Origin of the sequence: Streptomyces achromogenes (assembly GCF_030816715.1) — a bacterium.
Classification (GTDB): domain Bacteria; phylum Actinomycetota; class Actinomycetes; order Streptomycetales; family Streptomycetaceae; genus Streptomyces; species Streptomyces achromogenes_A.
Genome location: NZ_JAUSYH010000001.1, coordinates 1,943,996 through 2,001,666, shown reverse-complemented (window position 1 = coordinate 2,001,666; position 57,671 = coordinate 1,943,996). Strand labels below are relative to the sequence as shown.

Annotated in this window: 48 protein-coding genes, 1 tRNA gene and 1 pseudogene (2 of these 50 running past the window's edge); 27 read left to right on the top strand and 23 right to left on the bottom strand. The window is 71.4% G+C overall.

What is annotated here, in order from left to right; translation table 11 throughout:
• Both QF032_RS09055 and QF032_RS09050 read right to left on the bottom strand, forming a co-directional pair.
• Window positions 1-348, bottom strand: partial view of an NUDIX domain-containing protein gene (locus QF032_RS09055; RefSeq protein ID WP_306953707.1) — the 5' portion only. Its footprint begins 168 nt before the window's first position; the window shows 348 of its 516 coding nt (coding positions 1-348); the start codon lies at window positions 346-348; the stop codon falls past the left edge of the window.
• Between the two features lie 222 nt (window positions 349-570).
• Window positions 571-1,464: a DMT family transporter gene (locus tag QF032_RS09050; protein WP_307055658.1), complete on the bottom strand. Its 894-nt coding sequence runs from the start codon at window positions 1,462-1,464 to the stop codon at window positions 571-573.
• 367 nt (window positions 1,465-1,831) lie between these two features.
• Here QF032_RS09050 and QF032_RS09045 point away from each other — a divergent pair, with 367 nt between their 5' ends.
• Together QF032_RS09045 and QF032_RS09040 are read left to right on the top strand one after the other, a co-directional pair.
• Complete coding sequence (locus QF032_RS09045; RefSeq protein ID WP_307041379.1) at window positions 1,832-2,557, top strand: molybdopterin-dependent oxidoreductase; 726 nt, start codon at window positions 1,832-1,834, stop codon at window positions 2,555-2,557.
• Window positions 2,541-3,164, top strand: coding sequence for a cytochrome b/b6 domain-containing protein (locus QF032_RS09040; protein ID WP_307041377.1), 624 nt, complete (start codon window positions 2,541-2,543; stop codon window positions 3,162-3,164). The genes QF032_RS09045 and QF032_RS09040 overlap by 17 nt, the downstream gene beginning before the upstream one ends.
• A gap of 120 nt (window positions 3,165-3,284) precedes the next feature.
• Here the strand turns inward: QF032_RS09040 and QF032_RS09035 are convergent.
• From QF032_RS09035 to QF032_RS09025, 3 genes and pseudogenes are all read right to left on the bottom strand, one after another.
• Window positions 3,285-3,584, bottom strand: a pseudogene (locus tag QF032_RS09035) (SDR family NAD(P)-dependent oxidoreductase); the annotation flags it as partial.
• A 108-nt stretch (window positions 3,585-3,692) separates the two neighbouring features.
• A complete protein-coding gene (locus tag QF032_RS09030) occupies window positions 3,693-5,090 on the bottom strand; it encodes a GntT/GntP/DsdX family permease (protein WP_307055656.1) in 1,398 nt (465 codons plus the stop codon).
• A gap of 198 nt (window positions 5,091-5,288) precedes the next feature.
• Window positions 5,289-5,807: a gluconokinase gene (locus QF032_RS09025; protein WP_307055654.1), complete on the bottom strand. Its 519-nt coding sequence runs from the start codon at window positions 5,805-5,807 to the stop codon at window positions 5,289-5,291.
• A gap of 143 nt (window positions 5,808-5,950) precedes the next feature.
• On the opposite strand from QF032_RS09025, the gene QF032_RS09020 reads away from it, so the two are divergent.
• Window positions 5,951-6,652 carry a FadR/GntR family transcriptional regulator gene (locus tag QF032_RS09020; RefSeq protein WP_307041373.1) on the top strand — a complete coding sequence of 234 codons (702 nt, stop codon included), beginning with the start codon at window positions 5,951-5,953 and terminating at the stop codon, window positions 6,650-6,652.
• A gap of 18 nt (window positions 6,653-6,670) precedes the next feature.
• On the opposite strand, the gene QF032_RS09015 is transcribed toward QF032_RS09020, so the two are convergent.
• The 4 genes from QF032_RS09015 to QF032_RS09000 form a co-directional block, all read right to left on the bottom strand.
• Window positions 6,671-7,105 (bottom strand): YchJ family protein, encoded by a 435-nt coding sequence (locus tag QF032_RS09015; protein ID WP_307041371.1) that lies wholly within the window; start codon window positions 7,103-7,105, stop codon window positions 6,671-6,673.
• 165 nt (window positions 7,106-7,270) lie between these two features.
• On the bottom strand, window positions 7,271-8,623 hold the full coding sequence (locus QF032_RS09010) for a M1 family metallopeptidase (RefSeq protein ID WP_307041369.1): 1,353 nt from the start codon (window positions 8,621-8,623) through the stop codon (window positions 7,271-7,273).
• A gap of 80 nt (window positions 8,624-8,703) precedes the next feature.
• The gene (locus QF032_RS09005) at window positions 8,704-12,570 is read right to left on the bottom strand and encodes a Pls/PosA family non-ribosomal peptide synthetase (RefSeq protein WP_307055652.1); all 3,867 of its coding nucleotides are present in this window, start codon (window positions 12,568-12,570) and stop codon (window positions 8,704-8,706) included.
• Between the two features lie 323 nt (window positions 12,571-12,893).
• Window positions 12,894-12,981, bottom strand: a tRNA-Leu gene (locus QF032_RS09000).
• Between the two features lie 204 nt (window positions 12,982-13,185).
• Here QF032_RS09000 and QF032_RS08995 point away from each other — a divergent pair.
• From QF032_RS08995 to QF032_RS08985, 3 genes are all read left to right on the top strand, one after another.
• A complete protein-coding gene (locus QF032_RS08995) occupies window positions 13,186-14,514 on the top strand; it encodes a M20/M25/M40 family metallo-hydrolase (protein ID WP_306953726.1) in 1,329 nt (442 codons plus the stop codon).
• A 165-nt stretch (window positions 14,515-14,679) separates the two neighbouring features.
• Window positions 14,680-14,913, top strand: a complete 234-nt coding sequence (gene chpH, locus QF032_RS08990) for a chaplin ChpH (protein WP_306953727.1) — start codon at window positions 14,680-14,682, stop codon at window positions 14,911-14,913.
• 191 nt (window positions 14,914-15,104) lie between these two features.
• Entirely contained in the window at window positions 15,105-15,929 is an 825-nt protein-coding gene (locus QF032_RS08985) for a chaplin (protein ID WP_307055650.1), read from the top strand.
• Between the two features lie 68 nt (window positions 15,930-15,997).
• Here QF032_RS08985 and QF032_RS08980 read toward each other — a convergent pair whose 3' ends face one another.
• On the bottom strand, window positions 15,998-16,186 hold the full coding sequence (locus QF032_RS08980) for a DUF5703 family protein (protein ID WP_014671721.1): 189 nt from the start codon (window positions 16,184-16,186) through the stop codon (window positions 15,998-16,000).
• A 47-nt stretch (window positions 16,187-16,233) separates the two neighbouring features.
• On the opposite strand from QF032_RS08980, the gene QF032_RS08975 reads away from it, so the two are divergent.
• Window positions 16,234-16,911, top strand: coding sequence for a hypothetical protein (locus QF032_RS08975; protein WP_306953733.1), 678 nt, complete (start codon window positions 16,234-16,236; stop codon window positions 16,909-16,911).
• A gap of 79 nt (window positions 16,912-16,990) precedes the next feature.
• Here the strand turns inward: QF032_RS08975 and QF032_RS08970 are convergent, their stop codons facing one another.
• Together QF032_RS08970 and QF032_RS08965 are read right to left on the bottom strand one after the other, a co-directional pair.
• Window positions 16,991-19,393: a helix-hairpin-helix domain-containing protein gene (locus tag QF032_RS08970; RefSeq protein WP_307055648.1), complete on the bottom strand. Its 2,403-nt coding sequence runs from the start codon at window positions 19,391-19,393 to the stop codon at window positions 16,991-16,993.
• Window positions 19,390-20,376, bottom strand: a complete 987-nt coding sequence (locus tag QF032_RS08965; protein WP_307041360.1) for an aldo/keto reductase — start codon at window positions 20,374-20,376, stop codon at window positions 19,390-19,392. The genes QF032_RS08970 and QF032_RS08965 overlap by 4 nt, the downstream gene beginning before the upstream one ends.
• 184 nt (window positions 20,377-20,560) lie before the next feature.
• On the opposite strand from QF032_RS08965, the gene QF032_RS08960 reads away from it, so the two are divergent.
• Together QF032_RS08960 and QF032_RS08955 are read left to right on the top strand one after the other, a co-directional pair.
• Complete coding sequence (locus QF032_RS08960; RefSeq protein ID WP_306953739.1) at window positions 20,561-21,616, top strand: LLM class F420-dependent oxidoreductase; 1,056 nt, start codon at window positions 20,561-20,563, stop codon at window positions 21,614-21,616.
• A 231-nt stretch (window positions 21,617-21,847) separates the two neighbouring features.
• Window positions 21,848-22,636 carry a ferritin-like domain-containing protein gene (locus tag QF032_RS08955; RefSeq protein WP_307041358.1) on the top strand — a complete coding sequence of 263 codons (789 nt, stop codon included), beginning with the start codon at window positions 21,848-21,850 and terminating at the stop codon, window positions 22,634-22,636.
• A 79-nt stretch (window positions 22,637-22,715) separates the two neighbouring features.
• Here the strand turns inward: QF032_RS08955 and corA are convergent, their stop codons facing one another.
• On the bottom strand, window positions 22,716-23,711 hold the full coding sequence (corA, locus tag QF032_RS08950) for a magnesium/cobalt transporter CorA (protein WP_306953742.1): 996 nt from the start codon (window positions 23,709-23,711) through the stop codon (window positions 22,716-22,718).
• A gap of 62 nt (window positions 23,712-23,773) precedes the next feature.
• On the opposite strand from corA, the gene QF032_RS08945 reads away from it, so the two are divergent.
• The 4 genes from QF032_RS08945 to mshC all read left to right on the top strand — a co-directional run bounded on the left by QF032_RS08945 (window position 23,774) and on the right by mshC (window position 27,329).
• Window positions 23,774-24,460: a histidine phosphatase family protein gene (locus QF032_RS08945; protein ID WP_307055646.1), complete on the top strand. Its 687-nt coding sequence runs from the start codon at window positions 23,774-23,776 to the stop codon at window positions 24,458-24,460.
• Between the two features lie 112 nt (window positions 24,461-24,572).
• Window positions 24,573-25,163, top strand: coding sequence for a DUF3090 domain-containing protein (locus QF032_RS08940; RefSeq protein ID WP_306953745.1), 591 nt, complete (start codon window positions 24,573-24,575; stop codon window positions 25,161-25,163).
• On the top strand, window positions 25,127-25,960 hold the full coding sequence (locus QF032_RS08935) for an SCO1664 family protein (protein WP_373430311.1): 834 nt from the start codon (window positions 25,127-25,129) through the stop codon (window positions 25,958-25,960). Before QF032_RS08940 ends, QF032_RS08935 begins: the two co-directional genes overlap by 37 nt.
• A 139-nt stretch (window positions 25,961-26,099) precedes the next feature.
• Window positions 26,100-27,329: a cysteine--1-D-myo-inosityl 2-amino-2-deoxy-alpha-D-glucopyranoside ligase gene (gene mshC, locus QF032_RS08930; protein WP_306953748.1), complete on the top strand. Its 1,230-nt coding sequence runs from the start codon at window positions 26,100-26,102 to the stop codon at window positions 27,327-27,329.
• A 127-nt stretch (window positions 27,330-27,456) separates the two neighbouring features.
• On the opposite strand, the gene QF032_RS08925 is transcribed toward mshC, so the two are convergent.
• The 6 genes from QF032_RS08925 to QF032_RS08900 all read right to left on the bottom strand — a co-directional run bounded on the left by QF032_RS08925 (window position 27,457) and on the right by QF032_RS08900 (window position 34,636).
• Window positions 27,457-28,419, bottom strand: a complete 963-nt coding sequence (locus QF032_RS08925) for a PAC2 family protein (protein WP_306953749.1) — start codon at window positions 28,417-28,419, stop codon at window positions 27,457-27,459.
• Between the two features lie 151 nt (window positions 28,420-28,570).
• Window positions 28,571-29,242, bottom strand: a complete 672-nt coding sequence (locus QF032_RS08920) for a FadR/GntR family transcriptional regulator (RefSeq protein ID WP_020128291.1) — start codon at window positions 29,240-29,242, stop codon at window positions 28,571-28,573.
• 218 nt (window positions 29,243-29,460) lie between these two features.
• Window positions 29,461-31,077, bottom strand: a complete 1,617-nt coding sequence (locus QF032_RS08915) for a glycerol-3-phosphate dehydrogenase/oxidase (protein WP_306953751.1) — start codon at window positions 31,075-31,077, stop codon at window positions 29,461-29,463.
• Between the two features lie 9 nt (window positions 31,078-31,086).
• The gene (glpK, locus tag QF032_RS08910) at window positions 31,087-32,625 is read right to left on the bottom strand and encodes a glycerol kinase GlpK (protein ID WP_057579641.1); all 1,539 of its coding nucleotides are present in this window, start codon (window positions 32,623-32,625) and stop codon (window positions 31,087-31,089) included.
• A gap of 75 nt (window positions 32,626-32,700) precedes the next feature.
• A complete protein-coding gene (locus QF032_RS08905; RefSeq protein WP_306953753.1) occupies window positions 32,701-33,495 on the bottom strand; it encodes an MIP/aquaporin family protein in 795 nt (264 codons plus the stop codon).
• Between the two features lie 376 nt (window positions 33,496-33,871).
• A complete protein-coding gene (locus QF032_RS08900) occupies window positions 33,872-34,636 on the bottom strand; it encodes an IclR family transcriptional regulator (RefSeq protein ID WP_306953755.1) in 765 nt (254 codons plus the stop codon).
• 355 nt (window positions 34,637-34,991) lie between these two features.
• Here QF032_RS08900 and metH point away from each other — a divergent pair, with 355 nt between their 5' ends.
• From metH to QF032_RS08880, 4 genes are all read left to right on the top strand, one after another.
• The gene (gene metH / locus QF032_RS08895) at window positions 34,992-38,510 is read left to right on the top strand and encodes a methionine synthase (RefSeq protein ID WP_307055644.1); all 3,519 of its coding nucleotides are present in this window, start codon (window positions 34,992-34,994) and stop codon (window positions 38,508-38,510) included.
• Window positions 38,511-38,623: 113 nt separating this feature from the next.
• Window positions 38,624-39,322 carry an HAD family hydrolase gene (locus tag QF032_RS08890; protein ID WP_307041350.1) on the top strand — a complete coding sequence of 233 codons (699 nt, stop codon included), beginning with the start codon at window positions 38,624-38,626 and terminating at the stop codon, window positions 39,320-39,322.
• Between the two features lie 474 nt (window positions 39,323-39,796).
• Entirely contained in the window at window positions 39,797-41,404 is a 1,608-nt protein-coding gene (locus QF032_RS08885; protein WP_307041347.1) for an ABC transporter substrate-binding protein, read from the top strand.
• A 100-nt stretch (window positions 41,405-41,504) separates the two neighbouring features.
• Entirely contained in the window at window positions 41,505-43,085 is a 1,581-nt protein-coding gene (locus QF032_RS08880) for an ABC transporter substrate-binding protein (protein WP_307055642.1), read from the top strand.
• A gap of 139 nt (window positions 43,086-43,224) precedes the next feature.
• On the opposite strand, the gene QF032_RS08875 is transcribed toward QF032_RS08880, so the two are convergent.
• Together QF032_RS08875 and QF032_RS08870 are read right to left on the bottom strand one after the other, a co-directional pair.
• Window positions 43,225-43,896, bottom strand: coding sequence for a response regulator (locus tag QF032_RS08875; protein WP_307055640.1), 672 nt, complete (start codon window positions 43,894-43,896; stop codon window positions 43,225-43,227).
• A gap of 14 nt (window positions 43,897-43,910) precedes the next feature.
• Window positions 43,911-44,900 (bottom strand): RecB family exonuclease, encoded by a 990-nt coding sequence (locus tag QF032_RS08870; RefSeq protein WP_307055638.1) that lies wholly within the window; start codon window positions 44,898-44,900, stop codon window positions 43,911-43,913.
• 152 nt (window positions 44,901-45,052) lie between these two features.
• Between QF032_RS08870 and QF032_RS08865 the strand changes: the two genes are divergently transcribed.
• From QF032_RS08865 to QF032_RS08855, 3 genes are all read left to right on the top strand, one after another.
• A complete protein-coding gene (locus QF032_RS08865; RefSeq protein ID WP_307055637.1) occupies window positions 45,053-46,678 on the top strand; it encodes a site-2 protease family protein in 1,626 nt (541 codons plus the stop codon).
• A gap of 73 nt (window positions 46,679-46,751) precedes the next feature.
• Window positions 46,752-47,654, top strand: coding sequence for a tRNA (adenine-N1)-methyltransferase (locus QF032_RS08860; RefSeq protein WP_307055635.1), 903 nt, complete (start codon window positions 46,752-46,754; stop codon window positions 47,652-47,654).
• A 246-nt stretch (window positions 47,655-47,900) separates the two neighbouring features.
• On the top strand, window positions 47,901-48,473 hold the full coding sequence (locus tag QF032_RS08855) for a hypothetical protein (protein WP_306953768.1): 573 nt from the start codon (window positions 47,901-47,903) through the stop codon (window positions 48,471-48,473).
• A gap of 57 nt (window positions 48,474-48,530) precedes the next feature.
• On the opposite strand, the gene QF032_RS08850 is transcribed toward QF032_RS08855, so the two are convergent.
• Window positions 48,531-48,836 (bottom strand): ferredoxin, encoded by a 306-nt coding sequence (locus QF032_RS08850; protein WP_306953770.1) that lies wholly within the window; start codon window positions 48,834-48,836, stop codon window positions 48,531-48,533.
• Between the two features lie 243 nt (window positions 48,837-49,079).
• Between QF032_RS08850 and arc the strand changes: the two genes are divergently transcribed.
• The 6 genes from arc (at window position 49,080) to prcA (ending at window position 55,210) form a co-directional block, all read left to right on the top strand.
• Window positions 49,080-50,846, top strand: coding sequence for a proteasome ATPase (arc, locus tag QF032_RS08845; RefSeq protein ID WP_057579618.1), 1,767 nt, complete (start codon window positions 49,080-49,082; stop codon window positions 50,844-50,846).
• A gap of 233 nt (window positions 50,847-51,079) precedes the next feature.
• Window positions 51,080-52,591, top strand: a complete 1,512-nt coding sequence (gene dop / locus QF032_RS08840; RefSeq protein WP_373430310.1) for a depupylase/deamidase Dop — start codon at window positions 51,080-51,082, stop codon at window positions 52,589-52,591.
• 188 nt (window positions 52,592-52,779) lie between these two features.
• Window positions 52,780-52,998 (top strand): ubiquitin-like protein Pup, encoded by a 219-nt coding sequence (locus tag QF032_RS08835; protein ID WP_057579613.1) that lies wholly within the window; start codon window positions 52,780-52,782, stop codon window positions 52,996-52,998.
• Window positions 52,999-53,006: 8 nt separating this feature from the next.
• Window positions 53,007-53,597, top strand: a complete 591-nt coding sequence (locus QF032_RS08830) for an endonuclease VII domain-containing protein (protein ID WP_307041337.1) — start codon at window positions 53,007-53,009, stop codon at window positions 53,595-53,597.
• Window positions 53,549-54,394, top strand: a complete 846-nt coding sequence (gene prcB, locus QF032_RS08825; protein WP_256920689.1) for a proteasome subunit beta — start codon at window positions 53,549-53,551, stop codon at window positions 54,392-54,394. Before QF032_RS08830 ends, prcB begins: the two co-directional genes overlap by 49 nt.
• Window positions 54,395-54,454: 60 nt before the next feature.
• Window positions 54,455-55,210 carry a proteasome subunit alpha gene (gene prcA, locus QF032_RS08820; protein ID WP_107444872.1) on the top strand — a complete coding sequence of 252 codons (756 nt, stop codon included), beginning with the start codon at window positions 54,455-54,457 and terminating at the stop codon, window positions 55,208-55,210.
• 103 nt (window positions 55,211-55,313) lie between these two features.
• Here the strand turns inward: prcA and QF032_RS08815 are convergent, their stop codons facing one another.
• Window positions 55,314-56,333, bottom strand: a complete 1,020-nt coding sequence (locus tag QF032_RS08815; RefSeq protein ID WP_307041334.1) for a LacI family DNA-binding transcriptional regulator — start codon at window positions 56,331-56,333, stop codon at window positions 55,314-55,316.
• Window positions 56,334-56,454: 121 nt separating this feature from the next.
• Between QF032_RS08815 and QF032_RS08810 the strand changes: the two genes are divergently transcribed.
• Window positions 56,455-57,671: the 5' portion of an MFS transporter gene (locus QF032_RS08810; protein ID WP_307049991.1), read on the top strand. 43 nt of this gene lie beyond the right edge of the window; 1,217 of the gene's 1,260 nt are visible here — the first part of the coding sequence; it begins with the start codon at window positions 56,455-56,457; its stop codon lies beyond the right edge, outside the window.

Genomic DNA, 57,671 nt, shown 5'->3' with positions numbered 1-57,671 from the left:
GGCCGACCACCAGCTCCCGGCCGCGCCGTCCTCGTAGAGAAACGTGAACAGGTACTCCGGTCGGGGCAGCCCCCTCACCCCCAGCTCCTCCTCCGCCTCGCGCAGCGCGGCCTCGTCGTAGGCCTCGCCCGCGCCGACCACCCCGCCGACGAACATGTCGTACAGGGAGGGGAACACCAGCTTGGACGCCGTCCTGCGGTGGACGAAGATCCGCCCCTCGGCGTCCCTGACCTGGACGAAGACACAGCGGTGACGCAGGCCTTCGGCGTACACCTGCCCACGCGGGCGCCGGCCGATGACCCGGTCGTTCTCGTCCACGATGTCGAGGATTTCGTCAGCAGCGCTCATCGCCCCATCCAAGCAGCCCCGTCCGAACAGCCCCGTCCAAGCAGCCCCGTCCGAACAGCCCCGTCCAAGCAGCCCCGTCCGAGCAGCCCCGTCCGAGCAGCACATTTCATGCAGCACCGTGCAGGCAGCCCCAAGCAGGCAGCCCCCGTGCGAACCGCTCCCGCCCGGGCAGCTCCGTCCTTGCGGCCGGGAGGACCAGGACCGCCCTGCCGCGGCTGGAAACTACTGCGGCTGGAAATCCGGCACCCTCTCACGAGGGGCTCCGCCCCGGGGCATCGCCGGGTGCAGCCCGAGCAGCACGATGCCCGCGACGATCGCCGCCAGCCCCGTCGCCTCCCAGGCCAGCGCGGCGGTGTCGGCGTGCAACCGGTCGCCCAGGAAGCCGACGCCGCAGACGATCCCGGCGAGCGGCTGTGCCGCCGTCAGCGCGGGCAGCGACATCCGCAGCGGCGCCGTCTCGAAGGCGCTCTGCACCAGCACCAGGCCGGTCACGCCGAGCGCGAGCACCGCGTACGGCTCCCAGCCGGTCATCAGCTCGCCGAGACCGCCGGCCGAGAAGTGCTGTCCGCTGACCCGGGTCAGCGCGTCCTGCACGCCGTACAGCAGACCTGCGGCGAGGGCCAGCAGCACCGGGCCCGCGCTCAGCCGGGAGCGCTTGGCGTAGGTGGTGAGCAGCAGCGCCAGTCCGATCATCGCGCCGATGATCGTCCAGTGCCGCAGCGGATCCGTGACCGCGCTGCCGCCGCGCGGCTCGCCCGCCACGATGAAGACGGTCACCCCGCCCGCGAGCAGGACGAGCCCCGCCCAGCCCTGGCGGCCCAGCGACTGTTTCGTCTGGTGCCGGGAGAGCGCGAGGGCGAAGAGCAGGTTGGTCGCGAGCAGCGGCTCCACCAGGGAGATCTCGCCCTGGCCGAGCGCGATCGCGCCCAGGGCCATCCCGGCCACCATGAGGCCGAGGCCGCCCAGCCAGCGCGGCACCTTCATCAGGTCGAACAGCAGCCGCGGCGAGAGGAAGTCGCCGAGCGGCGCCCGCTGGGCCGCGTTCTGCTGGAGCACGAACCCGAAGCCCAGACAGCAGGCGGCGCTCACGGCGAGAACCAGAACCAGAACCGACACGCTGCGTACCTCGATCATCCGGTCGGGCCACGGACGGGGTGCGTAGTGGCCGACTGTAGCGCCCCGGCGCCCTCGGCACCCTGGGAGTGCCCGAGGCGTCCGCCGCGGGCCCGCCCGGGGCGATGGTTGCGGGAGTACCCCGAACCGGGCGGCTGACTCGGTCGCGGGGCCCGCGGCCGAAGCCGGGGCGTGGGGCGCCCCTACGGCCATGGTGTGGGCTCCGGCCGGGCCGCGCCATGGCGCACGCCACACGGGATTCGGCGGGGTCCCCTCCCGCGCGGCCCGGAAAGGCAAGAAGTGATGACGGAAGTCTGACGGCTGCCGGGGAAACCTGGTCCGGACCGCCCGCGAGTGTTCGAATGGACGGGTGAATCCCGAACCGTCCGAGGAACGCGGCGCCCCCGTCGGCCGCCGGGTGTTCCTCGGCACCCTCGCCCTCGGCGCCCTGGGGGTCGTCGCCGCACCCCCGCTCCAGCGCGGTCTCGAGGCCTTCCTCGGGAGCGCCGCGGACAAGGACCCCACGGGCCTGACCGGGCTGCTCCCCAACGGAGGCGGCTTCCGCTACTACTCGGTGACCTCGTCCGTCCCGCACAAGGACGCCTCGAACTACCGGCTCACCGTGGACGGCCTGGTCGACCACCCGGTCAGCTACACCCTGGCCCAGCTGAAGGCCATGCCGCAGACCAGGATGGTCAAGGACGTGCAGTGCGTCACCGGCTGGCGGGTCCCCGGCACCGCGTTCGAGGGCGTGCGGCTCTCCGCCCTCCTCGACGCGGCCGGTGTGCGGGCGAAGGCCGGCGCGGTCCGCTTCACCTGCTTCGACGGCGCGTACAGCGAGAGCCTCACCCTGGACCAGGCCCGCCGCGCCGACGTCCTGGTCGCCCTGCGCATGCAGGACAAGGACCTCGGTCACGACCACGGCGGCCCCGTCCGTCTCTACGTGGCGCCGATGTACTTCTACAAGTCCGCCAAGTGGCTCTCCGGCATCACCGTCACCGAGAAGGTGAAGCCCGGCTACTGGGAGGACCGCGGCTACGACGTCGACGCCTGGGTCGGCCGTTCGAACGGACGCGACGATGAGCCTACGAGCTGAGGCCCCGCCGGCCGCCACGGGAGTGCGCCGCTTCACCCGCGCCGAGCGCTGGGTGCACCGCAGCACGGCGCTGCTGATGGGCGTGTGCGTGGTGACGGCCGCCTGCCTGTACGTCCCCGAGTTCGCCCAGCTCGTGGGCCGCCGTGAACTGGTCGTACGCATCCACGAGTGGGCGGGGCTGGCACTGCCCGTCCCCGTCCTCGCGGGTCTCGCCTCCCGCGCGTTCCGCGCCGACCTGCGCCACCTCAACCGCTTCGGCCCCTACGACCGCCGCTGGCTGCGGGCCGTCCTGCGCCGGGACAAGCGGCGGGAGTCGCGTCCGGCCGCCAAGTTCAACGCCGGTCAGAAGATCTACGCGGCCTGGATCGCCGGGGCCACGCTGGTCATGCTCGGTACCGGACTCCTCATGTGGTTCACCCACCTCACCCCGATCATGTGGCGCACCAGCGCGACCTTCGTGCACGACTGGCTGGCCCTGACCGTCGGCATCGTCCTGGCCGGCCACATCGGTATGGCGCTCGGCGACCCGGAGGCCCGGCGCGGCATGCGCACGGGCTCCGTGAGCCGCGAGTGGGCCGAGCGCGAACACCGCCACTGGCGGCCGTGACCGGCACAGCCCCCGACGGCTCCGTCCGGTTGGTCAGCCGCCGAAGTCCAGCAGCACCTTGCAGGAGCGGCTGCGGTCGGCGGCGAGCGCGAACGCCGACTCCGCGTCCCGCACCGGGACGATCGCGCTGGTGAGCATCTTCAGCGCGCCCTTGGCGGCCGCGTAGGGCGCGATGCCGGGGCGGGCCACCTCGCTCTGCAGGGAGCAGATGTCGGGCCCGTCGGTGACGTCGAACGCGCTGGTGTGCACCGTGCCCGGGAGCCCGGCGGCCGCCCGCTCGAGGCGTCCGGCGTCGCGCCCGTTGAGGACGACCGTGCAGCCGGCCTCGGCCAGACCCCGGGCCAGGGCCAGGCCGATGCCGCGGCTGGAGCCGGTGACCAGAGCCGTCCGGCCGCTGATGTCGAACAGGGGGTGACTCATCGCCGTGACTCCTCTTCCCGGTGCCCGGCTTCCCGGTGCCCGTCTTCCCCTGCCTGCGGGCGTCGCCCGCCGTCCCGCCCGCCCAGGCCCACGCCCATGACCTGTCGTCTAGATCACGAGGGAGAGGAGCAGGACCAGACCGCCCGCGACCACGGAGATGATCGTCTCCATGACCGACCAGGTCTTCACGTTCTGGCCCACGGTGAGCCCGAAGTACTCCTTCACCAGCCAGAACCCGGCGTCGTTGACGTGGCTGAAGAAGAGCGAGCCCGCGCCGATGGCCAGCACCAGCAGGGCGGTGTGCGTCGTCGACATGTCGGCCGCGAGCGGGGCGACCAGGCCGGCCGCCGAGATCGTCGCCACGGTCGCCGAACCGGTCGCCAGCCGGATCGCCACCGCGATCAGCCAGGCCAGCAGCAGGGCGGGGATGGACCAGTCCTCGGAGATCTCCAGCACCATCCGGCCCACGCCGCAGTCGATCAGCGTCTGCTTGAAGCCGCCGCCCGCACCCACGATCAGCAGGATGCCCGCGATGGGCGCGAGCCCCTTCTCGACCAGCCCCGAGACCCGGTCCCTGGCGAACCCGGCGGGCCTCAGCAGGGTGAAGATGCCGACGAGCACGGCCGTGAGCAGCGCGATCAGCGGGGACCCGACGACGTCGAAGACGCGCTGCACGGTGTGCTCCGGGTCGTCCACCACGAGGTCGACCAGCGCCTTGGACAGCATGAGCACGACGGGCAGCAGGATGGTGGCAAGGGTGGCGCCGAACCCGGGCCGCTTCTCCGGGTCCTCGGAGGGACGCTGGGGGATCATGCGGTCGGGGGCGGGGACGTCCACCCAGCGTGCGGCGACCCGCGAGAACAGCGGTCCGGCGACGACGACCGTCGGTATGGCCACGAGCACGCCGAGCGCCAGCGTCACGCCCAGGTCGGCGCCGACCGCGTCGATCGCGACCAGGGGACCGGGGTGCGGCGGGACCAGCCCGTGCATCACCGACAGACCGGCCAGCGCCGGAATGCCGATCCGCATGAGCGAGTAGTTGCCGCGCCCCGCGACCATCAGCACCACCGGGATCAGCAGCACCACGCCGACCTCGAAGAACAGCGGCAGACCGATCACCGAGGCGATCAGCACCATCGCCCAGGGCATGGAGCGGCCGCCCGCCCTGGCGAGGATCGTGTCCACGATCTGGTCGGCGCCCCCGGAGTCCGCGAGCATCTTGCCGAGGATCGCGCCCAGTGCGATCAGCACGCCCACCCCGGCGACGGTGGCGCCCAGCCCGGTGGTGAACGAGGCGATGGCCTTGTCGAGCGGCGCCCCGGCGAACGCGCCCAGCGCGAGCGAGCCGATGGTCAGGGCCAGGAAGGCGTGAAGCTTGAACCGGGTGATGAGCAGGACGATCACGGCGATGCCCGCCAGGACGGCGATGCCCAGCCGCGCGTGGCCGGCCGAGGTGATCGGCTCGACGGCGTCCGCTGCCAGCATCTCGACGCTGAGTCTGGTCACGGGGATTCCCTTGTCAGGTAGGGGAGGGGGTGGGGGAGGGACACGGGGAGTGCGAGGGCGTGCGGGGGTACGGCCGACGCCGCAGGAGAGCTCCGGAGCGAGTGCTCTGGAGGAGGGTGACGAGGGTGTGTCGACGAGGGCCGGCGACGAGGGCCGGTCCCGGTGGTCGGCCGACGGTGGTCTGCCGGACGGGGAGGCTCAGTCCACGGGACCGGCGAGCGCGCTCAGCGCCGTCACCGCCCGCCCGGTGATGGCCTCCGGGCTGCCGACGACGTCGACGACGACGCCGGCCTCGTCCGCCTCGAGAGGCTGGAGCGTGGCGAACTGGGAGTCCAGCAGCGCCGTCGGCATGAAGTGACCCCGCCGGTGCGCCATGCGGTCCTCGATCAGCGACCGGTCGCCGGCCAGGTGGACGAAGACGACGGCTGGGGCGGCGGCCCTGAGCCGGTCGCGGTACGACCGCTTCAGCGCCGAGCAGCTGACCACGCCGCCGAGCCCGGCCCGCTCGTTTGCCCAGGCGCCGATGGCGTCGAGCCACGGCCACCGGTCGTCGTCGCCGAGCGGGGTGCCGGCCGACATCTTGGCGATGTTGGCCGGCGGGTGGAAGTCGTCGCCCTCGGCGTACGGGACGCCCAGCCGGGCGGCGAGCAGGGGACCGACGGTGGTCTTGCCCGTGCCGGCGACGCCCATCAGCACGACGACGTGCGGGGTACGCATCTCTGCCTCGCTGTCTTCCTCGACATCCGGCGCCGGTGGACGCCGTCGACGACACTGAAACCGATTAGGTAGGACTATTGCAAGGCCCGGTGCCGAATAAGTCTGACTTTTTGACTCCGTGATCTACCCCGTACGCTGAGTGCATGACCACTCCGGACCGGGGGCTCCACGGCCGCGTACTGGACGCCCTGGGGCCCGCGATCACGGCGGGCGAGTACCCGCCCGGCAGCGTCCTGCGCACCGACGAGCTGGCCCAGCGCTTCGACGTCTCCCGGTCCGTGATGCGCGAGGCGGTCCGCGTCCTGGAGTCCATGGACCTGGTCGAGTCGCGCCGCCGCGTCGGTGTGACGGTCCGCCCCAGGTCCGCGTGGAACGTCTACGACCCGCAGGTCATCCGCTGGCGGCTGGCCGGCGCCGACCGCCCGCACCAGCTGCGCTCGCTCACCGTCCTGCGCTCGGCGATCGAGCCGGTCGCGGCGGGCCTCGCGGCGCGGCACGCCACGGCGGAACAGTGCGCCGAGCTCACCGAGTGCGCGCTCGGCATGGTGGCCCACTCACGCGGCCACCGGCTGGAGGGGTATCTGGTCCACGACATGGCCTTCCACCGGGTGATCCTCGCCGCCTCCGGCAACGAGATGTTCGCCCGCCTCGGCGACGTCGTCGCGGAGGTCCTGGCCGGCCGCACCCATCACGAGGTCATGTTCGAGGACCCCGACCCGGCCGCCGTCACCCTGCACGTCCAGGTCGCCGAGGCGGTCCGGGCCGGCGACGCGGCCCGCGCGGAACGGCTCACCCGCGAGATCACCGTCGGCGCCCTCCACGAACTGGACATCCTGGCTCCCTGACGCGGCCGGCGTGCGGCGTCACTCCGGGAAGTCGCCGTCCACGTACGCCCAGGCCCCGTCCACCCGCTCGAAGCGGCTGCGCTCGTGCAGCGAGCCGCCCCGGTACGACGCGCGGAACTCCACCGTCCCCGTCGGGTGGAACGCGCTCCCGTCGGACACGGAGAGGATCTCCAGGCCCGTCCACCGCGTCCCGGGATCGAGTTCCAGCCGCTCCGGACGCGTCCGCGGATGCCAGGTCCGCAGCAGATAGCCCGCCTCGCCCATGACGAACGCGCTGTAGCGCGACCGCATCAGCGCCTCGGCGGTCGGCGCGGCCCCGGCGCCCGCGTGGTAGCGGCCGCAGCACGCCTCGTACGGTGCGGAAAGCCCGCACGGGCAGTCGGCGGGGACGGCGGGGGTGGCGGGCACAGCGGCGGAGGCGCGCTGTCGCGGGCGTGCGGAACGTCGGGCCATGCGGTTCATTGTGCCCGGGCGCCCACCGGTCCCGGTCACGCCCCTGGACGGCCGGAGAGCCTGCGCGACCGCTTGCACCGCCCTTCGGTCCTGCCGCCCTTCGGTCCTGCCTCGCCCCGCGGCCTCGTCACCGCTCCGACGCCGGCGCCGGAGCGGGCCCGGCGCTCAGGCCGATGCCGCGCCCCGCTGCGCCGACGGCGTCGGCAACGGCGGCAGCGCCGTCCCGTACACCCAGGCCGCGAACAGCTCGTCCAGCGGCTCGGACGTGAACCGGGCGGCGTGCGCGGCGAACGTCGCCGTGGTCACCGACCCGCCCCGGTGCACCCCGAGCCAGGCGCGCACCATGTGGAAGAACGCGTCGTCGCCCAGCGCACAGCGCACGGCGTGCACGGCGAGACCGCCGCGCTCGTAGAGCCGGTCGTCGAACATCGACTTGCGCCCCGGATCGGCGAGCCGCAGATCCTGCGGCTGCGTCGCCAGCAACCGGTGGGCGACGGCGGCGAGTTGCTGCGCGCTGCGACCGCCCGACCGCTCCGACCACAGCCACTCCGCGTACTTCGCGAACCCCTCGTTCAGCCAGATGTGCCGCCAGTCGGCGATCGACACGCTGTTGCCGAACCACTGGTGCGCCAGCTCGTGCGCCACCAGCCGCTCCGAACCCCGCGCCCCGTCCACGTGGTTGGCGCCGAACAGCGACAACCCCTGCGCCTCGACGGGGACGTCGAGCTCCTCCTCCGTCACGACCACCGCGTACTCGTCGAACGGGTACGGGCCGAAGAGCTGCTGGAAGAGGTGCATCATGGCGGGCTGGCGCGCGAAGTCCCGCGAGAACTCCGGCAGCAGCCGCGCCGGGATGTGCCCGTGCTGGGGGACGCCGCCGAGCCCCGGGTCGCCCAGCAGGACCGTCTGGTACTTGCCGATCGACAGCCCTATCAGATAGCTCGACGTCGGCGCCGACTGCTCGTAGACCCAGGTGGTCGTCGACGCCTTCGTGGTCCGCGTCAGCAGCCGGCCGCCCGCCACCACCGAGTACGCCGACGGCGTCGTGACCGATATCAGGTACGACGCCTTGTCCGCCGGGCGGTCGTTGCACGGGTACCAGGACGGCGCCCCGACCGGCTGGCTCGCCACCAGCGCCCCGTCGTCCAGCTCCTCCCAGCCGATACCGCCCCAGGGGCTGTTCACCGGCTTCGGGTTGCCCGACCACTGCACCTCCACCGTGAACGCGGCCCCGGCGCGGACCGGCTTGGCCGGCCCGACCCGCAGCCGGCCGCCCCGATGCGTGTAGTGCGCCGGACGACCGTCCACCCGGACCCGGCCGATCTTGAAGTCGGCCAGGTTCAGCTGGAACTCGGCCAGCGCGGACCGCCCCGCGATCGCGTTGATCCGCGCGGCGCCCGACAGCCGGTTCGGGCCCGGCCGGTAGTCCAGCGTGAGCTCGTAGCGGTGCACCCGGTACCGGGAGTCACCGTTGGCCGGGAAGTACGGGTCCGGCCCGACCGACTGCTGAACTGCCACTTCCGCGTCCGCTCCCTGCCCTGTGCTCGAACCGCCCGCCGCCGGTGCGTCGCCGCGCTCCGGGTCCGAGTAGCCCGTCCTCAGGGACGCCATGCCTCGATCGGGTTGCCGAGCCAGCGGGTGTCGTCGGGGACGGACTCCGCGGCCATGACGAGCGACGCGGGACCCAGGGTCGTCCGGGCCCCGATCGTGCTGCCGGGCAGCACGATCCCGCCAGGGCCCAGCGTGGCGCCCTCACGGAGGACCACAGTATCCGTCCGCAAGATCCGGTCGTGGAAGAGGTGAGTCTGCAGGACGCATCCGCGGTTGACCGTCACGCCGTCCTCCAGCGTGACCAGGTCCGACTCCGGCAGCCAGTAGCTCTCCACCCACGTGCCCCGGCCGATCCGCGCCCCGAGCCCGCGCAGCCACGCCGTCATCACCGGCGTCCCCGGCACGGCGCCGGCCAGCCACGGCACGGCCACCACCTCGACGAACGTGTCCGCCAGCTCATTGCGCCACACGAACCCGCTCCACAGCGGATGCTCCCCGCTGCGGTGCCGGCCGACCAGCAGCCACTTGGCGGCCACCGAGACGAGGGCCGCCGCGGCCCCCGCCCCGAGCAGCACGAGCCCCGACAGCAGCGCCGCCCACGCGCCGAGCGCGCACAGCGCCGCCACCGTCAGCACCGCCAGCCCCGCCGAGCAGAACACCGGCACGATCCGGCACACCTCCACCAGCATGCGCGCCCACAGCAGCCGCGCGGTCGGCTCGTACGTCCGGCTCTGGTCACCGCCGGTGGTGTTCCGCGGCAGCTTCACGGGCGGCAGCCCCAGATACGAACTGCCCTTCTTCGCCTTCTTGGGCGTCGCCGACAGCACGCCCACCAGGCCGCCGTCCGGCACGCTCCGCCCCGGCGCGGTCATTCCCGAGTTGCCGAGGAACGCCCGCCGCCCGATCTCCGCGCGCCCGATGCGCATCCAGCCGCCGCCCAGCTCGTACGGCGCGGTCAGCGTGTCGTCGGCGAGGAACGCGCCCTCGCCGACCGTGGTCAGACTGGGCAGCGCGAGCACGGTCGAGATCTCGGCGCCCTTGCCGATCCGCATGCCGAGCAACCGCAGCCACACCGGCGTGACCAGCCCGGCGTACAGCGGGAACAGGGTCTCCCGCGAGCGGTCCATGAGCTGCGTGACCGTCCAGGCCTGCCAGCCCGTCCGGCTGTGCGTCGGGTGCGTGCCCTCCCGCAGACCCAGGCTCAGCAGCCGCACGGCCGCCACCAGCAGCACCGCGTACGCCAGCCCGAAGGCGAGCGTCGCCGGGACCAGGGCGAGCGCCGCGCCCGACAGCGCCGCGGCGAGACCACCGCCGGGCGGCACGAACAGGCCCGCCACCAGCAGCGCCGCCCCGCCGGCCAGCACCGGCAGCGCGGTCAGGGCGAATCCGGTCAGCCCGTACATGAAGCGCCAGTACGTGCCCCGCGCCGGCCGCTCCTTGGGCCAGTTGCGCTTGGCCTTGCCGAGCTTGGCCGCGGGCGCGCCCGCCCAGCGCTGACCGGTGGGGACCTGACCGGTCACCGCGGAGCCCGGAGCCACCTCGGCCCGCTTGCCGACCCGGGCGCCCGGGAACAGCATGCTGCGCGTGCCGACGACCGCGTGCGCACCCACCCTGACCGGGCCGATCTCGAGCCGGTCGCCGTCCAGCCAGTGGCCCGACAGGTCCACCTCGGACTCGACGGCCGCGCCCCGGCCCAGCCTGAGCATGCCGGTGACCGGCGGCAGCGAGTGCAGATCCACGTCCGGCCCCACCTTGGCGCCCAGCGCCCGCGCGTACCGCTCCAGCCAGGAGCCGGTCAGCGAGGTCGCCCCGCTGAACTCGGCCAGCCGCTCCGCCGTCCACAGCCGCAGATGGACGCCGCCACCGCGCGCGTACCGCCCGGGCCGCACCCCGCGCAGCAGCAGCCGCGCACCCCCGGCCGCGATGGCGAGCCGCCCGGGCGGGCTGAACAGCAGCACCGCGCCGCTGACGACCAGCCACCAGGGCGCGGTCGGCAGCCAGGAGTACCCCGGCAGCAGGTTGCCCACCAGGGCCAGCGGCACCGTCCAGCGCAGCCCCAGCAGCGTGAACAGCGGGAGGAGGAGCAGCAGCTGGATCACCTTGGCGCGCACCGGCACCGGCGCGACGACGCGGGCGGCCCCGTCGTCCTGCGCGGACTCCTCCAGGTACCGGGCCAGCTTGCGCAGCGTCGGCTGCTGGTAGACGTCCAGGACGGCCGCGCTCGGATACCGGGTGCGCAGCCTCGTCGTGAGCTGGGCGGCGGCCAGGCTGCTGCCGCCGATCGCGAAGAAGTCGTCGCGGGCCCCGGATACCGGGATGCCGAGCACCTCCGTCCACTGCTCGGCGAGCCAGGCCTCGGTGCCGTACAACTGCTCGGTCCGGCCGCCGGTCTCCAGCCCCTCCAGGGGCCAGGGCAGCGCGTTGCGGTCCACCTTCCCGGACGTCCGGGTCGGCAGGTCGTCGACCGGCGCGAGCAGAGGCACCAGGGCCGCGGGCAGCTCGGCGCGCAGCCGCCGCACGGCCGCCGCCTGGTCCCAGCCCTCCTGGACGACGACGTACCCCACGAGAAGCTGGTTGCCGCTGCGGGCGCTGCGCACGGCCGCCGCGGCCCCCGCGACGCCCGGCAGCGCCTGCAGCGCCGCGTCGACCTCACCCAGTTCGATGCGCCGTCCGCCGAGTTTGATCTGCTCGTCGGCCCGGCCGAGGAAGACGAGCCCGTCGGCGTCGGCGTGCACCAGGTCGCCGCTGCGGTACGCCCGCTCCCAGCCCAGCGACGTCAGCGGCGCGTACTTCTCCGCGTCCTTCCCGGCGTCGAGATACCGGGCCAGCCCGACCCCGCCGATCACCAGCTGTCCGCTGCCGCCCATCGGCACCGGCTCGCCGGCCTCGTCCACGACGGCCAGCTCCCAGCCCCGCAGCGGCAGTCCGATGCGGACCGGCTCCTCGCCGGACATCAGCGAGGCGCAGGCCACCACGGTCGCCTCGGTCGGCCCGTAGGTGTTCCACACCTCCCGGCCCTCCGTCACCAGCCGCTGCACCAGCTCCGGCGGGCAGGCCTCGCCGCCGAAGATCAGCAGCCGGACGTCGTTGAGGGTCTCGGGCTCCCACAGCGCGGCCAGCGTCGGCACGGTGGAGACCACCGTGATCTCCTGCTCGACCAGCCAGGGCCCGAGGTCGGCGCCGCTGCGCACCTGTGCGCGCGGCACCGGCACCAGACAGGCCCCGTACCGCCAGGCCAGCCACATCTCCTCGCAGGAGGCGTCGAACGCCACCGACAGCCCGGCCATCACCCGGTCGCCGGGTCCGATCGGCTCCTCGGTGAGGAACAGCGCGGCCTCGGCGTCCACGAACGCGGCGGCGCTGCGGTGACTGACGGCGACGCCCTTGGGCTTCCCGGTCGAGCCGGAGGTGAAGATGATCCAGGCGTCGTGCCCGGTGCCGGGGCGGCCCGCCGCCGCCCCGGACGCGCCGTGGACGGTGATCTCGTGCCCGGCGCCCACCACCGCCCGCACGTCCGCCTCCCCGAAGACCAGCTCCGCCCGCTCGTCGGGGTCCTCGGCGTCCACCGGCACATAGGCCGCGCCGGCGGCGAGGACGGCCAGGATCGCCACGTACAGGTCGTTGGTGCCGGAGGGCACGCGCACGCCCACCCGGTCGCCCAGCCCGACCCCGGCGGCGGCGAGCCGGCGCCGGAGGTTCTCCACCTCGACGGCGAGGGCGCGGTAGGTCAGGGGCGTGCTGCCGTCGTCCAGGGCGGGCTCGTCCGGGAACGACCGCACGGAGGCGTCGAAGACGTCGACGAGGGTGCGCGGAGAGGCGGCGGGACCGCCGGAGAAACGGGCGGTGTCACCGGATCGGGCGTGGATCTCTTCGTCGAGCAGGCCGAGAGCACTGCTCTCGTGAATGGCTGCCATCGGTCCTCGCGTCTCGAGCCCGGAAGCCTCCGGGGCGCCGGCGGGCCCGCAGGTCTGCCTGGGGTTGTCCGGTCCAGCTCCATGACAAGCCGGAAATTTTAGTACGAAGCTAGGCTCGTCGGCTTGTACCGGCCACTCGAGGAGGCCGTCCGGGGCACGAGGGATGATCATGCGCAGGCCTCTGACCTGGGCGTCCCGCACGGCGGCGAGATATGCCCCACATCGGCGGGAAAGGGTGCGCGGAGGGACCGGGAGGGAAGCCGACGGGGGCGCGGAACACGAAAAGGGCGGCCCGGCCACTGGCCGAACCACCCTTTGCGCTGTGGTGTCCGAGGGGGGACTTGAACCCCCACGCCCGATAAAGGGCACTAGCACCTCAAGCTAGCGCGTCTGCCATTCCGCCACCCGGACAAGGTGTCTGTCGTGCGCGGTTTCCCTCGCGGCGACGTCGTAAACATTACCAGGCTTTCCGGGGTGCCCCGATCACGGCCGGCGGACGGCCGCGGCCGTGCCCGCGTGAACGGCTCGTGACGGGCCGGGACCGGTCTTGGGCGCGGACCCGCAGGCGGGGGAGGATGAGGAGACCCACCAGCAGTCACAGCGGGAGGAAGCAGCGTGAGCGCGACGGACGACCATGCCAGGAGTGTCACCGGCGAGGACGAGGTCGTGGACCTCTGCCGCGACCTGATCCGGATCGACACCAGCAACTACGGCGACCACTCGGGTCCCGGCGAGCGCAAGGCGGCCGAATGGGTCGCGGAGAAGCTCGCCGAGGTGGGCCTCGAGCCCCAGATCTTCGAGTCGCACCCTGGCCGCGCCTCCACCGTGGCCCGGATCGAGGGCGAGGACCCCTCCAGGCCCGCCCTGCTCATCCACGGCCACCTCGACGTCGTCCCGGCCAACGCCGCCGACTGGACCCACCACCCCTTCTCCGGCGAGGTCGCGGACGGGTGCGTGTGGGGCCGGGGCGCGGTCGACATGAAGGACATGGACGCGATGACGCTGGCGGTCGTCCGCGACCGGCTGCGCTCCGGGCGACGCCCGCCCCGCGACATCGTGCTCGCGTTCCTCGCCGACGAGGAGGCCGGCGGCACGTACGGCGCCCGGCACCTGGTCGACCGCCACCCCGACCTGTTCGAGGGCGTCACCGAGGCGATCAGCGAGGTGGGCGGGTTCTCGTTCACCGTGAGCGAGGAGCGGCGGCTCTACCTCGTCCAGACGGCCGAGAAGGGCATGCACTGGATGAAGCTGACCGTGGCCGGCACCGCCGGACACGGCTCGATGATCCACCGGGACAACGCCATCACCGAGCTGTCCGAGGCCGTCGCCCGGCTCGGCCGGCACACCTTCCCGGTACGGGTCACCAAGACGACCCGGGCCTTCCTCGACGAACTCGGCGACGCGCTGGGCACCCCGCTGGACCCCGAGGACATGCAGGCGACGCTGGCCCGGCTCGGCGGCATCGCCAAGCTGATCGGCGCCACGCTCAGCAACACCGCCAACCCCACCCAGCTCGGCGCCGGCTACAAGGTCAACGTCATCCCGGGGGAGGCCACCGCGCACGTCGACGGCCGGTTCCTGCCGGGCTACGAGGAGGAGTTCCTCGCCGACCTGGACCGGATCCTCGGCCCGCATGTGCGCCGCGAGGACGTGCACTCCGACAAGGCCCTGGAGACGTCCTTCGACGGGGCGCTCGTCGATGCCATGCAGTCCTCGCTGCTCGCCGAGGACCCGACCGCCAAGGCCGTCCCGTACATGCTCTCCGGCGGCACCGACGCCAAGTCCTTCGACGACCTCGGCATCCGCGGATTCGGCTTCGCCCCGCTCAAGCTGCCCCCGGAGCTCGACTTCGCCGGGATGTTCCACGGGGTGGACGAGCGGGTCCCGGTGGACGGTCTGCGCTTCGGTGTGCGGGTGCTCGACCGCTTCATCGACGCGTCCTGAACGTCCGGCCTGAACGAGATCTCGCCGGGCTGATGGAATCGGCCGCCTGTACGGAAGCGACTGGGAAGAGTGAATGCGCCGATAAGCGCGTAGCCCCACTAATTCCGCCTCGTTACTGGTGATGCGATCCGCTGCATGGGGTCGCTTTGCCTACAAGGAGGAATAATGATCAAGAAGGTCGTCGCTGCTGCGGCTGCCACTGGTGGGCTGGTTCTCGCGGGTGCGGGCATGGCCGTCGCCGACGCGGGCGCTCAGGGTGCCGCGGTGCACTCCCCGGGCGTCCTGTCCGGCAACGTCGTTCAGGTTCCCGTGCACATCCCGGTGAACGTCTGCGGCAACACGATCTCGGTGATCGGGCTGCTGAACCCCGCCTTCGGCAACACCTGCATCAACAACTGAGGTCGACCCGCTGAGGGGTCGTCCACACCGTCGGCCCCGGAGCGCACGCCATGTGCTCCGGGGCCGACCGGTCTTTTTCCCGAAGGAAAAGCCGAGAAGTCGTAGAGCCCGATGAATTCGAACAGCTGCAATGATGCGAGCGATTCGAGGTGATTCGGGACACAGGCGAGATCGAAAGCAGGGATTCAGCAATGCGACAGGTCACCCGCAAAAGCCTCATGACCGTGGCGGCGGCGACGGGGGTGATCGCTGCCGCCGGCGGCTACGCCCACGCCGACTCCGGCGCGTACGGCGCCGCCACCGACTCGCCCGGCGTGCTGTCGGGCAACTCGGTACAGGCGCCGATCAACGTACCCGTCAACATCTGCGGCAACACCGTGGACATCATCGGGGCGCTCAACCCGGCCTTCGGCAACTCGTGCGCCAACAAGGGCGGCGGGGTGCCCCGCGGCTACGGCGACCACCAGGGCCGCGGCGGCGGCCAGGCCGGTCACCAGGGCGGCAGCCACAGCGGCGGTCACGGCGGCGGTCAGCACGGCGGCTCCGGCGCACACGGGGGTTCCGGGGGCGCCCAGGCGGGCGGCCACACCGGCGGGTCGCCCGGCGTCGGCTCGGGCAATCACGTCCAGGTGCCCGTCGACGTGCCGGTGAACGTGTGCGGCAACAGCGTGGACGTCGTCGGCATCCTCAACCCGTCGATGGGCAACGACTGCGCCAACGGCAGCGGCCCGCAGCGGCCCCCGTCCCGCGGCCACGAGACGCCGGGCAAGCCCGGGCACCACAGCCCCGGCAAGCCCGGCAAGCCCGGCGAGTCCACCCCGTCCGCACCCGAGGCGCCGTCCACCCCGGGTCACGTGACGCCGGTCGGCGACTCCTCCGTGCACGGGCCTGCCGCCCACGCGCCGCAGCTCGCGCACACCGGAAGCGAGCTGCCGATGGGCCTCGCGGTGCCGGTCGGCGCGGGCGCACTGCTCGCGGGCGCGGTGCTCTACCGCAAGGCGCGCCCCTCGGCGTGAGACGTCCCGGCGCTCACGACGGAGCGGGCCCCGCCCAGGCGGGGCCCGCTCCGTTTCGTCGTCTCACCTCACCACGTGGCCCGCACCTGACGAATGATCCGCCGGCGCAACCGCACCCTGCGACTGCCGTCGCGCAGCAGGCTCAGGCGGTCCAACTCCCAGTGTCCGTACTCGGCATGGTCGGTCAGCAGCCGTGTCGCCTCCTTGCGGGAGACCCCGCGCGGTACGTACACGTCGACAAATTCGTATTCCGGCATCGCATCTATTGTGCGGGCTGGGGCCCGGTACGGATAGCGTCTGCACTATGTCTGATGCTGCGCAGCCCACCGCTGCCGAGGTACGCGCCGCCGCCGAGGCGGTCAAGACCGCGCTCGACCGCCACCTGGCCGCGGTCGAACGCAGGACGGGAGAGGACGACCCGGGCGTCTACGAGGCGTTCAACGAGCTGGCCGCCGCCGCCGAGGTCTACGACGAACTGCTCTACGACCGCTACGACGAGGTCACGCCCTTCGAGATCCCCGGTGCGGAGGACTCCCTGCCGCCGTACGAGGGCCCCGAGGAGCCGAACGCTCTGAGCGTGCTGATCCGCCGCGACTACGCCGTCGCGGAGCCCCAGCGGCTGATGGCGCAGGCGCAGCGGGTGGAGGCGGCGGAGGACGAGGGAACGGGCGCCGAGGTCTCGGCCACCGTGCACGGGGCGCTGGGCATCCTGTTCGGCGAGTTCGAACCGGACGAGATCGCCTCCCGGCACAAGGAGTTCGGCCTCGAGGAGGCCGACTCGACGCTGTGGGTGCTGGCCGCCGACGACCCGGCCGACCCCGGGGAGTGGCTGGAGACGCCGTTCGACCAGCCCGACCCGGGGCGCGTGATCTGCCGCTTCGACGTCAGCTCGGTCTTCGACGACCTCGACGACGACGCCGACGACGATCTCGTGGACGGGCTCGAGGAGGAAGAGCTGGAGACGCTCGACACGGATCGCTGACCGGCAGCAGGCTGCTTTGGTGAACCACCGACGGCGGCGGTCGCGCAGGGGAGACCCTGAGCGGCCGCCGCCGTCCGCGTCAGACCGGGGCCTGCCCGGCGGCCGCCGGGACCTGGGTGCGCAGCAGCACCGGCAGCCGGGTGGTACGACGCTTCGCGGGGACCTCGGCGACGGCCCGCGCGAGGGCCTGTTCGACGCCGTGCACCACGGAGAGATGGCGCTCCGCCCGTCCGAAGGCCGTGTACACCCAGGGGCGGGAGAGGGCCTGCGCGGCATCCCCGGGCAGCACCACGACCGCCGCGGGCCAGCGGCTGCCCACCGCCTGGTGCGCGGTCAGCGCCCACCCGTGGCGCACGGCCTGCTCCACCCGCTCTCTCGGTACGACCACGGAGCCCTCGGCGCACGAAAGGTGCAGCCCGTCGGCGTCGGCCGTCACCACCCGGCCCGGCACCGTACGGCCCGGCTCGGGGGAGTAGGCGACCCGGTCGCCGGGGTCGAACCCGCCGAAGCGGCCGGGGCCCGGATTGAGCCGTTCCTTCAGGGCGGCGTTGAGCGCGCGCGTGCCGGCCGCGCCGCCGTGGCCCGGAGTGATCACCACGGCCTCCTCGGGCGCGATCCCGAAGGCCCGCGGCACCGACTCGGCCAGCAGCTGCACGGTCCGGTGCACGGCCTCTCCGGCGTCCCGCACCGGCACGACGACGATCTCCTTGCCGGGCGCGTCCACCTGGTTGAGCTCACCGATGCCGACGCCCGAGACGAGCTCGCCGATCGGACCCGGATCGGGCGTCCGTGAGGCGATCTGTGGACTCACCCGCGCCGCGAGCAGGTCGGCGAAGACCCGCCCCGGGCCCGCGGACCAGAGCACTCCCGGATCCCCGCTGAGCACCAGCCGCGCCCCGTCCGGCAGCGACTCCGCCAGCATCGCGGCGCTCTCCACGTCGAGTTGCGGTGCGTCGAGCACGACCAGCAGGTCGAGGGCGAAGGCGCCCTCGACGTCCCGGCCGGGCCCCTCGGCCCCCGAGAGCAGACCGCGGACGGTCACGACCGAACGGTCGTCGCCGGGTCCCGCGCCGCCCTCCTCGCCGAGGAGAGCCGCGAGGCGGCGCCGTCCGTCGGGCGTGTGGCAGGCCGCGACCGCGCGCAGGCCCAGCGTCCGGGCCGCGGTGAGCAGCGCGGCCGGTTCGGCGCGGGCGGCCTCGCCGCCGGTGTGCAGCACCAGACCGTTTCCGGCGACGGCGCGGATCAGCTCGGCCGTGCCGCCGGTCGCGGCGGCCGCCGCCGGCTCCCACGCTGCGGCGGAGTTGTTCGCCGGCGAGTTGACCACGCGGGCCAGCGCGTCGGCGAGGCTCTCCTCCGCGAGCGCGTGACGCTCCAGTCCGACCAGGACGCGAACCGGCCGGCTCGCCTCGTCCTCGTCCTCGTCGGCGTCCGCCTCCGGCACCGGAGCCGGCGACTGACCAGGCGCCGAGGCCGGCCGCCCGGCGCCCGGCTCGTCCAGGGCGTCCTGGAAGGCGAGGGCCTCGCCCTCGGCCAGCGTGTTCTGTACGGCCGTCTCCGCGTCCGGCACGGACTGCCTGCCGAGGGCCGCGGTGAGCGCCGGCAGGTCGAGGGCGGTGTGACCGGCCAGGGCGGCCTGCTCGAGGAGCCACACGGTGACCGCGCGGCCGCGCCGCTCGTCGTCGGGGGAGCAGTCCGGGCCGAGCAGCGCCCGCGCGAACCCGTCGGCCTGCTCGGGGCGCACACCGGCCACGCGCAGGAGTTGCCACGGGTCCTCGCGGAGCCGGCGCCCGGCACCCTCGCCGAGTGCGGCGGCGGTCTGCGGGGCGAGCGCCTCGGGCGCACCGCCGTCGGTCAGCGCGCGCCGCACGTCCTCGACGGCGTCCGGGGCCGGCGCCGCCGGTCCGGCGACCCCGGCGGGCACCTGCTGCGGGCGGCGCACGGGCTCCGGGGCGGCACGGCGCGGGGCGGCTTCCGGGGCGTCGAACACGGTGGCCGGGGGCTTCGCGCCGCCCTCCACGGCGCGCACGGCCGCCAGCAGGTCGGCGGCCTTCCCGCTCAGCTTGGCCCCGGCGGTGATGGGCGCGGCCTTCTCGGCCTTCCGCCGCTCGATCCGGTCCCGTTCGAGCTTCTGCGCCGCCAACTCGGCCTGGGCCTCCGAGAGCTGCCCGGCCGCCTCCCCGTCACCGGAGTCCGCGGTCCCCGAGGCCTCGGCCGCGCCGTCCGCCCCTTCGCCCCCGGTCTCGCGGGCGGTCCCGTCGGCAGCGGGCTCCGCGCCGTCAGCCTCGGTGCCGTCAGCCTCCGCACTCGCAGCCTCCGCGCCCTCGGGGTCCGCGCCCTCCGGCTGCGCGCCGGCCGCCTCTTCGGCGGCTGCGGGCGGTTCCGCCGTCCCGGCGTCGTCCGGTGTCGCGGGGCGTCCGGTGCTCCGCGGCGTCCCCGGTCCGGTGTTCTCCGTCGTGTCCCGGGGCTCCGGCTCCGTGCTCACAGCGTGCTCCAGTCGTGATCGGGATAGCGGTGCACGGGCGCCGACACATCGTCGAGCGCCCGGCAGATCTCGTCGGGAAGACTAAGCGCCTCCACTGACAAAGCCGCCGTGAGCTGCTGCGCGTTGCGCGCGCCGACGATCGGGGCGGCCACCCCGGGACGGTCGCGGACCCAGGCGAGGGCGACCTGCAGCGGTGTCACCGCCAGCCCGTCCGCGGCGGTGGACACGGCGTCCACGATGCGGCTCGCGGTGTCGTCGAGGTACGGCTCGACGAAGAGCCCGAAGTGGTCGGAGGCGCCCCGCGAGTCCGGCGGCAGGGCGTCGCCGCGGTACTTGCCGGTGAGCACGCCGCGGCCCAGCGGAGAGGAGGGCAGCAGACCGATGCCCAGGTCCAGCGCGGCCGGCAGCACCTCGCGCTCGATGCCGCGCTGCAGCAGCGAGTACTCCATCTGCGTCGCCGCGAGCCGCGTCCGCGTGCCCGGAGCGCAGAGCTGCCAGGTCGCCGCCTTGGCGAGCTGCCAGCCGCAGAAGTTGGAGACCCCGGCGTAGCGGGCGCGACCGCTGGCGACGGCGATGTCGAGGGCCTGCAGTGTCTCCTCCAGCGGGGTGTCCGGGTCGAAGGCGTGCACCTGCCACAGATCGACGTGGTCCGTGCCGAGCCGGGCCAGCGAGGCGTCGAGGGCGGCGAGGAGGTGGCCGCGCGAACCGTCGAAGCGGCGGTCCGGGTCGGGCACGCCGCCCGCCTTGGTCGAGATGATCAGGTCCCGGCGCGGCACCAGACCGTCCAGGAGCCTCCCGAGCAGGTACTCGGCGTCCCCGTCCCCGTACACGTCGGCCGTGTCGACGAGGGTCCCGCCCGCCTCCCAGAACGTCTTCATGACGTCCGCGGCGTCGTGCTCGTCGGTGTCGCGGCCCCAGGTCAGGGTGCCGAGCCCGATACGGGACACGCGCAGGCCGGTGCGGCCGAGATGCCTCTGCTCCATGGACGCCGAGATTACTGGCCAGAACTGGGCAGTGGGTTGCCTGTGGACAACCGGATCCCCGGACCGGGGCGGCCGGGGTCGCCGCAGGCGGCGGCCCCGGCCGCGCTCCACGCGACCCCGGCCGTCCCCCGCCGCGCTAAGGTCTGCGGAACAGCGTCGTTACTGATGAGTAAGGGGATCGGCCATGCAGCTCGGGATCAACCTCGGCTACTGGGGTGCCGGAATGGACGGCGACAACCTCGCCGTAGCCCAGGAGGCCGACCGCCTCGGGTACGCCGTCTGCTGGGCCGCCGAGGCCTACGGATCGGACGCGGCCACCGTGCTCACCTGGGTCGCCGCGCAGACCGAGCGGATCGACGTCGGCTCGGCCATCTTCCAGATCCCGGCCCGCCAGCCCGCGATGACCGCGATGACCGCCGCCACCCTCGACTCCCTGTCCGGCGGCCGCTTCCGCCTGGGCCTCGGCGTCTCCGGCCCGCAGGTGTCCGAGGGCTGGTACGGCGTCAAGTTCGACAAGCCGCTGTCCCGCACGCGCGAGTACGTCGAGATCGTCCGCAAGGCCATGACGCGCGAGCGGCTGTCGTACGAGGGCGCGCACTGGACGCTGCCGCTGCCCGGCGGACCGGGCAAGCCGATCAAGCTGACCGTGCACCCGGAGCGCGAGCACATCCCGCTGTACATCGCGGCGATCGGCCCGAAGAACCTGGAGCAGACCGGCGAGATCGCGGACGGGGCGCTGCTGATCTTCCCGTCCGCCGACCACCTCGAGGACACCGCGATCACCTACCTGCGGGCCGGCCGCCAGAAGGCCGGCAAGACCCTCGACGGCTTCGACGTCTGCCCCACGCTGCCGCTCGCGCTCGGCGAGGACAAGGACGTCGAGCGGCTCGCCGACACCTTCCGCCCCTACACCGCGCTGTACGTCGGCGGCATGGGCAGCCGCAAGCAGAACTTCTACAACCAGCTCGCCCAGCGCATGGGCTACGAGCAGGCGGCGGCCGAGATCCAGGACAAGTACCTGGCCGGCGACAAGCAGGGCGCGGCGGCCGCCGTCCCGCACCAGCTGATCGACCAGACGACCCTGCTGGGCTCGGTGGAGCGGATCGCCGACCGCATGAAGGCCTATGCGGCGGCCGGCGTCACCACCCTCACGCTGGCCCCCGCCGGGTTCACCCTGGAGGAGCGCCTCGCCTCGCTGCGGGCGGGCACCCAGGCACTGGAACTCGCCGGTCTGGCATAGCCGGGGGAAGGTCTGCGGCCGTGGTGGGGGCTCGGGGGTCTTCCCCGCCACGGCCGTCACGGGGAACAACGCGCCGCGCGCCGCGCGGTTACGCCTCCGCGCCGGACTCCCGGGATCCCCCGTTCGGCGGAGCCGTCCGGCACAGCTGTTGCACCCTCGTCGCCGCCGCATTTGACTCGTTCCGCATGGAATGCCACGGGATCGCGTGTCATGCGGAGAGGTGATCGACGAGTGCTTTCGGCCAAGAGTCTGTTCCAGGAGATCATCGACGACGACGAGTCCTTCGCACTGTTCTGTTCCATCGCCGCCGGCGGTGAGTCGCAGGGCGGCTGGGAGAACGCCCGGATCGCGGCGCTCGTTCCGCAGAGCGAACGCGACCTCGCCCCCAGGATCGCCCGCCACGGCGCAGACGAGGACAAGCACGGGCGGATCTTCGGCGCGCTGATGAGCAAGCGCGGCCTGGCCCCCGTCCCCGTACCGCCGGAGACCGACTACACGATGCTCCTGGAGCGGGGCGGCATCGGGCTCGCCCACGACCGCCTGACCGCCGACAAGCCGCTGAGCGTGGCCGACATCGTCACCTACCTCGCCCACAGCCGGGTCACCGAACAGCGCGCCTCCGAGCAGATGGAACTGCTGCGCAAGCACTTCGCCGACCACCCGGACATCGGCCGCGCGGTGAAGATGATCTCGAACGACGAGGACAACCACCTCGCCTACTGCCACGAGGAACTGCTGCGCTTCGCCCGCGCGGGCCACGGCCGCGTCATCCAGCGCACCCTTCGGGCCTGCGCGCTCGCCGAGATCCGCGTCTACCGGGACGTCAGCCTCGCGGTCATGGACCACATGGGCCGGATCCTCGGCTGGCCGAGGGCGAAGTCGGCCGTCCTCGCGGCCGGCATCCACGCCGTGTACGCGTGGGAGCGGGTCGCCGGCTGGCGGCGCATGGTGTCCCTGAAGATGCCCGAGCGCCGTGACGCGCTCGGCGGCCCGGCGACCACCGCCGCCGAGTTCGCCTGAGCCGGCCACCGGCAGGCCGGACGGCCGGGCCCACAGCCGGAGCCGGCCGGGCCCACAGCCGGAGCCGGCCGCGCCGTGCCTACAGCCAGCCGCGCCGCTTGAACAGCCGGTACAGCAGCACTTCGAGCACGCCCATCACCGCGATGACCGCCGGATACGACCACACCCAGTGAAGTTCCGGCATGTGCTCGAAGTTCATGCCGTAGATCCCCGCGATCATGGTGGGGACGGCGGCCATCGCGGCCCACGCCGAGATCTTCCGCATGTCGTCGTTCTGCCGGACGCTCATCTGCGCCAGATGCGCCGACAGGATGTCCGACACCAGCCGGTCCAGCCCCTCCACCGACTCGTTCACGCGCGTGAGGTGATCGTGGACATCACGGAAGAAGGGCCGCGCCTTGTCGTTCACGAACGGCACGCCCGAACCGAAGGCGCCGGTGCCGGCCAGCCGGCCCAGCGGCGGCCCCAGGGGGCCGGTCGCCCGGCGGAACTCCAGGATCTGCCGTTTGAAGGTGTAGATCCGCGACGCGGTGTTCCGCGAACCGCCGCCGTCCGGCGAGAACACCTCCGTCTCCAGCTCCTCCAGGTCGGTCTGCAGCTCGGTCGCCACGTCCAGGTAGTGGTCCACGGTGGCGTCGGCGATCGCGTACACCACCGACGTCGGACCCTTGGCGAGCAGTTCCGGCTCGTCCTCCAGCCGGCGGCGCACGGCGGCCAGCGGGGCGCCGTCGCCGTGCCGGACGGTCACCAGGAACGAGTCGCCGAGGAACACCATCACCTCGCCGGAGGAGACGGTGTCGCTCTCGGGCTCGTAGACGACCGGCTTGAACACCAGGAACAGCGAGTCGTCGTAGACCTCCAGCTTGGGCCGCTGATGCGCCTTCAACGCGTCCTCGACGGCCAGCGGGTGCAGCCCGAACTCCCGGGTGACGTGGTCGAACTCCTTCTCGGTCGGCTCGTGCAGCCCGATCCACACGAACCCGCCCGCGGAACGCGCCTCGTCCACGGCGTCGGAGAAGTCCTGCGGGCCCTCTGCGCGGCGCCCGTCACGGTAGATGGCACAGTCGACGATCACGCGTCGGATTCTCCCCTCGCACCCTCACCGGCACACGCGCGCGTGCGCCTACCCTGGGCCGCATGCCCACGTTGATCCTCGTCCGGCACGGCCGGTCCACCGCCAACACCTCCGCCGTGCTCGCCGGCTGGACGCCCGGAGTCTCCCTCGACGAGCGCGGCGCCGCACAGGCCGCCACGCTGCCCGCGAGGCTCGAGGCGCTGCCCCTCGCGGAGGTCGTCGCGAGCCCCCTGCAGCGCTGCCAGGAGACGATCCGGCCCCTCCTCGACGCCCGCCCCGGCCTGCGCGCGCACACCGACGAGCGGATCGGCGAGTGCCACTACGGCGACTGGTCCGGCCGCAAGCTCGCCGAGCTGATGGACGAGCCGCTGATGGAGGTCGTGCAGACGCACCCCTCTGCCGCCGCCTTCCCCGGCGGGGAGTCCCTGCGGGCCATGCAGACCCGCGCCGCGGAGGCGGTCCGCGAGTGGAACGCGCGCGTGGAACGCGACCACGGCGCCGACGCCGTCTACCTGATGTGCTCGCACGGCGACATCATCAAGTCGCTCGTCGCGGACGCCCTCGGACTTCATCTCGACCTCTTCCAGCGGATCTCCGTCGAACCGTGTTCCGTCACCGCGATCCGTTACACCCGGCTGCGCCCCTTTCTCGTGCGTCTCGGCGACACCGGCGACCTCGCCTCCCTCGCACCGCGCGAGGAGCCGCCGACCGGGGACGCCACGGTCGGGGGCGGTGCGGGCGCACCGTGATCGTCGGCCGCAGTAGGGTGAAGCGGTTCGCGTAGGCGCGCCTACCCGCACGGACGAGCCTCATCCGTCCCCCCGACCCACGACGACCCTCGATTCCCATGGAGATCAGGACGTGTCCCGTCAGGTGTTCCTCTACGACCCCCCGGACCGCTTCGTGGCCGGTACGGTCGGACTGCCCGGGCGCCGTACTTTCTTCCTCCAGGCCACCGCCGGTACCCGGGTGACCAGCGTGGCCCTGGAGAAGGCCCAGGTCGCCGCACTCGCCGAGCGGATGGACGAACTGCTCGACGAGGTCGTCCGGCGCAGCGGCGGCAGCGCCGCGGTACCCGCCGTGTCGCCCGCCGAGAACACCGACACGGCGCCCCTCGACACCCCGATCGAGGAGGAGTTCCGGGTCGGCACGATGGCCCTCGCCTGGGACGGCGAGGAACAGCGCATGATCGTCGAGGCGCAGGCTCTCGTGGAACTCGAGGCGGACTCCGAGGAGGACCTCGCGGAGGCCGAGGAGAAACTTCTGCAGGACGAGGAGAACGGACCGCCGATGCTGCGGGTCCGGCTCAGCGGCTCCCAGGCCAGGGCCTTCGCCAAGCGCGCCCTCGACGTCGTCAACGCCGGCCGCCCGCCGTGCCCGCTGTGCAGTCTGCCGCTCGACCCGGAAGGACATGTATGTCCGCGCCAGAACGGATACCGCCGGGGGGCGTGACGACCACCGACCCCGCCACCGCCGCACTCCTCGCGCACGGTGAGCTCACCGTGCGCGGACGCATCCGGGAAGCCTCGAACGCGGCGCTGTACTGCACCGTCGCCCATGAGGGCCGGGAGGCCGCCTGCGTCTACAAGCCCGTCGCCGGCGAGCGGCCCCTGTGGGACTTCCCGGACGGCACCCTCGCCGGCCGCGAGGCGGCCGCCTACGAGGTCTCCGAGGCCACCGGCTGGGGCCTCGTGCCGCCGACCGTGCTGCGGGAGGGACCCTACGGCGAGGGCATGTGCCAGCTGTGGATCGAGACGGCCCCCGAGGCCGAGCTGCTCGCCCTCGTCGAGGCGGAGGAGCCCGGGCCGGGCTGGAAGGCCGTCGGGTTCGCCGACGTCGGCGAGGGCCGCACCGCGCTCCTGGTGCACGCCGACGACGAACGGCTCAGGCGGCTCGCCGTCCTCGACGCGGTGATCAACAACGCCGACCGCAAGGGCGGTCATCTGCTGCCCACCGCCGACGGCAGGCTGTACGGCATCGACCACGGCGTCACCTTCAACGCCGAGAACAAGCTGCGCACCCTGCTGTGGGGCTGGGCGGGGGAGCCGCTGACCGGCGAGGCCGTGGACGTGCTCAAGGGCCTCAAGGGCGCCCTGGAACCGGACGGGCGGCTGACCGCCGCCCTGACCGCACTGATCACCCCCGCCGAACTCGACGCCACGCGCGCGCGTACCGAGGCACTGCTGGAGTCGGGCACCCACCCCGAGCCGTCCGGCGAGTGGCCGGCGATCCCCTGGCCTCCCGTCTAGCCGACCGGCCCCGCCCGCGAGGGAGTCCTCCCGGAGCGCTCTCGCGGGCACGTCGGCCGGGATCGCACAAGAACGCCTTCCCGGCCATCCGGCCCGCTCCGGTTCGTACCCGCAACTTCCGTCCGGTTAGGCTCATGACATGCATGCCTGGCCCGCTTCCGAGGTCCCCGCCCTGCCTGGTCAGGGCCGCGACCTGAGGATCCACGACACCGCGACCGGCGGCTTGGTCTCCCTCGACCCCGGTCCCGTCGCCCGTATCTACGTCTGCGGCATCACGCCGTACGACGCGACCCACATGGGTCACGCGGCGACCTACAACGCGTTCGACCTCGTTCAGCGCGTGTGGCTCGACACCAAGCGGCAGGTCCACTACGTCCAGAACGTGACCGACGTCGACGATCCGCTGCTGGAGCGAGCCGAGCGCGACGGCGTCGACTGGGTCGCCCTGGCCGAGAAGGAGACGGCCCTCTTCCGCGAGGACATGACCGCCCTGCGGATGCTCCCGCCGCAGGACTACATAGGCGCCGTCGAGGCGATACCCGGCATCGTCCCGCTCGTCGAGCGCCTGCGGGACGCGGGCGCCGCCTACGAACTCGAGGGCGACGTCTACTTCTCCGTCGAGTCCGATCCGCACTTCGGCCGGGTCGCGAACCTGGACGCGGCGGCCATGCGGCTGCTGTCCGCCGAACGCGGCGGCGACCCGGACCGCCCGGGCAAGAAGAACCCGCTCGACCCGATGCTGTGGATGGCGGCCCGCGAGGGCGAGCCAAGCTGGGACGGCGGCTCGCTCGGCCGGGGCCGCCCCGGCTGGCACATCGAGTGCGTGGCCATCGCACTGGACCACCTCGGGATGGGCTTCGACGTGCAGGGCGGCGGCTCCGACCTCGCCTTCCCGCACCACGAGATGGGCGCCTCCCACGCCCAGGCGCTGACCGGCGAGTTCCCGATGGCCAAGGCCTACGTCCACGCCGGCATGGTCGCCCTCGACGGCGAGAAGATGTCGAAGTCCCGGGGCAACCTCGTCTTCGTCTCCCGGCTGCGCCAGGACGGCGTCGACCCCGCGGCGATCCGGCTCACCCTTCTCGCCCACCACTACCGCGCCGACTGGGAGTGGACCGACCAGGTCCTGGCGGACGCCGAGGCCCGGCTCGGCCGCTGGCGCGCCGCGGTCTCCCGGCCCGACGGGCCGCCCGCCGAGGCGCTCGTCGACGAGATCCGGGCAGCCCTCGCGAGCGATCTCGACGCCCCCGCCGCGCTGGCCGCCGTCGACCGCTGGGCCGCGCTCCAGCAGGAGCGGGGCGGCACCGACATCGGCGCACCCGGAGTCGTGTCCCGTGCGGTGGACGCCCTGCTGGGCGTGGCGCTGTAACCGTCCGGACGGCGCCGTCCCCTCCGGGAGCGGCGACAGGGGCGGTGCGCACCGGCGCACCGCCCCTGCCCTGGTCGTCGGACGGCCTCAGCCGGCCGACGACCGCTTTCCGCTGTTTCCGCCGCTTTCAGTCCTCCGACGAATCGCCGTCGTCGGAGGCCTCCTCGCTCGGCTTGTCCCCGGCGGCCTCCTCGCTCGGCTTCGGGGGCCTCGGGGGACGGGTCCGCTCCCCGGGGCCGGGCGGGCCGCCGCCGTCCCGCCGCCGCAGATAGCGCTCGAACTCGCGGGCGATCGCCTCGCCCGACGCCTCCGGCAGCTCAGCGGTGTCCCGGGCCTCCTCCAGCGTCTGGACGTACTCGGCGACCTCGGTGTCCTCGGCGGCCAGCTGGTCCACGCCCACCTGCCAGGCACGCGCGTCCTCGGGCAGCTCGCCCAGCGGGATGCGGACGTCGATCAGGTCCTCCAGGCGGTTGAGGAGGGCCAGCGTCGCCTTCGGGTTCGGCGGCTGCGAGACGTAGTGCGGCACGGCCGCCCACAGGCTCACCGCGGGCACCCCCGCGTGCGTGCACGCCTCCTGGAGGACGCCGACGATGCCCGTGGGGCCCTCGTACTTGGTCTCCTCCAGGTCCATCCGCTGCGCCAGGTCCGCGTCGGACGTCGTCCCGCTGATCGGCACCGGCCGCGTGTGCGGGGTGTCGCCGAGCAGGGCGCCCAGGATGACCACCAGCTCCACGCCCAACTCGTGGGCGAAGCCGAGCAGTTCGTTGCAGAACGAGCGCCAGCGCATCGACGGCTCGATGCCGCGCACCAGCACCAGGTCACGGGGCTTGTCGCCGCCGACCCGGACCACGGACAGTCTCGTCGTCGGCCAGGTGATCTTGCGCACGCCCGCGTCCAGCCACACCGTCGGACGGTTCACCTGGAAGTCGTAGTAGTCCTCGGCGTCCAGCGCCGCGAACACCTCGCCCTTCCACTCCCGCTCCAGGTGTGCGACCGCGGTGGAGGCTGCGTCGCCGGCGTCGTTCCAGCCCTCGAACGCGGCCACCATGACCGGGTCGATCAGCTCGGGAACCCCCTCGAGCTCGATCACCCAGCGCCTCCTTCCGACGTGCCCTCGCTTGACCACCCAACCTTACGGCGTTCTGCGGGGGCGCCCGCAGCCCCCTTGCACGGGGGAGTGAACGGATCACTGCCCCGTTCGCCACCCCTGAACACCCCGGAACACCCCGGAACGTGAGCCTTCACAGAGTGGACCGCAGCCACTGCTCCACACTCGCGATGTGGACCGTCGCCCACGATCTGGCGGCCTCCGCGTCCCGGTCGCGCAGGGCCGCGAGGATCGCCCGGTGCTCCCGCAGGGTGCCGGCCACGGCGTCCTCCTGGGTCAGCCCCCGCCAGATCCGGGCCCGGGTGGTGGGCCCGGACAGCCCGTCCAGCAGCGAGCACAGCACCGAGTTGCCGGCGCTCTGCACGATGCCCCGGTGGAACTCCAGGTCGCCCGCGACGAGTTCCTCCACCGAGGGCTCCGCGCCGAGTTTGTCCAACTGGGCGTCCAGAGCGTCCAGCTGCTGCTCGCTGATACGCAGGGCGGCCATCGCCGTGGCGGCCGGCTCCAGTATCCGGCGCACCGCCAGGAATTCCAGGACCGTGTCGTCGCGGTGGAAGTCGACGACGAAACTCAGCGCCTCCAGCAGCAGTTGCGGGTCGAGGCTGGTGACGTAGGTGCCGTCGCCCTGCCGAACGTCCAGGATCCGGATCAGCGACAGCGCGCGCACCGCCTCCCGCAGGGAGTTGCGGGACAGCCCGAGGTCGGCGGCCAGCTCGCTCTCCTTGGGGAGCCGGTCGCCGGGGCGCAGCGCACCCGAGACGATCATGCCCTTGATCTTCTCGATCGCCTCGTCGGTGACTGCCATGACCGGCCTCGCTCTCGTCCGTCGTCCAGACATCGGATGTCTCGTCGTCATTATGAGGCCAGACCGGGCGACTGCCTCCACACCTGCGAAAGGGGCGGCTCCCTAGGGGTGGAGCCGCCCCTTCCCGGTTCCGGCCCCGGTACGGAGAGGGCCGTCCCCCGACGCCGGACCCGGTCAGGGCGGCGGGCCGGCGCAGGGTCGGTGTGCCGTCGGGCAGGTCACTTCTTGTCGAGCAGGTCCTGCACCTTGGCGCGCACGTCGTCCGTGGCGAGGCCGCGGATGGTCAGCGTGGTACGGCGGCGCAGCACGTCGTCCGCCGTCTCGGCCCACTCGTTGTCGCGGGCGTAGACGACCTGCGCCCAGATCTCCGGGGCGTCCGGGTGGACGCGCGCGGCCAGCTCGGGGTTGTCGTTGGCCAGCCGCGCGATGTCGAAGGCCAGCGAGCCGTAGTGGGTCGCCAGGTGCTTCGCCGTGTCGGCGGCCATGCGCGGGCCGGGCGCCGGGTTGTCGACCAGCAGACGGTGGGCGACCGCGCGCGGGTTGGCGACGCCGGGCAGGGGCAGCTTCTTCGGCAGCGAGGAGATCGGTTCGAAGTCGTCGCCCAGCGGGTGGCCCGGCAGCGCCTCCAGCTTCTGCATGACCGTACGGCCGATGTGCCGGAACGTCGTCCACTTGCCGCCGGCGACGGACAGCATGCCGCCCCTGCCCTCGGTGACGACGGTCTCGCGCTTGGCCTTCGCGGTGTCGCCGGGACCGCCCGGCAGCACGCGCAGACCGGCGAAGGCGTAGGTGATCAGGTCGCGGTCGAGCTGCTGGTCGCGGATGGAGAACGCGGCCTCGTCGAGTATCTGCGCGGTGTCCTTCTCGGTGACCGCGACGTCCGCCGGGTCGCCCTCGAATTCCTCGTCGGTGGTGCCGAGCAGCAGCATGTCCTCCCACGGGAGGGCGAAGGTGATGCGGTACTTGTCGATGGGGGTGGCGAGCGCGGCCCGCCAGGGCGCGGTGCGCTTCAGGACGAGGTGCGCGCCCTTCGACAGACGGATGGACGGCGCGGCGTTCGGGTCCTCCATCGTGCGCAGGTGATCGACCCACGGGCCGGTCGCGTTCAGCACCAGGCGGGCGTTGACGCCGAACTCGTCGCCGGAGAGCCGGTCGCGCAGGTCCGCGCCGGTGACCCGGCCCCTGGTGAAGCGCAGGCCGGACACCTCGGCGTGGTTGAGGACGACCGCGCCCGACTCGACGGCCGCGCGGACCGTCATCAGCGCCATGCGCGCGTCGTTCATCTGGTCGTCGCCGTACACGGCCACGGCCTTGAGGTTGTCGGTGCGCAGCTCGGGCACGTCCTGCGCGGCCTTGGCCGGGGACAGGAGGTGACCGACGCCGTCGCCGAACGCCGACAGCGCGGAGTAGGCGAAGACGCCCGCCCCGAGCTTCGCCGCGCCGTGCGGCCCGCCCTTGTACACGGGGAGGTAGAACGTGAGCGGGTTCGCCAGGTGGGGGGCCACCTGGCGGGAGACCGCACGGCGCTCGAAGTGGTTCTCCGCCACCAGCTTCACCGCGCCGGTCTGCAGGTAGCGCAGACCGCCGTGGAGCAGCTTGGAGGAGGCGGAGGAGGTGGCGCCGGCGAAGTCGCCGGCGTCGACCAGGGCCACCCTGAGGCCGGACTGCGCGGCGTGCCAGGCGGTGGAGATGCCCAGGATGCCGCCGCCGATGACGAGGAGGTCGTACGACGCCTTGGAGAGCTGCTCCCGGGTCTCGGCGCGGCTCGGGTTGGAGCCGGACGCCGGGCGCGTCCCCAGGGCAGGCACGGACTGCAGGGTGGACTGACTGGTCATGTGGGGTTCTTACTCCTCGTCCTCGAGCCAGCCCATGGTCCGCTCGACGGCCTTGAGCCAGCTCTTGTACTCACGGTCGCGGGTCTCCGCGTCCATGCGGGGGGTCCACTCGGCGGCCCGTCGCCAGTTGGCGCGCAGGTCGTCGGTGTTGGTCCAGAAGCCGACGGCGAGGCCGGCGGCGTAGGCGGCGCCGAGGCAGGTGGTCTCGGCGACCATCGGGCGCACCACGGGCGCGTCCAGGAAGTCCGAGAGGGTCTGCATCAGCAGGTTGTTGGAGGTCATGCCGCCGTCGACCTTGAGGGCCGCGAGCTCGACGCCGGAGTCCTTCGTCATGGCGTCGGTGATCTCGCGGGTCTGCCAGGCCGTGGCCTCCAGAACGGCGCGCGCGAGGTGCGCCTTGGTGACGTACCGGGTGAGGCCGGCGATCACACCGCGGGCGTCGGAGCGCCAGTACGGGGCGAACAGCCCGGAGAAGGCCGGCACGAAGTAGGCGCCGCCGTTGTCCTCGACGGAGAGCGCGAGCGTCTCGATCTCGGCGGCGGTGGAGATCAGGCCCATCTGGTCGCGCATCCACTGCACGAGCGAACCGGTGACGGCGATCGAGCCCTCGAGGGCGTAGACCGGCTTCTGGTCGCCGATGCGGTAGCCGACGGTGGTCAGCAGGCCGGAGTACGAGTTGATGATCTTCTCGCCGGTGTTCAGCAGCATGAACGTGCCGGTGCCGTACGTGGACTTGGCCTCGCCCTCCGCGAAGCAGGTCTGGCCGAACAGGGCCGCCTGCTGGTCGCCGAGCGCGGAGGCGACCGGGATGCCGCCGAGCAGGTCGCCGAGCCTGCCGCCGGTGACCTCGCCGTAGACCTCGGCGGAGGAGCGGATCTCGGGCAGCATCGCCAGTGGGACGCCGATGGACTCGGCGATCTTGTCGTCCCACTCCAGGGTGTGGAGGTTCATCAGCATGGTGCGGGAGGCGTTGGTGACGTCGGTGTAGTGCTTGCCGCCGTCGACGCCGCCGGTCAGGTTCCAGATGACCCAGGTGTCCATGGTGCCGAAGAGGATGTCGCCGGCCTCGGCGCGCTCGCGCAGGCCCTCGACGTTGTCGAGCAGCCAGCGGGCCTTGGGGCCGGCGAAGTAGGAGGCCAGCGGCAGGCCCGTCTCCCGGCGGAAGCGGTCCTGGCCGACGTTGCGGCCGAGCTCGCGGCAGAGGGCGTCGGTGCGGGTGTCCTGCCAGACGATGGCGTTGTGGACGGGCTGACCGGTGTTCTTGTCCCACAGCAGCGTGGTCTCACGCTGGTTGGTGATGCCGATGGCCTTGATGTCGTCACGGGTGATGCCGGCCTTCTCGATGGCTCCGGCGACGACTTCCTGGACGTTGGTCCAGATCTCGTTGGCGTCGTGCTCGACCCAGCCCGGCTTCGGGAAGATCTGCTCGTGCTCCTTCTGGTCGACGGAGACGATGCGGCCGTCCCGGTCGAAGACGATGCAGCGCGAGGAGGTGGTGCCCTGGTCGATGGCGGCGATGAACGGGCCGGCGGTGTGCGCGTCGGTCACTGAGTGCTCCTGGGGTTTCCGTGGATAAGAGGCTGTCTGTACGGCGCTGCCGAGTACGCGGTGCAGCTGGTGCTCTTAAGCAAAGGCGACGTTGTAGAGGCCTGCGGCGATCGCGCCGCCGATCAGCGGACCGACCACCGGGATCCAGGCGTAGCTCCAGTCGGAGCCGCCCTTGTTGGGCAGGGGCAGGAGGGCGTGCACGATGCGCGGACCGAGGTCGCGGGCCGGGTTGATGGCGTAGCCGGTCGGGCCGCCGAGGGAGAGGCCGATCGACACCACGACGAGCGCGGTGATCAGCGCGCCGAGGTTGCCGAGGCCGTTGCCCTTGTCGTTCAGGCCCTGCGTGAGGACGGCGAGGACCAGCACGATCGTGCCGATGATCTCCGTGGCCAGGTTCTGCCAGACGACGCGGACCTCCGGGCCGGTGGAGAAGACGCCCAGGACCGGGCCCGCGCCCTGCTCCTGCGCCTCGACGGCCTTGACCTTGGTGGACTGAGCGCCCGGCCCGCCGACGATCTCCTTGTCGGTCAGGTGCGCGTGGAACTGGCCGTAGTAGGCGACCCAGACCAGGGTGGCGCCGATGGCGGCGCCGAGCAGCTGCCCGGCCCAGTAGACCGGAACGTTGCTCCAGTCGTCGTCCTTGATCGCGAGTGCGAGGGTGACCGCCGGGTTGAGGTGGGCGCCGGAGAGGGGCGCCGAGGTGTAGACAGCCGTCAGAACGGCGAAACCCCACCCGAAGGTGATGGCGAGCCAGCCGGCGTTGCGGGCCTTGGAGGCCTTCAGCGTCACGGCGGCGCAGACGCCGCCGCCGAGCAGGATGAGTATGGCGGTACCGATGGTCTCGCCGATGAAGATGTCGGAGCTGGACACCCGCGACTCCTTTGTCCTTCGTCCAGGGAAGCCGAACCCCGGGTCCCGCCGGGGGTTCGAGCGCCCTCGGGGATGAGAGCGATGCCGGCCTTTGGCGTTGTCACACTCTAGCGCGTATTGCCGTTAGGTGTTCGACAATGTCGACCGATGGACGGGAGTCTTGCCCGGCGGTTACGTGTGCGTCAAGAGTGCCGTTATCGAAAACGCGATCGTTATTGATCGATGTGAGTTATCGATCTTCGCGTGGGTGCGCACATAATCGCCCCCGATGTCCACTTCAGTAGGCTTTTTGCAGGGTATGACAGAGGCCGGAACGTCGTCGGACGTCCCGGCCAGGTCTTACGCACTTCTCAGGAACGGCGGCCGCCCGGGCGGCTCAGAACCGCCCGCCGCCCAGGTCCCGGGAGACCGCGCGGGCGCAGTCGCGCACCGCGGCGATCAGCTCCGGACGCAGCTCGCCGTCCCGGCCCAGCCGCTCCACGGCGCCGGTGACGCCGACCGCCCCGACGGGCATGCGCCGCCGGTCGTGGATGGGCGCGGCGATGGACGCGACGCCCTCCCAGGTCTCCTCGACGTCCGCCGCGTACCCGCGCGCGCGGGTCATGTCGAGGATGTGCTCGAACGCCTCCGCGTCGCACACAGTGCGGTCCGTGTAGGGCTTGCGCTCGGCCTCCAGGGCCTCGCTGTGCGCGACCGGGTCGTAGGCCGCCAGCACCTTGCCCAGGGCCGTGGAGTGCAGCGGCTGCATCGCCCCGATCTCCAGCACCTGCCGGCTGTCGTCCGGCCGGAAGACGTGGTGCACGATCAGCACGCCCTGCTGGTGCAGCACCCCCAGGTGCACGCTCTCGCCGCTGGACCGGGCGAGGTCGTCCGTCCAGACCAGGGCACGCGCGCGCAGCTCGTGCACGTCCAGGTAGGTGGTGCCCAGGCGCAGCAGTTCCGCACCCAGCTGATAGCGCCCGGACGCGTCGTCCTGCTCGACGAAGCCCTCCTGCTGGAGGGTGCGCAGGATGCCGTGGGCAGTGCCCTTGGCCAGACCCGTGGACGAGGCGATGTCCGACAGGCCCAGCCGCCGCTCGCCGCCCGCGAGCAGCCGCAGCATCGCGGCCGCACGTTCGACCGACTGGATGTTCCGCGCCATCGCCCTCCCGCCTCCGTCCCCATCGGACCGCCTGCAGGCGGCATCCACCGCCACCGTTCGGCAATGTCGAACACTACCGGTCCATGCCGACCTCCCGCCAATGGTCGGTCGACATGTGTTCCGCCGCCCGTCCCCCGGAAGCAGCAAGGCCGACGCACGGCCGTGGCACCCGCCCGAAACCCGCCGCGGCAGGGCCCCCGTCCGGCCGCCTCACCCGTCCGCCCCGTGGACGCCCCTGACCATAAGGCCTCCGTCCGGCTACCCTGACGGCGTGCGCGCTCCTCGGTAAGCCCCTGCTCCACGCATCCCGAGGTGACGTGAAGCCGACAGCCGTCGCACCTGAGGGAGCCCTTTCATGGCCTCTGTGCCGCCGACCCCTTCCGCCGACAGCCGGACCCGTGTGTCCGCGCTCCGAGAGGCCCTGGCCACCCGTGTGGTGGTGGCAGACGGAGCCATGGGCACCATGCTCCAGGCCCAGGAGCCCACCCTTGAGGACTTCCAGGACCTCGAGGGCTGCAACGAGGTCCTCAACATCACCCGCCCCGACATCGTGCGCTCCGTGCACGAGGAGTACTTCGCCGCCGGCGTGGACTGCGTCGAGACCAACACCTTCGGCGCGAACCACTCCGCCATGGCCGAGTACGACATCGCCGAACGGGTCCACGAGCTGTCCGAGGCCGGCGCCCGCATCGCCCGCGAGACCGCCGACGCCTTCGCCGCACGCGACGGACGCACCCGCTGGGTCCTCGGCTCGATCGGTCCCGGCACCAAGCTGCCCACCCTCGGCCACATCGGCTACGGCACGCTGCGCGACGGCTTCCAGGCCAACGCCGAGGGCCTGCTCGCCGGCGGCGCCGACGCCCTGATCGTCGAGACCACCCAGGACCTCCTCCAGACGAAGTCGTCGATCCTGGGCGCCAGGCGCGCGATGGAGGCGACCGGCGCCGACGTGCCCCTGCTGGTCTCCATGGCCTTCGAGACGACCGGCACCATGCTGCTCGGCTCCGAGATCGGCGCCGCGCTCACCGCGCTGGAACCGCTCGGCATCGACATGATCGGCCTGAACTGCTCCACCGGCCCCGCCGAGATGAGCGAGCACCTGCGCTACCTGGCCCGGCACTCCCGCACCCCGCTGCTGTGCATGCCGAACGCCGGACTGCCGATCCTCACCAAGGACGGCGCTCACTTCCCGCTCGACGCCGAAGGCCTGGCCGACGCCCAGGAGAACTTCGTCCGCGACTACGGGCTCAACCTCATCGGCGGCTGCTGCGGAACCACCCCCGAGCACCTGCGCCAGGTCGTCGAACGCGTCCGCGGCCTCGAGCCCGCCGAGCGGAGCCCCCGCCCCGAGCCCGGCGCCGCCTCCCTCTACCAGACCGTGCCCTTCCGCCAGGACACCTCCTACCTGGCGATCGGCGAACGCACCAACGCCAACGGATCCAAGAAGTTCCGCGAGGCCATGCTGGCCGGCCGCTGGGACGACTGCGTCGAGATGGCCCGCGAGCAGATCCGCGAGGGCGCGCACCTGCTGGACCTGTGCGTGGACTACGTCGGCCGCGACGGCGTCGCCGACATGGAGGAACTCGCCGGCCGCTTCGCCACCGCCTCCACCCTGCCGATCGTCCTGGACTCCACCGAGGTCGAGGTCATCCGGGCCGGCCTGGAGAAGCTCGGCGGCCGCGCGGTGATCAACTCGGTGAACTACGAGGACGGCGACGGCCCCGAGTCCCGCTTCGCCAAGGTCACCAGGCTGGCCCAGGAGCACGGCGCGGCGCTGATCGCGCTGACCATCGACGAGGTGGGCCAGGCCCGCACCCCGGAGAAGAAGGTCGAGATCGCCGAACGGCTCATCGCCGACCTCACCGGCAACTGGGGCATCCGCGAGTCGGACATCCTCATCGACACCCTGACCTTCACCATCTGCACCGGCCAGGAGGAGTCCCGGGGCGACGGCGTCGCCACCATCGAGGCGATCCGCGAGCTCAAGCGCCGTCACCCCGAGGTGCAGACCACCCTCGGCCTGTCGAACATCTCCTTCGGCCTCAACCCGGCCGCCCGCATCCTGCTGAACTCCGTCTTCCTCGACGAGTGCGTCAAGGCGGGCCTGGACTCCGCGATCGTCCACGCCTCCAAGATCCTGCCCATCGCCCGCTTCAGCGAGGAGGAGGTGCAGACCGCCCTCGACCTGATCCACGACCGGCGCGCCGAAGGCTACGACCCCCTCCAGAAGCTCATGCAGCTCTTCGAGGGCGCCACCGCCAAATCCCTCAAGGCCGGCCGGGCCGAGGAACTGGCCGCGCTCCCGCTGGAGGAGCGCCTCAAGCGGCGCATCATCGACGGCGAGCGCAACGGCCTCGAGGCCGACCTCGACGAGGCACTGCTCACCCGGCCCGCCCTGGAGATCGTCAACGACACCCTGCTGGACGGCATGAAGGTCGTCGGCGAGCTGTTCGGGTCGGGCCAGATGCAGCTGCCGTTCGTCCTGCAGTCCGCCGAGGTCATGAAGGCGGCGGTGGCCCACCTCGAGCCGCACATGGAGAAGTCCGACGACGACGGCAAGGGCACCATCGTGCTCGCCACGGTCCGCGGCGACGTCCACGACATCGGCAAGAACCTCGTCGACATCATCCTGTCCAACAACGGCTACAACGTCGTCAACCTCGGCATCAAGCAGCCGGTCTCCGCGATCCTGGACGCCGCCGCCGAGCACCGGGCCGACGTCATCGGCATGTCCGGCCTGCTGGTCAAATCCACGGTGATCATGAAGGAGAACCTGGAGGAGCTCAACCAGCGCGGACTCGCGGCGGACTACCCGGTCATCCTCGGCGGCGCCGCCCTGACCCGGGCCTACGTCGAGCAGGACCTGCACGAGATCTACGGAGGCGAGGTCCGCTACGCCCGCGACGCATTCGAGGGCCTGCGCCTCATGGACGCCCTGATCGGCGTCAAGCGGGGCGTGCCCGGCGCGAAGCTGCCCGAGCTCAGGCAACGCCGGGTGCGCGCGAGCGCCGCCCCCGCCGAGGTCGAGGAGCGGCCCGAGGAGGGCCACGTCCGCTCCGACGTCGCCACCGACAACCCCGTGCCGACGCCGCCCTTCGAGGGCACCCGCGTCATCAAGGGCATCCAGCTCAAGGAGTACGCCTCCTGGCTCGACGAAGGCGCCCTCTTCAAGGGCCAGTGGGGCCTCAAGCAGGCCCGCACCGGCGACGGGCCGACCTACGACGAACTCGTCGAGACCGAGGGCCGGCCCCGGCTGCGCGGCCTGCTCGACAAGCTGCAGACCGACAACCTCCTCGAGGCCGCCGTCGTCTACGGCTACTTCCCCTGCGTCTCCAAGGACGACGACCTGATCATCCTGGACGAACAGGGCAACGAGCGGACCCGCTTCACCTTCCCCCGTCAGCGCCGCGGCCGCCGGCTGTGTCTGGCCGACTTCTTCCGCCCCGAGGAGTCGGGGGAGACCGACGTGGTCGGCCTCCAGGTCGTCACCGTCGGCTCGCGCATCGGCGAGGAGACGGCCAAGCTCTTCGCGTCGAACTCCTACCGCGACTACCTCGAACTGCACGGCCTGTCCGTGCAGCTGGCCGAGGCCCTCGCCGAGTACTGGCACGCACGCGTGCGCTCTGAACTCGGCTTCGCCGGCGAGGACCCGGCCGACGTCGAGGACATGTTCGCCCTGAAGTACCGCGGCGCCCGCTTCTCCCTCGGCTACGGCGCCTGCCCCGACCTCGAGGACCGCGCCAAGATCGCCGAGCTGCTCCGGCCCGAGCGGATCGGCGTCCACCTGTCCGAGGAGTTCCAGCTCCACCCCGAGCAGTCCACGGACGCCATCGTGATCCACCACCCCGAGGCGAAGTACTTCAACGCCCGGTGACGTCAGCGTGCCGCCCAGCACGCTGATCCGATAAGTCGTACACTGGTCGGTCCACTGCAGGCCGGTTCCCCACAGCGGGAACCGGCCTGCTCGTCCCTCAAGGAGGTACGCGGATGACCAGCACGGTTCCCGCGCCAGTAACCCGTACGGCCGAGGGCTCCGCCCTGCAGGCCGTGCTCCTCGACATGGACGGCACCCTGGTGGACACCGAGGGCTTCTGGTGGGACGTCGAGGTCGAGGTCTTCGCCGCACTCGGGCACACCCTCGACGACTCCTGGCGCCATGTCGTGGTCGGCGGGCCGATGAGCCGCAGCGCCGGGTTCCTGATCGAGGCGACCGGAGCCGACGTCACCGTCGGCGAACTCACCGTCCTGCTCAACGAGGGGTTCGAGGACCGCATCACCCGCGCCCTGCCCCTGATGCCGGGAGCGGCCCGGCTGCTCGCCGAGCTGACCGAGCACGAGGTGCCCACCGCCCTCGTCTCCGCCTCCCACCGCCGCATCATCGACCGCGTCATCGCCTCACTCGGCGTCGAGCACTTCCGCCTCAGCGTCGCCGGCGACGAGGTCGCTCACACCAAGCCGCACCCCGATCCCTACCTGTTCGCCGCCGCCGGCCTCGGCGTGGACCCCACGAGGTGCGCGGTCGTCGAGGACACCGCGACGGGCGTCGCCTCGGCGGAGGCAGCGGGCTGCCTCGTGGTCGCCGTGCCCTCCGTGGCACCGATCGCCCCCGCGTCACGACGCACCGTCGTCTCCTCGCTCGAACAGGTCGACCTGTCTTTTCTGCGCGGCCTGATGCCGCTCAACTGATCACCGCGACGACCATTCGTGATCGACCGATGACGGAAATGCAGCGGCCTTCACCCAGCGTGCACCGCCGATAACCAGGAATTCGGAGGATGCGCGCCACACGGAATTCCGATCTTCATCGGCCGCTTCGCGACGGCCGAATTCCGCCCGCCCCGAACCCCGCCAGGCTGTGACGTTCCCCACCCGGCCGGGGCTCGACAGATGACTCTCCGTGTGCGTCCCGGGCTCGCCGGGGACCTCCGGGGGTGTCCTTGTGTCCTGATTGGTAAGCGGCTGTACGAATCCTTCCACGGACGGCTGTTCAGTGCGTCCACAGCCGGTTTCGCTGCGTGATGGGCTTTCAACTCCGGTGGCTGCGAACGCTCCTGCCGACGCGGACTAATCTCGTTGCGAGAACATCGCCTACCCCCGTGATCCGCAGCGCCACCCCTGCATGCCGGGTACACGGACCGACAGCTCTGGAGAAACTCGAGCATGAACCGCAAGACTTTGGTGCTGCCGGCCGTGGTCGGTCTGCTCGCGCCCGTGCTCGCCGCCTGCGGAGGGTCCGACAGCGGCAGCGGCGGCGGCGACGCCATCGTCGTGGGCACCACCGACCGGTTCACCGCCAGCAAGGACGCCCCGGCCCCGCTCGACCCGGCTTACTCCTACGACGTCGGCACCTGGAACATTCTGCGCCAGACCGTGCAGACCCTGATGATCCAGCCCAAGGGCGAGGGCGAGCCCGTCCCGGAAGCGGCCGAGAGCTGCGGTTTCACCGACACCGGCAACGAGCGCTACGCCTGCAAGCTGCGCAGCGGTCTGCAGTTCGCCGACGGCGACGCGGTCACGGCGAAGGACGTCAAGTTCTCCATCGACCGCGCCCGCGCCATCAAGGCCGACTCCGGCGTCTTCGCCCTGCTGTCCACGATCGACACCATCGAAACGCAGGGCGACAACGAAGTCATCTTCCATCTCAAGACCGCCGACGCCACCTTCCCCTTCAAGCTGTCGACCCCGGTCGCCGGCATCGTCAACCCCGACGACTACGACAAGGGCAAGCTGCGCGACGGTTTCGCGGTCGACGGATCCGGCCCCTACATCCTCAAGGCCGACACCGACGGCGACGAGATGACCAAGGCCGTGTTCACCCGCAACCCCCACTACAAGGGGACGCTGAAGGTGAACAACGACGAGGTCGACATGGTGTCCTACAAGGACGCCGACGCCATGGGCACCGCCCTCCAGAAGGGCGACATCGACCTCATGACCCGCACCATGTCGCCGGAGCAGATCAAGAAGCTCGCCGAGAGCCCCGCCGGCGGAGACATCGACCTGGTCGAACTGAACGGCCTCGAGATCCGCTACCTCGCGTTCGACACCACGGACCCGGCCGTCAAGTCCAAGGCCGTCCGCCAGGCCATGGCCCAGATCATCAACCGCAACGAGCTGGTGTCCAAGGTCTACGGCTCCCAGGCCGAACCCCTCTACTCGCTCGTCCCGGCCAGCCTCACCGGTCACTCCAACTCGTTCGTCAACACCTACGGCGAACCCAACGTCGGCAAGGCCAAGGCCCTGCTGGCCGACGCGGACATCACCAAGCCGGTGAAGCTGACGCTGAACTACACGACCGACCACTACGGTCCGGCCACCAAGCAGGAGTTCGAGGTGCTGCAGAAGCAGCTCAACGACAGCGGCCTGTTCGACGTCACCATCAAGGGCACCGCCTGGGACGCCTTCGTCCCCGCCGAGCGCAAGGGCGAGTACGCAGTCTGGGGCATGGGCTGGTTCCCCGACTTCCCCGACGCCGACAACTTCGTCGCCCCGTTCCTCGACAAGGACAACTTCCTCAAGTCGCCCTACAGCAACAGCGACATCATCGACACCCTGATCCCGTCCTCCCGCCGCGAGGCCGACCGCCAGAGCGCCACCAAGAGCCTGACGGAGATCCAGGACATCGTCGCCAAGGACGTCCCGATCCTGCCGCTGTGGCAGGGCAAGCAGTACGTCGCCGCCAACAACGACGTCACGGGCACGGCGTACGCGCTCAACTCCTCCGCGACCCTGCAACTGTGGGAGCTCGGCCGCGGCGCGAGCAGCTGACGAGCCCTCTGCTCGCTGCTCCCCGTTCCCTGCCCTCTGCTCCCTGCCCGGGCCCCGACCGCGGCTCCGGTGCGACGAGAACACGACGACAAGGCACTACGTGAACCTGCGCAACCAGTGGCCGGTCCTGCCGATCATTGCGGGGCTGGCCTCCGGCCTGCTGACCGGCTGCGGCACCCAGAGCGGGGGCGCCGGTGGCGACGGCTCCTCGGTGGTCCTCGGCATGTCCGACGAGGTCCTGGCCACGGACCCCGCCTCCGGCTACGACCCCGGCTCCTGGCTGCTGTTCAACAACGTCTTCCAGTCACTGCTGAGCTTCCCCAAGGGCGGCACCGAACCCGAGCCCGACGCCGCCCGCGAGTGCCGTTTCACCGACACGCGCACCCAGGTCTACAGCTGCACGCTGAAGGACGACCTGAAGTTCAGCAACGGCGACGCGCTCACCTCGGAGGACGTCAAGTTCTCCTTCGACCGCATGCTGAAGATCAACGACGACGCCGGACCGGCGATCATGTTCGCCACGCTCGGCGCGGTCGAGACACCCGACGACAAGACCGTCGTCTTCAAGCTCAAGGCCCCCGACGCCACCTTCCCCAGCAAGATCGCCTCGGGCGCCGGCTCCATCGTCGACCACCGCCAGTACGACGCCGACGGGCTGCGCGAGGACGGCGAAGCCGTCGGCTCCGGCCCCTACACACTCGACTCCTTCAGCGACGACGAAGCCGTCTTCTCCGTCAACGACCACTACCGGGGCACCGCCTCCGACGCCCAGAACACCGGCGTCACCCTCAAGTTCTACGGAGGTGACCAGAAGGCCCTCAAGCAGGCCCTGCTCGACGGCGACGTCGACATCGCCTACCGGGGCCTGACCGCCACCGACGTCGCCGACATCCAGCAGAGCACCGACGCCCGTGCCGAGGTCGTCGAGGGCAGCAGCGCCGAAGTCCAGCACCTCGTCTTCAACATGGACGACGCGGTCGCCGGAAAGCTCGGCGTGAGGCGGGCCATCGCCCACCTCATCGACCGCGAAGCCCTCATCAAGAACGTCTACCAGGGCACCGCCGACCCGCTCTACTCGATCATCCCGGCCGGCATCGCGGGCCACAACACCGCCTTCTTCGACCGCTACGGCGCCCGGCCCTCCCGGACCAGGGCCGCCGCCGCACTCGCCGCGGACGGCATCACCGACAAGGTGCGGCTCACCCTCTGGTCGACCCCGTCCCGCTACGGCCCGGCCACCGACCAGGAACTCAAGGCCGTCGCGGCCCAGCTCAACGCCAGCGGCCTGTTCGACGCCGACGTCAAGTCCGTCGCCTTCGGCCAGTACGAGAAGGACATCGCCGCCGGCAAGTACGGCGTCTACGTCAAGGGCTGGGTGCCCGACTACCCGGACGCCGACAACTTCACCTCGCCCTTCTTCGGCGAGGGCAACGTGCTGAGCAACCACTACACCGACAAGACGATCACCGGGACGCTCATCCCGCGCACCGCCGCACAGAGCGACCGCAGCGCCACCGACGCCGACTACGGCAGGCTGCAGAACATCGTCGCCGCACAGGTGCCCGTCCTGCCCGTCTGGCAGGGCAAGCAGTACGCGGTCGTCGGCGAGAACGTCTACGGCCTGGAGAACTGCCTGGACGCCTCCACCGTGTTCCGCTTCTGGGAACTCAGCAAGAGCTGAGCCCCGCGCACGACAGCCCCCCGCACGACAGCGAAGGGCGCCCCCTGCCGTAGGCGGTTTCCAGGGGGCGCCCTTCGTCGTCGTACCCGTGCCGCGCCACCGGACCCGAACACCGCGGAGCCCGGCTCCCGCAGCTCGCCTACTGGGCGCCGGGACGCACCAGACCGCTCTCGTACGCGTACACCGCGGCCTGCACCCGGTCCCGCAGCCCCAGCTTCGTCAGCACATGCCCGACATGCGTCTTCACCGTGGTCTCGCTGACGAAAAGGTCGGCGGCGATCTCGGCGTTCGACAACCCCCGCGCCACCAGCTTCAGCACCTCCACCTCCCGGTCGGTCAGCGTGTGCAGCGTGTCCGGCACCGTCTCCTCGCCCGACGGCAGATGCGTGGCGTACTTGTCGAGCAGCCGGCGCGTGATGCTCGGCGCCAGCATGGCCTCACCGGACGCCACCACCCGGATCGCCTGCACCAGCTCATTGGCCGGGGCGTCCTTGAGCAGGAACCCGCTGGCCCCCGCCCGCAGCGCCTCCACCACGTACTCGTCCAGATCGAACGTGGTCAGCACCAGCACCTTCGCCGGACCGTCCCGCCCGGGACCGGTGATCTGCCGGGTCGCCTCCACCCCGTCCATCCGCGGCATGCGGATGTCCATGAGCACCACATCGGGCTGCAACGCCCGCACCTGGTCGATGGCCTGCAGACCGTCTCCGGCCTCGCCGACGACCGCGATGTCCTGCTCGGCCTCCAGAATCATCCGGAAGCCCGTGCGCAACAGCGGCTGGTCGTCGACCAGTAGGACGCGGATGGCCACGTAGATCTCCTTCTCTAGCCCGGCCCCATTCTGCCCTGCGCCCCGTCCTGTGACGCGGCCGCCCTCACCGGCGCCGACGTCGGCGCATCGAGTGTCACCGGCAGCGGATACGGCGGGGGAGTACCGCCGAACTCCGGACAGTGCGCCCGGTGATCGCACCAGCCGCACAGCTTCGTCGGCCGGGGCCGCCACTCACCGGTCCGCGTCGCCTCCCGGATCGCCTCCCACAACGCGAGCAGCTTGCGCTCCACACGCTCCAGATCCGCCAGGACCGGGTCGTACGTCAGCACGTCCCCGCTCCCCAGGTACACCAGCTGCAGCCGCCGCGGCACGACGTTCTTCAACCGCCACACGACCAGCGCGTAGAACTTCATCTGGAACAACGCGCCCTCGGCGTACTCCGGCCGCGGAGCCTTGCCCGTCTTGTAGTCGACGATCCGCACCTCACCCGTCGGCGCCACGTCGACCCGGTCGATGATCCCGCGGAGCCGCAGACCCGACTCCAGCTCGGTCTCCACGAACAGCTCCCGCTCGGCAGGCTCCAGCCGCGTCGGATCCTCCAGGGTGAACCAGCGCTCGACCAGCCCCTCCGCCTCCGCCAGCCAGCCGGCGAGCCGCTCGCCCTCCGGATCGTCGGCGAACAGCTCCACCACCTCCGGCCGCGTCTCCCGCAGCCGGTCCCACTGCCCCGGGATCAGCGACTTCGCCCCCGCCGCCGTCCGCTCGGCCGCCGGCGCGTCGAACAGCCGCTCGAGGACGGCGTGCACCAGCGTCCCCTTCGTCGCCGCCGGACTCGGCTTCTCCGGCAGCCGGTCGATCACCCGGAACCGGTAGAGCAGCGGGCACTGCATGAAATCACCGGCCCGCGACGGCGACAACGACGCAGGAGCCACCGCGACGACCCCCGCCGCCGCACCCTCCGGCCCGGCCGCCCCCGTGCGCGACGGCTCCTCCACCACACCGCCGTCGCCCGCCCGGACGACGCCCTCGCTGCTGTTCTCCATGACCACAGACCATACGGCCCGCCACCGACAGTCACCCACAAGCCGGGAAACACAGGGGGTGCCGGGCGGAACACCGCACGACCGCCGCATACCATCGGTCACAGACCCTCCCGCCCGGCACGGGCAGGAGACGCTTCGATCGAGGGGACACCGTGGTGGAAAGCGGCGGGAGCGGGCGGCCGCGGCCGGACAGCGAACAGTCGGCCGAGCACCCCGCGACACCTGCGCCCGCGGCCACCGACGTCCCGCCGAGCGAGCCCCAGGCCGCCGGGCCCACCGACGCCCACCGGCAGCAGCCGGCCCCGCACGCCGACAGCCACACCCCCGAAACGGCCCCCGCCCCCGCCCACGCCCCCGGCGACAAGGCCGCCCCCGGCACCGGTCGGCCCGGAGCGGACCAGGCCGGCCGCGGCGACACGGCCGACGGCGACGAGCCCGCAGCGGACGAGGCCGGAACCGACGAGACCGCCCCCGAAGCCGACGGAACCCACGCCGAGGACACCGGCGACACCGGCACCCGCACCGGACACCACACCGCCGGAACAGCAGCCGACGCGGGCGCCGACGCCGGGCGCCCCGCACCCCCCGCCCTCCCCAAGGGCCCCCCGCCCCAGCGCCCACCCGAGCAGCCCCGCGGCGGCATCCTCATGGGCCGCCCCTTCGGCGTGCCCGTCTACGTCGCCCCCAGCTGGTTCCTCGTCGCCGCCCTCATCACCTGGGTCTTCGGCGGCCAGCTCGACCGCGTCCTCCCCGAACTCGGCGCCGCCCGCTACCTCGTCTCCCTCTTCTTCGCGGTCGCCTTCTACGCCTCCGTCCTCATCCACGAACTCGCCCACACCATCGCCGCACTCCGCTTCAAACTCCCCGTCCGCCGCATCCAGCTCCAGTTCTTCGGCGGCGTCTCCGAGATCGAGAAGGAAGCCGAGACCCCGGGCCGCGAATTCTGGCTCGCCTTCGTCGGCCCCCTCCTCTCCCTCGCTCTGGCCGGCGTCTTCTACCTCGCCATGAACGCCGTCGAACCCGGCACGGTCCCGGGCGTCCTGGTCGCCGGCCTGATGATCTCCAACCTCATCGTCGCGATCTTCAACCTCCTGCCCGGCCTCCCCCTCGACGGCGGCCGCATGCTCCGCGCCGTCGTCTGGAAGATCACCGGCAGACCGATGAGCGGCACCGTCGCCGCCGCCTGGGTCGGCCGCGCGCTCGCCGTCTCCGTCCTCATCGGCCTCCCCCTCCTCACCCAGTCCGGCGCCCTCGGCTCCGGCGCCGAGGACAGCGTCGGCATGGACACCGTCACCGACGCGCTGCTCGCCGCCATCCTCGCCGCGATCATCTGGACCGGCGCCGGCAACAGCCTGCGCATGGCCCGCCTGCGCGAACACCTCCCCGAACTGCGCGCCCGCACCCTCACCCGCCGCGCCGTCCCCGTGGAGACCCACACCCCCCTGTCCGAAGCACTGCGCCGCGCCAACGACGCCGGCGCCCGCGCCCTCGTCGTCGTCGACGCCCACGGCGAACCGCTCTCCCTCGTCCGGGAGGCCGCGATCGTCGGCGTCCCCGAACACCGCCGCCCCTGGGTCGCCGTCAGCGGCCTCGCCCAGGACCTCAACGACGGCATGCGCGTCTCCGCCGAACTCGCCGGCGAGGACCTCCTCGACGTCCTGCGCGCCACCCCCGCCACCGAATACCTCGTCGTCGAGGAAACAGGAGAGATCTTCGGCGTACTCTCCGCCGCCGACGTCGAACGCGCCTTCGTCAAAGCCATGGCCCGTCCCAACTGACCACCGCACTCCCGAGCCGGTGTGCCCGCCCCCGATGGTCGGCGGCCCCGCCAAACGCCGGTAGGCTGTTCACATGTCCGAACCGACCGGTGCCGCCCGCAGGCGCGGGCCCTTCAAGGTCGGGGACCAGGTTCAGCTGACCGACCCCAAGGGCCGCCACTACACGTTCACGCTCGAAGCCGGGAAGAACTTCCACACCCACAAGGGTTCCTTCCCGCACGACGAACTGATCGGCGCACCCGAGGGCAGCGTTGTCCGCACCACCGGGAACGTCGCCTACCTCGCGCTGCGCCCCCTGCTCCCCGACTACGTCCTCTCCATGCCCCGCGGGGCAGCCGTCGTCTACCCGAAGGACGCGGGACAGATCCTCGCCTTCGCCGACATCTTCCCCGGCGCACGCGTCGTCGAGGCCGGCGTCGGCTCCGGCTCGCTCAGCAGCTTCCTGCTGCGCGCCATCGGCGACCAGGGCATGCTGCACTCCTACGAGCGCCGCGAGGACTTCGCCGAGATCGCCCGGCAGAACGTGGAGCGCTACTTCGGCGGCCCGCACCCCGCCTGGCAGCTCACCGTCGGCGACCTCCAGGACAACCTGTCCGACACCGACGTCGACCGCGTCATCCTCGATATGCTCGCCCCCTGGGAATGCCTCGAGGCCGTCTCCAAGGCGCTCGTGCCCGGCGGCATCCTGTGCTGCTACGTCGCCACCACCACCCAGCTCGCCCGGACCGTCGAGTCCATCCGGGAGATCGGCTCGTTCAACGAGCCCACCTCCTGGGAATCGATGATCCGCAACTGGCACGTGGAAGGCCTCGCCGTCCGCCCGGACCACCGGATGATCGGCCACACCGGCTTCCTGCTCACCGCCCGCCGCCTCGCCGACGGCGTCGAGCCGCCCATGCGCCGCCGCCGCCCCGCCAAGGGCGCCTACGGCGAGGACTACACCGGCCCCAACGCCGACGGAGGCAGCAGCCGCTGACCCGGCCCACGCCACCCCGCCCCAGCCAACGACAAGGCGCCGTGACCGAGTTCCCCCAGCACGACGGGAACACGGGCACGGCGCCTCCTCGTTGCCCCCGACCCGGAGTGCGGACCAGGCGCGCACCCCCACCCGCTCCGTACGTCCGAAATCCCGCACCCCGCCGTTCCCCCACCCTGTGACGTGTGGCACGATGCTGGCCAACCCCCACCCCCACCGGCACCGCCACCGCAGGAGAAACTCCTAGTGCAGCACCCCGCCGTCCCGGAACTGGCACACACCCACACCCGGCCGATCCACTGGGTCGCGACCGCCACCGCCATCGCCGGCGTCGTCGCCCTCTCCTCACTCCTGCAACCCAAACCCGCCACCGCCGCCCAGAGCGCCACCCCCGACGCCAAACCGGCCCCCACCACAGCCCCCTCCACGGCGGACGTCGACTTCCCCCTCGACTGCGGCCCCGAACAAGCCCTCGTGGTGAAAAAGGCCACCGGCGACCTCGACGGCGACGGCACCCCCGAAACCGTGGCCGTCGTCCACTGCGACGCCCCCATGGGCACCCCGCCCGACGGCGTCTACGTCCTCACCCACAACCCGGGCCACACCCACGCGCGCGTGGTCGCCACCCTCATCGACCCCAAGGCACGCAACACCGTCACCGGCCTCACCGTCACCGACGGAGCCGTCCTCGCCACCCTCCTCGGCTACTCGACCGCCGACGTGCCCAGTTGCTGCCCCGACGTCAAGGACAGCGCCAGATGGCAGTGGAAGGACAACACGTTCGTCCGCTCCACCCCCGCCGGCGCCCGCAGCATCTGAACCGGACCGTTCGCCCTGTGAGAAATCAGACAGCGCTCACCACACGCAGCCGACACGTCACTCGGCGTCCGGACCGTACACCTCGACCCGGTCCGAAACCCGACGCACATGAATGCAGTCGCCCGGACACTCCCGCGCCGAGTCGACCACATCCGTCAACAGCGGCAACGGAACCGGCGTCGCCGCCCCCACGGCCTGCAACAGCTCGTCGTCCGCACCCTTCACATACGCCAGACCGTCGATGTCCAACTCGAACACCTCGGGCGCGTACTGCGCACAGATCCCGTCGCCGGTACAGAGATCCTGATCGATCCAGACCTCCAGCGCCTCACCGCCGACACCGGCCTCCTGCTGCACGCCCATGACTCCTGCCGTTTATCGTCGAACCGCCGGGGAACCATGCAGGCTCCGACGGGTGTTGAACACTTCGACCCTACCCCCGGCGGCTTTCCAATCATGTTCGGTGGGTATTCCCCTGGCGTGAGGGAGAGCGCAAGGGTGAAGATCGGACACACCCCGACAGTCTTTGTGATCTAGGGGTTTCAATCGACACCCACCCAGGTAGGGTCTGGAAGCGTCCAGCTCCCCTTGGAGGAGGTGAGGACCGTGGCAGCCCACGACGACGACATGAACCGCGGCATCCGCCCGGGACGAGGGTCCGACGACCCGTCCGGGCAGATTGCCTACCTTGAGCAGGAGATCGCCGTCCTGCGGCGCAAGCTCGCCGACTCTCCGCGACACACGAGGATTCTCGAAGAGCGGATCGTCGAGCTCCAGACCAACCTGGCCGGCGTGTCCGCCCAGAACGAGCGACTCGCGGGCACACTCCGCGAGGCCCGCGACCAGATCGTGGCCCTCAAAGAAGAAGTCGACCGGCTCGCACAGCCACCGGCCGGCTTCGGCGTCTTCCTCACGGCGAACGAGGACGGCACGGCCGACATCTTCACCGGAGGCCGCAAACTCCGCGTGAACGTCAGCCCCGGCGTCGAGCTCGAAGAGCTCCGACGCGGCCAGGAAGTGATGCTCAACGAAGCGCTCAACGTGGTCGAGGCCATGGAGTACGAGAGCGTCGGCGACATCGTCACCCTCAAAGAGGTCCTCGAGGACGGCGTACGCGCCCTCGTGCAGGGACACACCGACGAAGAAAGAGTGGTCAGGCTCGCCGAACCCCTCCTCGACGTCGTCATCCGCCCCGGCGACGCCCTGCTCCTCGAACCCCGCTCCGGATACGTCTACGAGGTCGTCCCCAAGAGCGAGGTCGAGGAACTCGTCCTCGAAGAGGTCCCCGACATCGGCTACGAGCAGATCGGCGGCCTCGGCGGCCAGATCGAGATGATCCGCGACGCCGTCGAGCTCCCCTACCTCTACCCCGACCTCTTCAAGGAGCACGAGCTGCGCCCGCCCAAGGGCGTCCTGCTCTACGGGCCGCCCGGATGCGGCAAGACGCTCATCGCCAAGGCCGTCGCCAACTCGCTGGCCAAGAAGGTCGCCGAAGTCACCGGCCAGGCCACCGGCAAGAGCTTCTTCCTCAACATCAAGGGCCCCGAGCTCCTCAACAAGTACGTCGGCGAGACCGAGCGGCAGATCCGCCTCGTCTTCCAGCGCGCCAGGGAGAAGGCCTCCGAGGGCACCCCCGTCATCGTCTTCTTCGACGAGATGGAGTCCCTCTTCCGCACCCGCGGCTCCGGCGTCAGCTCCGACGTGGAGAACACCATCGTCCCGCAGCTCCTCGCCGAGATCGACGGCGTCGAAGGCCTGCAGAACGTGGTCGTCATCGGCGCCTCCAACCGCGAGGACATGATCGACCCCGCCATCCTGCGCCCCGGCCGCCTCGACGTGAAGATCAAGATCGAGCGCCCGGACGCCGAAGCGGCCAAGGACATCTTCCAGAAGTACCTCACCGAACGCCTGCCCCTGCACTCCGAGGACGTCGGCGAACACGGCGGCGACAAGACCACCACCGTCCAGAGCATGATCCAGACGGCAGTGGAACACATGTACGCCGAATCCGAGGAAAACCGCTTCCTGGAAGTCACCTACGCCAACGGCGACAAGGAAGTCCTCTACTTCAAGGACTTCAACTCCGGCGCCATGATCGAGAACATCGTCGGCCGCGCCAAGAAGATGGCCATCAAGGACTTCCTCGACAAGAACCAGAAGGGCCTGCGCGTCTCCCACCTCCTCCAGGCATGCGTGGACGAGTTCAAGGAGAACGAGGACCTCCCCAACACCACCAACCCCGACGACTGGGCCCGCATCTCCGGAAAGAAGGGCGAACGGATCGTGTACATCCGCACCCTCATCACCGGAAAGCAGGGCGCGGACACCGGACGCTCCATCGACACGGTGGCGAACACCGGACAGTACCTGTAAAAGCAGGGCGGCTGCGGGTGCCCACCACGGGTACCCGCAGCCGTTTGCTTTCCGGGCCACGGCTGGAGCAAGGCAATGACGCAAATGATCTCCCCACCAGCGCAGAGGCGTTCTAGGCTCTTCCGTACCGCCGGGTCGCTAGTTGCGGGGACGGGCACCGCACACGCACCGGAGCACCACCGGTATCTGAGCGGCGCCCACGACCGAGGGTGCCGCCGGGCAAGGAGGGCCGCATGACCGTACGGCGAGTAATGGGCATCGAGACGGAGTACGGCATCTCCGTCCCCGGCCACCCCAATGCCAATGCCATGCTCACCTCGTCCCAGATCGTCAACGCCTACGCCGCGGCGATGCACCGGGCCCGCCGAGCCCGGTGGGACTTCGAGGAGGAGAACCCGCTGCGCGACGCGCGGGGCTTCGACCTCGCCCGCGAGGTCGCCGACTCCAGCCAGCTCACCGACGAGGACATCGGCCTCGCCAACGTCATCCTCACCAACGGCGCACGCCTCTACGTCGACCACGCACACCCCGAATACAGCGCCCCGGAGGTCACCAACCCCCGCGACGCCGTCCTCTGGGACAAGGCCGGCGAACGCATCATGGCCGAGGCCGCCGAACGCGCCGCCGCGCTCCCCGGCGCCCAGCCGATCCACCTCTACAAGAACAACACCGACAACAAGGGCGCCTCCTACGGCACGCACGAGAACTACCTGATGAAGCGGGAGACCGCCTTCTCGGACATCGTGCGCCACCTCACGCCCTTCTTCGTCTCCCGCCAGGTCTTCGCGGGCGCCGGCCGGGTCGGCATCGGCCAGGACGGCCACGAACACGGCTTCCAGCTCAGCCAGCGCGCCGACTACTTCGAGGTCGAGGTCGGCCTGGAGACGACGCTGAAACGCCCCATCATCAACACCCGCGACGAACCGCACGCCGACGCGGAGAAGTACCGCCGCCTCCACGTGATCATCGGCGACGCCAACCTCTCCGAGATCTCGACCTACCTCAAGCTCGGCACCACGGCCCTGGTCCTGTCGATGATCGAGGACGGCTTCATCGCCGTCGACCTCGCCGTCGACCAGCCCGTGCGCACCCTCCACCAGGTCTCCCACGACCCGAGCCTCAAGCGGCTGGTCACCCTCCGCAGCGGCCGCACACTCACCGCCGTCCAGTTGCAGATGGAGTACTACGAGCTGTCGCGCAAATACGTGGAGGAGCGCTTCGGCGCGGACGCCGACGACCAGACCAAGGACGTCCTCGCCCGCTGGGAGGACACCCTCACCCGCCTCGAGAACGACCCCATGAGCCTCGCCGGCGAACTGGACTGGGTGGCGAAACGCGAGGTCATGGAGGGCTACCGGCGCCGGGACGACCTCGACTGGGACGCCGCCCGCCTCCACCTCGTCGACCTCCAGTACGCCGACGTACGGGCCGAGAAGGGCCTCTACAACCGTCTGGCGGCCCGCGGACGCATGAAGCGGCTCCTGGACGAGTCCGAGGTCGAGCGGGCCGTCAGCAAGCCCCCGGAGGACACGCGCGCCTACTTCCGCGGCCGCTGCCTCGAGCAGTACGCCGACGACGTCGCCGCGGCCTCCTGGGACTCCGTGATCTTCGACCTGCCGGGCCGGGACTCGCTCCAGCGCGTCCCAACCCTCGAACCCCTTCGCGGAACGCGAAATCACGTCAAGGAGCTCCTGGACCGCTGCCGCACGGCAGAAGACCTGGTCAAGGTCCTCTCGGGCGGCTGAACGGTTATCCGGACGGTACCTGCCCGGCGGGGTGGAAAGCGCCCTGGCCGGGAATCATCGAGATGGTCCCCGTGCTTTGACGCAACTGCGGGGCCGATGTCGGACCCGGCTTGTAGGGTCTGATCATCACCGATCGGCAGGAATGCCGACCTGTCGACCACATCGGGCGAAAGAGCGGGGTGAGGGTTATGGCGACCAAGGACACCGGCGGCGGCCAGCAGAAGGCGACGCGTTCCACGGAGGAGGTCGAGGAGCAGGCCGCGGAGACGCAGGGCTCCGAGGACCTCAAGGAACGCCAGGAGAAGCTGAGCGACGACGTCGACTCGGTTCTTGACGAGATTGACGATGTACTCGAGGAGAATGCCGAGGATTTCGTGAGGTCGTTCGTTCAAAAGGGTGGACAGTAGTCACATCCATGAACGATGCGGTGTCGAAGAAGTGCTCGGCCTGTCAGCAGTTCCTTCCGGTTGGTGCATTCGCGAGCAACAGCTCCAGGCCCGATGGTTTGCAGGCCAATTGCCGCGAATGTGCCGCCGAGTACTACCGGCGTCGACAGGAAGCCCAGGGCAAGACGGTCCGTGTGAAGGTTCCGGTTCCTCGGGGGCACAAGCGGTGCCCTCAGTGCGAACAGGCCAAACCGCACTCCGAATGGGAGCACAACAAGTCGTCGTCGGATGGCTGGTCGAGCTACTGCCGGGAGTGTCGCGCCGAGCGGAACCGGATCAGCTACTTCAAGCGCAAATACGGTTTGAGCCCGGCCGAGTTGGACGCGATGGTCGCGGAGCAGCAGGGCATCTGCTGTATCTGCCTTGCTGCTCCCGCTGAGCATGTGGATCACTGCCATGAGACGGGTAGGGTCCGAGGCGTACTGTGCTTCAGCTGCAATGCCGCGCTGGGGCAGTTCAAGGATCGGCCCGACGTCATGAGGCGGGCTGCGACATACCTGGAAGGAAACGCGTGGAAGCCAACACTCGTAGCACCGGGCGTCTACCAGCTGCCTTCCTGACGCCTGGGTCGTCGTCCTTCATGGACTTCCTGTCCGAGCACCAGCCGGAGATGCTGCCCGGGAAGCGGCAGCTGCCTCCGACGCAGGGTGTGATCGAGGCCCCGCACGGGACGACGATCGTGGCCGTCACGTTCCCCGGCGGGGTCGTGCTCGCGGGTGACCGCCGGGCCACGATGGGCAACGTCATCGCGCAGCGGGACATCGAGAAGGTGTTCCCGGCGGACGAGTACTCGGCCGTCGGCATCGCCGGCACCGCGGGCCTGGCCGTCGAGATGGTGAAGCTGTTCCAGCTGGAGCTGGAGCACTTCGAGAAGGTCGAGGGGGCGCAGCTCTCGCTGGAGGGCAAGGCGAACCGGTTGTCGACGATGATCCGCTCGAACCTGGGCATGGCGATGCAGGGTCTGGCGGTGGTGCCGTTGTTCGCGGGGTTCGACGTGGACCGGGACCGGGGCCGGATCTTCTCGTACGACGTGACGGGTGGTCGTTCGGAGGAGCATCACTTCGCGGCGACGGGTTCGGGTTCGATCTTCGCGCGCGGGGCGATGAAGAAGCTGTATCGGGACGATCTGACGGAGGAGCAGGCCACGACGCTCGTGGTGCAGGCTCTGTACGACGCGGCTGACGACGATTCGGCGACGGGTGGTCCCGATGTCGCGCGCCGGATCTACCCGATCGTCACGGTGATCACCGAGGACGGGTTCCGCAGGCTCACCGACGAGGAGTCGTCGGGGATCGCCCGTTCGATCCTCGAGCGTCGTCTGGAGCAGCCGGACGGCCCGCGTGCGGCGTTGCTGTAGGCGTGGTCCGTGTGTGTTCCAGGTGATCCAGTGACTTCGACAGAAAGGGACGGATAACCGGTGTCGACTCCGTTCTATGTCTCACCCCAGCAGGCGATGGCGGACCGCGCGGAGTACGCGCGTAAGGGCATCGCTCGTGGTCGCAGCCTGGTCGTGCTGCAGTATGCCGACGGCATCGTGTTCGTCGGTGAGAATCCGTCGCGTGCGTTGCACAAGTTCAGTGAGATCTATGACCGGATCGGCTTTGCGGCCGCCGGTAAGTACAACGAGTACGAGAATCTGCGGATCGGTGGTGTGCGGTATGCCGATCTGCGGGGTTACACCTATGACCGTGACGATGTGACGGCGCGTGGTCTGGCGAACGTGTATGCCCAGACGCTGGGCACGATCTTCTCTTCGGCGGGTGAGAAGCCGTACGAGGTGGAGTTGGTGGTGGCCGAGGTGGGTGACACGCCGGACGGTGACCAGATCTATCGGTTGCCGCACGACGGGTCGATCGTGGACGAGCACGGTTCGGTCGCGGTGGGTGGCAACGCGGAGCAGATCAGCAGCTATCTGGATCAGCGTCACCAGGACGGTATGAGTCTTGCGGAGGCCCTGAAGCTGGCTGTTCAGGCGTTGTCGCGTGACACGAACGGGACACAGCGGGAGATTCCGGCGGAGCGGCTGGAGGTTGCGGTGCTGGACCGTACGCGGCCGCAGCAGCGTAAGTTCAAGCGGATCGTGGGTCGTCAGCTGGCGCGGTTGCTGGAGGCGGGCGGCGCTTCGACGGAGGCGGAGAGTTCGGACGATTCCGAGGATGTCGGCAAGGAGTAGGTCCGCGCTCAGGTTCCGCGCTCTTGTGGGGTGGCCTCTCGTTGTCCGGGTGGTTGGCCTCTTTCACGCCCCGGCCGGTGTCCCGGTCGGGGCGTGAGGTGTGTCAGGAGGGTCTGGGCGGGGCTGTGGAGGCGCGGACGACGAGGTGGACGGGGATGTCCCCCGCGTCCGGTGTGCGGTCCTCCAGGACGGCGAGGAGGGCGTGCATGCCGCGTTCGCCGAAGAGTTCGGCGTCGAGTCGTACGGTGGTGAGTTCGGGGTCGAGGGCGGTGGCGAGGGCGAGGTCGTCGAGGCCGGTGACGGAGATGTCGCGGGGGATGTGCAGGCCGAGGCGGCGCAGGGCTTTGTAGGCGCCGGCGGCGAGTTTGTCGTCGTCGCAGACGACGGCGGTGGGGCGGGGGGCCGTGGTGGTGCCGAGGGCTCTCTCGGTGGCGGCGAGGGCGCCGTCGATGGTGACGGGTGTGGTGGCGGTGCGCAGGGTGGTGCCGGGTTGTGCGGCGATGCGGGCGGCGAGTTCGCGTGCGCGGATGTGGAAGGTCCAGGAGGGCACGTCGGCGGCGAGGTGCAGGAAGTGGCGGTGGCCGAGGCCGAGGAGGTGGTCGGCGACCTGGCGTATGCCGTCGGTGATGTCGAGGTTGACGGTGGCGGCGCCCAGGCTGCCGGCGGGGTCGCTGTCGAGCATGACGAGGGGGAGCTGGTCGCCGCGGAGGGTGGTGAGGGCGTCGGCGGCCATGGAGGAGGCGATGACGCCGTCGAGGGCGGCCTGGGCGGAGGCGAAGGGGGAGCGGGCGGGCCCGATGCCTTCGGGGGAGGGGTAGAGGACGACGCCGAAGCCGTGTTCGGCGGCGACGCGCGCGGCGCCGGTGTAGACGCCGGCGAAGAATTCGGTGGTGAGGACGGGGACGACGAGGAGGACGGTGCGGGTGTGGCCGAGACGGAGGTTGCGGGCGGCGAGGTTGGGGCGGTAGCCGAGTTCGCTGGCGGCCTGGCGGACGCGTTCGGCGGTGGGTGCGGAGACGCGGCCGCGCCATTTGTCGCCGAGGACGAGGGAGACGGCGGCCTGGGAGACTCCCGCGGCCTGGGCGACGTCGCGGCTCGTCGGGCGCGTGCTGCCTCGTGGCACGGTGGGGTCGCTCCTTCGTCTGGACTGGTGAACAGCGCACATGGTACGTATGACAGGAGAAGTTATACGTAAAACCTCGGGGGTGGTCGCCGCCTGGGGCGAGCCGACCGGAGGCGGGACATTGGCCGCGGGATACCTGGAGATCCTCAGGGCGAAGCATGCTGCCCGGCTGCTCGTCGGCACGTTGGTGGGCCGGCTGCCCAATGCCACGGCGGCCATCGCGATCGTGCTGTTCGTGCGGGCGCAGGGCGGTTCGTACAGCCTCGCGGGGGCGCTGGCGGCGGTGTACGGGGTCGCGAACGCCGTGGGCCAGCCGCTGCTGGGGCGGCTGGTGGATCTGCACGGGCAGCCGCGGGTCCAGCTGCCGGCGGCGCTCGCCTCGGCCGCGGCGATGACGGTTTTCGCGTTCACGGGCACGGATCCGCTGGCGGGGGCGTATGCGGCGGTGGCGGCTTCCGGGCTTTTCACGCCGCCGCTGGAGGGTGGTCTGCGGGCGTTGTGGCCGGCGGTGCTGCGGCGTGAGGAGCAGGTGCACACGGCGTATGCGATGGACGCGGTGGCGCAGGAGGTGATGTTCACCGTGGGGCCGCTGCTGGTGACGCTGTGCGTGTCGTTGTGGTCGGCTCGGGCGGCTCTGGTGGTGCTGAGCGCGGTGGGGGTGGCGGGTGCGCTGTGGGTGGTGGTGTCGCCGCCTTCGCGTGCGTGGCGTTCGGCTCCGCGTGAGGCGCACTGGCTGGGTGCGTTGCGCTCGCGCGGTCTGCTGGCGTTGCTGGGGGCGTTCCTGTTCATCGGGATGGCGCTGGGTTCGATCACGGTGGCGTCGGTGCCGTACGCGGACGAGCACGGCGGGGACGCGGTGTACGGCTGGTTGATGGCGGCGTTGGGTCTGGGTGCGCTGGTCGGGGGTCTGGTGTACGGGGCGCGGAGGTGGGCGGGGCCGCCGGAGCGGCGGTTGCGGGTGCTGGTGGCGTTTCTGGCGGTGTGTTATCTGCCGTTGACGTGGATGCCGGGGGCGGTGGCGATGGTGGCGTTGACGGCGTTGGCGGGGTTGTTCCTGGCGCCTGTCATCGCGTGTGCGTTCGTCATCGTGGACCGGCACGCGCCGGCGGGGACGGTGACGGAGGCTTTCTCCTGGCTGGTGACGACGTTCACGGTCGGCGCGTCGGTGGGTACGGGGCTGGCGGGTCCGGTGGTGGAGGCGGGCGGGGCACTGTGGGGTTTCGCGGCGCCGGCTGTCGCGGGCGGTGTGTCGTTGCTGGTTTTGCTGGCCACGGGGCGGGTACTGGCAGTTCCCGCCGGGGGTGGGGTTGTTGCGGCTTCATCGGAAAATGATCCAAA

Coding starts and splice junctions, on each gene's coding strand:
- QF032_RS09040 (WP_307041377.1), top strand. CDS start 2,541: ATGAGCCTACGAGCTGAGGCCCCGCCGGCCGCCACGGGAGTGCGCCGC.
- QF032_RS09025 (WP_307055654.1), bottom strand. CDS start 5,807: ATGCGTACCCCGCACGTCGTCGTGCTGATGGGCGTCGCCGGCACGGGC.
- QF032_RS09020 (WP_307041373.1), top strand. CDS start 5,951: ATGACCACTCCGGACCGGGGGCTCCACGGCCGCGTACTGGACGCCCTG.
- QF032_RS09015 (WP_307041371.1), bottom strand. CDS start 7,105: ATGGCCCGACGTTCCGCACGCCCGCGACAGCGCGCCTCCGCCGCTGTG.
- QF032_RS09005 (WP_307055652.1), bottom strand. CDS start 12,570: ATGGCAGCCATTCACGAGAGCAGTGCTCTCGGCCTGCTCGACGAAGAG.
- chpH (WP_306953727.1), top strand. CDS start 14,680: ATGATCAAGAAGGTCGTCGCTGCTGCGGCTGCCACTGGTGGGCTGGTT.
- QF032_RS08985 (WP_307055650.1), top strand. CDS start 15,105: ATGCGACAGGTCACCCGCAAAAGCCTCATGACCGTGGCGGCGGCGACG.
- QF032_RS08980 (WP_014671721.1), bottom strand. CDS start 16,186: ATGCCGGAATACGAATTTGTCGACGTGTACGTACCGCGCGGGGTCTCC.
- QF032_RS08975 (WP_306953733.1), top strand. CDS start 16,234: ATGTCTGATGCTGCGCAGCCCACCGCTGCCGAGGTACGCGCCGCCGCC.
- QF032_RS08965 (WP_307041360.1), bottom strand. CDS start 20,376: ATGGAGCAGAGGCATCTCGGCCGCACCGGCCTGCGCGTGTCCCGTATC.
- QF032_RS08960 (WP_306953739.1), top strand. CDS start 20,561: ATGCAGCTCGGGATCAACCTCGGCTACTGGGGTGCCGGAATGGACGGC.
- QF032_RS08945 (WP_307055646.1), top strand. CDS start 23,774: ATGCCCACGTTGATCCTCGTCCGGCACGGCCGGTCCACCGCCAACACC.
- QF032_RS08935 (WP_373430311.1), top strand. CDS start 25,127: ATGTCCGCGCCAGAACGGATACCGCCGGGGGGCGTGACGACCACCGAC.
- mshC (WP_306953748.1), top strand. CDS start 26,100: ATGCATGCCTGGCCCGCTTCCGAGGTCCCCGCCCTGCCTGGTCAGGGC.
- QF032_RS08920 (WP_020128291.1), bottom strand. CDS start 29,242: ATGGCAGTCACCGACGAGGCGATCGAGAAGATCAAGGGCATGATCGTC.
- QF032_RS08915 (WP_306953751.1), bottom strand. CDS start 31,077: ATGACCAGTCAGTCCACCCTGCAGTCCGTGCCTGCCCTGGGGACGCGC.
- QF032_RS08900 (WP_306953755.1), bottom strand. CDS start 34,636: ATGGCGCGGAACATCCAGTCGGTCGAACGTGCGGCCGCGATGCTGCGG.
- metH (WP_307055644.1), top strand. CDS start 34,992: ATGGCCTCTGTGCCGCCGACCCCTTCCGCCGACAGCCGGACCCGTGTG.
- QF032_RS08890 (WP_307041350.1), top strand. CDS start 38,624: ATGACCAGCACGGTTCCCGCGCCAGTAACCCGTACGGCCGAGGGCTCC.
- QF032_RS08885 (WP_307041347.1), top strand. CDS start 39,797: ATGAACCGCAAGACTTTGGTGCTGCCGGCCGTGGTCGGTCTGCTCGCG.
- QF032_RS08870 (WP_307055638.1), bottom strand. CDS start 44,900: ATGGAGAACAGCAGCGAGGGCGTCGTCCGGGCGGGCGACGGCGGTGTG.
- QF032_RS08860 (WP_307055635.1), top strand. CDS start 46,752: ATGTCCGAACCGACCGGTGCCGCCCGCAGGCGCGGGCCCTTCAAGGTC.
- QF032_RS08850 (WP_306953770.1), bottom strand. CDS start 48,836: ATGGGCGTGCAGCAGGAGGCCGGTGTCGGCGGTGAGGCGCTGGAGGTC.
- dop (WP_373430310.1), top strand. CDS start 51,080: ATGACCGTACGGCGAGTAATGGGCATCGAGACGGAGTACGGCATCTCC.
- QF032_RS08835 (WP_057579613.1), top strand. CDS start 52,780: ATGGCGACCAAGGACACCGGCGGCGGCCAGCAGAAGGCGACGCGTTCC.
- QF032_RS08830 (WP_307041337.1), top strand. CDS start 53,007: ATGAACGATGCGGTGTCGAAGAAGTGCTCGGCCTGTCAGCAGTTCCTT.